The 54482-nt window shown below is 69.3% G+C and carries 58 protein-coding genes and 1 riboswitch (2 of these 59 cut by a window edge); of the genes, 37 read left to right on the plus strand and 21 right to left on the minus strand.

The genetic code is table 11. The features are described 5' to 3' along the window. The 4 genes from pabB to ACFPJ1_RS27860 form a co-directional block, all read left to right on the plus strand. A protein-coding gene (gene pabB / locus ACFPJ1_RS27845) for an aminodeoxychorismate synthase component I (protein ID WP_380108352.1) crosses the window boundary here: on the plus strand, positions 1-534 show its final stretch. 837 nt of this gene lie to the left of the window's left edge; 534 of the gene's 1371 nt are visible here — the last part of the coding sequence; its start codon lies off the left edge, out of view; the stop codon is at positions 532-534. Beyond that, positions 531-1226: an aminotransferase class IV gene (locus ACFPJ1_RS27850; protein ID WP_380108353.1), complete on the plus strand. Its 696-nt coding sequence runs from the start codon at positions 531-533 to the stop codon at positions 1224-1226. The genes pabB and ACFPJ1_RS27850 overlap by 4 nt, the downstream gene beginning before the upstream one ends. Positions 1227-1424: 198 nt before the next feature. After that, a complete protein-coding gene (locus ACFPJ1_RS27855) occupies positions 1425-2339 on the plus strand; it encodes an SPFH domain-containing protein (RefSeq protein ID WP_380108355.1) in 915 nt (304 codons plus the stop codon). A gap of 9 nt (positions 2340-2348) precedes the next feature. Next, a complete protein-coding gene (locus ACFPJ1_RS27860) occupies positions 2349-2561 on the plus strand; it encodes a type II toxin-antitoxin system antitoxin (RefSeq protein ID WP_380108356.1) in 213 nt (70 codons plus the stop codon). On the opposite strand, the gene ACFPJ1_RS27865 is transcribed toward ACFPJ1_RS27860, so the two are convergent. After that, entirely contained in the window at positions 2552-2956 is a 405-nt protein-coding gene (locus tag ACFPJ1_RS27865; RefSeq protein WP_380108358.1) for a VOC family protein, read from the minus strand. The genes ACFPJ1_RS27860 and ACFPJ1_RS27865 overlap by 10 nt on opposite strands. Before the next feature lie 221 nt (positions 2957-3177). Here ACFPJ1_RS27865 and ACFPJ1_RS27870 point away from each other — a divergent pair, with 221 nt between their 5' ends. From ACFPJ1_RS27870 to ACFPJ1_RS27890, 5 genes are read left to right on the plus strand one after another with little or no spacing between them, the layout of a single operon-like run. Beyond that, positions 3178-3591 (plus strand): GntR family transcriptional regulator, encoded by a 414-nt coding sequence (locus tag ACFPJ1_RS27870; protein WP_380108360.1) that lies wholly within the window; start codon positions 3178-3180, stop codon positions 3589-3591. Beyond that, positions 3588-4499, plus strand: coding sequence for an ATP-binding cassette domain-containing protein (locus tag ACFPJ1_RS27875; protein WP_380108362.1), 912 nt, complete (start codon positions 3588-3590; stop codon positions 4497-4499). Before ACFPJ1_RS27870 ends, ACFPJ1_RS27875 begins: the two co-directional genes overlap by 4 nt. After that, positions 4496-5251, plus strand: a complete 756-nt coding sequence (locus ACFPJ1_RS27880; RefSeq protein ID WP_380108364.1) for a hypothetical protein — start codon at positions 4496-4498, stop codon at positions 5249-5251. Before ACFPJ1_RS27875 ends, ACFPJ1_RS27880 begins: the two co-directional genes overlap by 4 nt. 51 nt (positions 5252-5302) lie before the next feature. Next, on the plus strand, positions 5303-6241 hold the full coding sequence (locus ACFPJ1_RS27885; RefSeq protein WP_380108366.1) for an ABC transporter ATP-binding protein: 939 nt from the start codon (positions 5303-5305) through the stop codon (positions 6239-6241). Then, positions 6238-6960 (plus strand): ABC transporter permease, encoded by a 723-nt coding sequence (locus ACFPJ1_RS27890; RefSeq protein WP_380108367.1) that lies wholly within the window; start codon positions 6238-6240, stop codon positions 6958-6960. The genes ACFPJ1_RS27885 and ACFPJ1_RS27890 overlap by 4 nt, the downstream gene beginning before the upstream one ends. Before the next feature lie 502 nt (positions 6961-7462). Here ACFPJ1_RS27890 and ACFPJ1_RS27895 read toward each other — a convergent pair. The 4 genes from ACFPJ1_RS27895 to ACFPJ1_RS27910 all read right to left on the minus strand — a co-directional run bounded on the left by ACFPJ1_RS27895 (position 7463) and on the right by ACFPJ1_RS27910 (position 12867). Further along, positions 7463-10117, minus strand: a complete 2655-nt coding sequence (locus tag ACFPJ1_RS27895) for a glucosidase family protein (protein WP_380108369.1) — start codon at positions 10115-10117, stop codon at positions 7463-7465. A gap of 43 nt (positions 10118-10160) precedes the next feature. Beyond that, a complete protein-coding gene (locus ACFPJ1_RS27900) occupies positions 10161-11195 on the minus strand; it encodes a LacI family DNA-binding transcriptional regulator (RefSeq protein ID WP_380108370.1) in 1035 nt (344 codons plus the stop codon). Between the two features lie 108 nt (positions 11196-11303). Next, positions 11304-12113, minus strand: coding sequence for an LLM class flavin-dependent oxidoreductase (locus tag ACFPJ1_RS27905; RefSeq protein ID WP_380108371.1), 810 nt, complete (start codon positions 12111-12113; stop codon positions 11304-11306). Positions 12114-12126: 13 nt separating this feature from the next. Further along, entirely contained in the window at positions 12127-12867 is a 741-nt protein-coding gene (locus ACFPJ1_RS27910) for an SDR family NAD(P)-dependent oxidoreductase (protein ID WP_380108373.1), read from the minus strand. A gap of 188 nt (positions 12868-13055) precedes the next feature. Here ACFPJ1_RS27910 and ACFPJ1_RS27915 point away from each other — a divergent pair, with 188 nt between their 5' ends. The 4 genes from ACFPJ1_RS27915 to ACFPJ1_RS27930 all read left to right on the plus strand — a co-directional run bounded on the left by ACFPJ1_RS27915 (position 13056) and on the right by ACFPJ1_RS27930 (position 16265). Next, positions 13056-14537, plus strand: a complete 1482-nt coding sequence (locus tag ACFPJ1_RS27915) for an AlkA N-terminal domain-containing protein (RefSeq protein WP_380108375.1) — start codon at positions 13056-13058, stop codon at positions 14535-14537. A gap of 1 nt (position 14538) precedes the next feature. After that, positions 14539-15093, plus strand: coding sequence for a GNAT family N-acetyltransferase (locus ACFPJ1_RS27920; RefSeq protein WP_380108376.1), 555 nt, complete (start codon positions 14539-14541; stop codon positions 15091-15093). Then, on the plus strand, positions 15090-15575 hold the full coding sequence (locus ACFPJ1_RS27925) for a methylated-DNA--[protein]-cysteine S-methyltransferase (RefSeq protein WP_380108378.1): 486 nt from the start codon (positions 15090-15092) through the stop codon (positions 15573-15575). Before ACFPJ1_RS27920 ends, ACFPJ1_RS27925 begins: the two co-directional genes overlap by 4 nt. Before the next feature lie 87 nt (positions 15576-15662). After that, positions 15663-16265, plus strand: coding sequence for a YdeI/OmpD-associated family protein (locus tag ACFPJ1_RS27930; protein WP_380108379.1), 603 nt, complete (start codon positions 15663-15665; stop codon positions 16263-16265). Here ACFPJ1_RS27930 and ACFPJ1_RS27935 read toward each other — a convergent pair. Next, a complete protein-coding gene (locus tag ACFPJ1_RS27935; protein ID WP_380108381.1) occupies positions 16249-17439 on the minus strand; it encodes a cation:proton antiporter in 1191 nt (396 codons plus the stop codon). The two genes, ACFPJ1_RS27930 and ACFPJ1_RS27935, sit on opposite strands and share 17 nt — an antisense overlap. 1 nt (position 17440) lies before the next feature. Then, positions 17441-17926, minus strand: a complete 486-nt coding sequence (locus ACFPJ1_RS27940; protein WP_380108382.1) for a cation:proton antiporter regulatory subunit — start codon at positions 17924-17926, stop codon at positions 17441-17443. A 125-nt stretch (positions 17927-18051) separates the two neighbouring features. On the opposite strand from ACFPJ1_RS27940, the gene ACFPJ1_RS27945 reads away from it, so the two are divergent. From ACFPJ1_RS27945 to ACFPJ1_RS27965, 5 genes are all read left to right on the plus strand, one after another. Next, positions 18052-18618, plus strand: coding sequence for a PadR family transcriptional regulator (locus ACFPJ1_RS27945; protein WP_380108383.1), 567 nt, complete (start codon positions 18052-18054; stop codon positions 18616-18618). Beyond that, positions 18615-20636 carry an oxidoreductase gene (locus ACFPJ1_RS27950; protein ID WP_380108385.1) on the plus strand — a complete coding sequence of 674 codons (2022 nt, stop codon included), beginning with the start codon at positions 18615-18617 and terminating at the stop codon, positions 20634-20636. The genes ACFPJ1_RS27945 and ACFPJ1_RS27950 overlap by 4 nt, the downstream gene beginning before the upstream one ends. Before the next feature lie 68 nt (positions 20637-20704). Then, on the plus strand, positions 20705-21526 hold the full coding sequence (locus ACFPJ1_RS27955) for an ABC transporter ATP-binding protein (protein ID WP_380108387.1): 822 nt from the start codon (positions 20705-20707) through the stop codon (positions 21524-21526). A 7-nt stretch (positions 21527-21533) separates the two neighbouring features. Beyond that, positions 21534-22508, plus strand: coding sequence for an ABC transporter substrate-binding protein (locus tag ACFPJ1_RS27960; RefSeq protein WP_380108389.1), 975 nt, complete (start codon positions 21534-21536; stop codon positions 22506-22508). Continuing rightward, positions 22505-24604: an iron ABC transporter permease gene (locus ACFPJ1_RS27965; protein ID WP_380108390.1), complete on the plus strand. Its 2100-nt coding sequence runs from the start codon at positions 22505-22507 to the stop codon at positions 24602-24604. Before ACFPJ1_RS27960 ends, ACFPJ1_RS27965 begins: the two co-directional genes overlap by 4 nt. Before the next feature lie 10 nt (positions 24605-24614). Here the strand turns inward: ACFPJ1_RS27965 and ACFPJ1_RS27970 are convergent, their stop codons facing one another. Then, positions 24615-25202, minus strand: a complete 588-nt coding sequence (locus ACFPJ1_RS27970) for an HhH-GPD-type base excision DNA repair protein (RefSeq protein ID WP_380108392.1) — start codon at positions 25200-25202, stop codon at positions 24615-24617. A 202-nt stretch (positions 25203-25404) separates the two neighbouring features. Here ACFPJ1_RS27970 and ACFPJ1_RS27975 point away from each other — a divergent pair, with 202 nt between their 5' ends. Next, positions 25405-26748, plus strand: a complete 1344-nt coding sequence (locus ACFPJ1_RS27975; RefSeq protein ID WP_380108393.1) for a threonine/serine exporter family protein — start codon at positions 25405-25407, stop codon at positions 26746-26748. On the opposite strand, the gene ACFPJ1_RS27980 is transcribed toward ACFPJ1_RS27975, so the two are convergent. Further along, positions 26728-28263: an MFS transporter gene (locus tag ACFPJ1_RS27980; protein WP_380108395.1), complete on the minus strand. Its 1536-nt coding sequence runs from the start codon at positions 28261-28263 to the stop codon at positions 26728-26730. The two genes, ACFPJ1_RS27975 and ACFPJ1_RS27980, sit on opposite strands and share 21 nt — an antisense overlap. A gap of 158 nt (positions 28264-28421) precedes the next feature. Here ACFPJ1_RS27980 and ACFPJ1_RS27985 point away from each other — a divergent pair, with 158 nt between their 5' ends. The 6 genes from ACFPJ1_RS27985 to ribH all read left to right on the plus strand — a co-directional run bounded on the left by ACFPJ1_RS27985 (position 28422) and on the right by ribH (position 33412). After that, positions 28422-29012 (plus strand): TIGR03086 family metal-binding protein, encoded by a 591-nt coding sequence (locus ACFPJ1_RS27985; protein ID WP_380108397.1) that lies wholly within the window; start codon positions 28422-28424, stop codon positions 29010-29012. Positions 29013-29109: 97 nt separating this feature from the next. Next, positions 29110-29241, plus strand: a riboswitch (FMN riboswitch). A 128-nt stretch (positions 29242-29369) separates the two neighbouring features. After that, a complete protein-coding gene (gene ribD / locus ACFPJ1_RS27990) occupies positions 29370-30398 on the plus strand; it encodes a bifunctional diaminohydroxyphosphoribosylaminopyrimidine deaminase/5-amino-6-(5-phosphoribosylamino)uracil reductase RibD (protein ID WP_380108399.1) in 1029 nt (342 codons plus the stop codon). After that, entirely contained in the window at positions 30399-31031 is a 633-nt protein-coding gene (locus tag ACFPJ1_RS27995) for a riboflavin synthase (RefSeq protein ID WP_380108400.1), read from the plus strand. After that, positions 31028-31708 (plus strand): nicotinamide riboside transporter PnuC, encoded by a 681-nt coding sequence (gene pnuC, locus ACFPJ1_RS28000; protein WP_380108402.1) that lies wholly within the window; start codon positions 31028-31030, stop codon positions 31706-31708. Before ACFPJ1_RS27995 ends, pnuC begins: the two co-directional genes overlap by 4 nt. A 1-nt stretch (position 31709) precedes the next feature. Beyond that, on the plus strand, positions 31710-32942 hold the full coding sequence (locus tag ACFPJ1_RS28005; RefSeq protein WP_380108403.1) for a bifunctional 3,4-dihydroxy-2-butanone-4-phosphate synthase/GTP cyclohydrolase II: 1233 nt from the start codon (positions 31710-31712) through the stop codon (positions 32940-32942). Further along, a complete protein-coding gene (gene ribH, locus ACFPJ1_RS28010; protein WP_380108404.1) occupies positions 32942-33412 on the plus strand; it encodes a 6,7-dimethyl-8-ribityllumazine synthase in 471 nt (156 codons plus the stop codon). The genes ACFPJ1_RS28005 and ribH overlap by 1 nt, the downstream gene beginning before the upstream one ends. A gap of 69 nt (positions 33413-33481) precedes the next feature. Here the strand turns inward: ribH and ACFPJ1_RS28015 are convergent, their stop codons facing one another. Together ACFPJ1_RS28015 and ACFPJ1_RS28020 are read right to left on the minus strand one after the other, a co-directional pair. After that, positions 33482-34450: a hypothetical protein gene (locus ACFPJ1_RS28015; RefSeq protein WP_380108406.1), complete on the minus strand. Its 969-nt coding sequence runs from the start codon at positions 34448-34450 to the stop codon at positions 33482-33484. A gap of 2 nt (positions 34451-34452) precedes the next feature. Next, positions 34453-35394, minus strand: coding sequence for a hypothetical protein (locus ACFPJ1_RS28020; RefSeq protein ID WP_380108408.1), 942 nt, complete (start codon positions 35392-35394; stop codon positions 34453-34455). A gap of 61 nt (positions 35395-35455) precedes the next feature. Here ACFPJ1_RS28020 and ACFPJ1_RS28025 point away from each other — a divergent pair, with 61 nt between their 5' ends. Then, positions 35456-36430 carry a helix-turn-helix transcriptional regulator gene (locus ACFPJ1_RS28025; RefSeq protein ID WP_380108409.1) on the plus strand — a complete coding sequence of 325 codons (975 nt, stop codon included), beginning with the start codon at positions 35456-35458 and terminating at the stop codon, positions 36428-36430. Here ACFPJ1_RS28025 and ACFPJ1_RS28030 read toward each other — a convergent pair. Next, positions 36418-36903: a MarR family winged helix-turn-helix transcriptional regulator gene (locus tag ACFPJ1_RS28030; RefSeq protein WP_380108411.1), complete on the minus strand. Its 486-nt coding sequence runs from the start codon at positions 36901-36903 to the stop codon at positions 36418-36420. The genes ACFPJ1_RS28025 and ACFPJ1_RS28030 overlap by 13 nt on opposite strands. Positions 36904-36993: 90 nt before the next feature. Between ACFPJ1_RS28030 and ACFPJ1_RS28035 the strand changes: the two genes are divergently transcribed. Continuing rightward, a complete protein-coding gene (locus ACFPJ1_RS28035) occupies positions 36994-37632 on the plus strand; it encodes an NAD(P)-dependent oxidoreductase (protein ID WP_380108413.1) in 639 nt (212 codons plus the stop codon). A 16-nt stretch (positions 37633-37648) separates the two neighbouring features. Then, positions 37649-38473 (plus strand): NAD(P)H-binding protein, encoded by an 825-nt coding sequence (locus ACFPJ1_RS28040; RefSeq protein ID WP_380108414.1) that lies wholly within the window; start codon positions 37649-37651, stop codon positions 38471-38473. Between the two features lie 39 nt (positions 38474-38512). Here ACFPJ1_RS28040 and ACFPJ1_RS28045 read toward each other — a convergent pair whose 3' ends face one another. Further along, positions 38513-39484: a P1 family peptidase gene (locus tag ACFPJ1_RS28045; RefSeq protein ID WP_380108416.1), complete on the minus strand. Its 972-nt coding sequence runs from the start codon at positions 39482-39484 to the stop codon at positions 38513-38515. Between the two features lie 19 nt (positions 39485-39503). On the opposite strand from ACFPJ1_RS28045, the gene ACFPJ1_RS28050 reads away from it, so the two are divergent. From ACFPJ1_RS28050 to ACFPJ1_RS28065, 4 genes are read left to right on the plus strand one after another with little or no spacing between them, the layout of a single operon-like run. Continuing rightward, complete coding sequence (locus tag ACFPJ1_RS28050; RefSeq protein ID WP_380108418.1) at positions 39504-40199, plus strand: MBL fold metallo-hydrolase; 696 nt, start codon at positions 39504-39506, stop codon at positions 40197-40199. 40 nt (positions 40200-40239) lie between these two features. Further along, complete coding sequence (locus ACFPJ1_RS28055) at positions 40240-40503, plus strand: phosphoribosyl-ATP diphosphatase (RefSeq protein ID WP_380108420.1); 264 nt, start codon at positions 40240-40242, stop codon at positions 40501-40503. A gap of 46 nt (positions 40504-40549) precedes the next feature. Beyond that, positions 40550-41401 carry an ATP phosphoribosyltransferase gene (gene hisG / locus ACFPJ1_RS28060; protein ID WP_380108422.1) on the plus strand — a complete coding sequence of 284 codons (852 nt, stop codon included), beginning with the start codon at positions 40550-40552 and terminating at the stop codon, positions 41399-41401. After that, complete coding sequence (locus ACFPJ1_RS28065; protein ID WP_380108423.1) at positions 41389-41880, plus strand: PH domain-containing protein; 492 nt, start codon at positions 41389-41391, stop codon at positions 41878-41880. Before hisG ends, ACFPJ1_RS28065 begins: the two co-directional genes overlap by 13 nt. Here ACFPJ1_RS28065 and ACFPJ1_RS28070 read toward each other — a convergent pair. The 4 genes from ACFPJ1_RS28070 to ACFPJ1_RS28085 form a co-directional block, all read right to left on the minus strand. Then, positions 41877-42773: an aldose 1-epimerase family protein gene (locus ACFPJ1_RS28070; RefSeq protein WP_380108425.1), complete on the minus strand. Its 897-nt coding sequence runs from the start codon at positions 42771-42773 to the stop codon at positions 41877-41879. The two genes, ACFPJ1_RS28065 and ACFPJ1_RS28070, sit on opposite strands and share 4 nt — an antisense overlap. A gap of 4 nt (positions 42774-42777) precedes the next feature. Next, positions 42778-44448, minus strand: coding sequence for a hypothetical protein (locus ACFPJ1_RS28075; protein WP_380108426.1), 1671 nt, complete (start codon positions 44446-44448; stop codon positions 42778-42780). A 65-nt stretch (positions 44449-44513) separates the two neighbouring features. Beyond that, positions 44514-45221, minus strand: a complete 708-nt coding sequence (locus ACFPJ1_RS28080; protein ID WP_380108428.1) for a uridine kinase family protein — start codon at positions 45219-45221, stop codon at positions 44514-44516. Next, positions 45208-45714 carry a hypothetical protein gene (locus ACFPJ1_RS28085; RefSeq protein ID WP_380108430.1) on the minus strand — a complete coding sequence of 169 codons (507 nt, stop codon included), beginning with the start codon at positions 45712-45714 and terminating at the stop codon, positions 45208-45210. Before ACFPJ1_RS28085 ends, ACFPJ1_RS28080 begins: the two co-directional genes overlap by 14 nt. Before the next feature lie 98 nt (positions 45715-45812). Between ACFPJ1_RS28085 and ACFPJ1_RS28090 the strand changes: the two genes are divergently transcribed. After that, the gene (locus ACFPJ1_RS28090; protein WP_380108432.1) at positions 45813-46304 is read left to right on the plus strand and encodes an SseB family protein; all 492 of its coding nucleotides are present in this window, start codon (positions 45813-45815) and stop codon (positions 46302-46304) included. Here ACFPJ1_RS28090 and ACFPJ1_RS28095 read toward each other — a convergent pair whose 3' ends face one another. Together ACFPJ1_RS28095 and ACFPJ1_RS28100 are read right to left on the minus strand one after the other, a co-directional pair. After that, positions 46305-48482, minus strand: a complete 2178-nt coding sequence (locus ACFPJ1_RS28095; RefSeq protein ID WP_380108434.1) for an ABC transporter permease — start codon at positions 48480-48482, stop codon at positions 46305-46307. Positions 48483-48625: 143 nt separating this feature from the next. Further along, positions 48626-49060 carry a DUF1707 domain-containing protein gene (locus ACFPJ1_RS28100; protein WP_380108436.1) on the minus strand — a complete coding sequence of 145 codons (435 nt, stop codon included), beginning with the start codon at positions 49058-49060 and terminating at the stop codon, positions 48626-48628. A 184-nt stretch (positions 49061-49244) separates the two neighbouring features. Here ACFPJ1_RS28100 and ACFPJ1_RS28105 point away from each other — a divergent pair, with 184 nt between their 5' ends. Continuing rightward, the gene (locus ACFPJ1_RS28105) at positions 49245-49961 is read left to right on the plus strand and encodes a TetR/AcrR family transcriptional regulator (RefSeq protein WP_380108437.1); all 717 of its coding nucleotides are present in this window, start codon (positions 49245-49247) and stop codon (positions 49959-49961) included. On the opposite strand, the gene ACFPJ1_RS28110 is transcribed toward ACFPJ1_RS28105, so the two are convergent. Further along, positions 49958-51124, minus strand: a complete 1167-nt coding sequence (locus ACFPJ1_RS28110) for a glycoside hydrolase 5 family protein (protein WP_380108438.1) — start codon at positions 51122-51124, stop codon at positions 49958-49960. The two genes, ACFPJ1_RS28105 and ACFPJ1_RS28110, sit on opposite strands and share 4 nt — an antisense overlap. Positions 51125-51166: 42 nt before the next feature. After that, complete coding sequence (locus tag ACFPJ1_RS28115; protein WP_380108439.1) at positions 51167-52189, minus strand: LacI family DNA-binding transcriptional regulator; 1023 nt, start codon at positions 52187-52189, stop codon at positions 51167-51169. A gap of 95 nt (positions 52190-52284) precedes the next feature. On the opposite strand from ACFPJ1_RS28115, the gene ACFPJ1_RS28120 reads away from it, so the two are divergent. The 3 genes in view from ACFPJ1_RS28120 to ACFPJ1_RS28130 are tightly spaced (at most 4 nt apart) and all read left to right on the plus strand, a layout consistent with a single transcriptional unit that may run on beyond the window. After that, positions 52285-53577, plus strand: coding sequence for an ABC transporter substrate-binding protein (locus ACFPJ1_RS28120; RefSeq protein WP_380108441.1), 1293 nt, complete (start codon positions 52285-52287; stop codon positions 53575-53577). Positions 53578-53581: 4 nt separating this feature from the next. Further along, positions 53582-54460 (plus strand): carbohydrate ABC transporter permease, encoded by an 879-nt coding sequence (locus ACFPJ1_RS28125; RefSeq protein ID WP_380108442.1) that lies wholly within the window; start codon positions 53582-53584, stop codon positions 54458-54460. Continuing rightward, positions 54457-54482: the 5' portion of a carbohydrate ABC transporter permease gene (locus tag ACFPJ1_RS28130; RefSeq protein WP_380108444.1), read on the plus strand. It continues 898 nt past the right edge of the window; only the first 26 of its 924 coding nucleotides appear in the window; it begins with the start codon at positions 54457-54459; its stop codon lies off the right edge, out of view. The genes ACFPJ1_RS28125 and ACFPJ1_RS28130 overlap by 4 nt, the downstream gene beginning before the upstream one ends.

The following is a 54482-nucleotide window of genomic DNA, read 5'->3' on the forward strand; positions in this document are numbered from 1 at the left end:
GCGCCGCGCTCGCCGGATCCGGCGCAGGATCAACTGGTCGCCAAGGCGCTGGCCGAGGACGAGAAGACGCGCGCCGAGAACCTGATGATCGTGGACCTGATCCGCAACGACCTCGGCCGGGTCAGCGAACCCGGCACGGTCCAGGTGCCGCAGTTGATGGCCGTCGAGAGCTACCAGACCATGCATCAGCTGGTCACGACGGTCCGCGGCAAGCTTCGGGCGGAAGCCGACGCGGTGGACGCGGTGCGGGCGTGCTTCCCGCCGGGGTCGATGACGGGGGCGCCGAAGATCCGCACGATGGAGCTGCTCGACGAGCTCGAGTGGAGCGCCCGCGGCGTCTACTCGGGCGCGCTCGGCTACCTGACCGTGGATGGCCGGGCGGACCTGAGCGTGGTGATCCGGACCGCGGTGATGACCCCGGACGAGACCGTGGTCGGGGCAGGGGGAGCGATCGTGCTCGACTCGGACCGGGTCGCGGAGTACGACGAAATGGTGCTCAAGGCAACGGCTACGATCAAGGGTGGGACGGCGTGAACTCGTTACAGGTGGCGGATTCCTTTCTGGTTGCCGATGGCAAGGTTCGGGGGATCGAACTGCACCGGCAACGCTTCACCGACTCCTGTACTGCGCTGGGGGTCGAGGCGGGCGCGTTCTTCGACGAGCAGGTCGGGCGGTTGCCGGCGTTCGGGCGGTGGTTCCCGCGGTTCGAGCTGAAGGCGACCGGTGAGCTCGGCGTCCAGCTGCGGCCGGCGCCTCCGCAGGGCGATCGCATCCGGGTGGCGGTCCGGCGTGATCCGCGCACCAATCCCCGGGTGAAGGGCCCCGACCTGGAGGTGCTGGCGGAGCTCAAGGCGGAGGCGGCCGCCCAGGACCGTGCGGACGAGATCGTCCTGGTCGATCGGGACGGCATCGCTCTGGAGGGTGGCTCCTCGGCCCTGGTCTGGTGGGAGGACGGCGTCTTCTGCATCCCGCCGTCCACCTTGCCGATCCTCCCGTCCGTCACCGCGCAACTCCTCCGGCGGCTCGCGACCGAACGCGGTGTCGAGGTCGCCGAACGCGCCCGCATGGCCGCCGAACTGGCTGACGCCGACGAGGTCTGGCTGGTGAACGCCCTGCACGGCATCCGCCCCGTCCACGCCTGGCACACCGACCCCATCGACCCCCTCCCCCTCTCCACCGCCCCCACCTGGCAAACCGCCCTCGTCTCCCTAGCTCGCCAGGTCTAACGGCCCCCACCACACGCCGGCCCGGACCGCCAGGCCATCAATGGGGCCACCTGTACGGCGTACGCGGGGTGGCGGAGCGGCGGCGCGTGGGGCGGCGGCGTCTATTGATGGGATGGCGGTCCGGGGGCTGGTGGAAAACTGATATCACTATGCTACCTTCGAGATAGACAGTGAGAACCAGTGGAAGAGGGGCTCGGGATGAGCGCGGACAGTGAAGTGATGGTGGAGATGCCGAAGCCGAAGGTGGTCGAACGGCCGGCGGGGGAGTTGAACGGCTGGCCGATGATGGGCCTGTCGTTCGTGCTGGTGGTCGGCGGGATCGCCTTGTTCGTCTGGGGGCTCGACGGTGAGCGGGTGGGGATCATCCTGCTCGGCGTGCTGGCCTTCGTGCTCGGCTCGATCGTGGCCGCGGGGCTGACGCCGGTGTCACCCGGGCAGGCCCGGGTGCTGCAGATCCTGGGCCGCTACGCCGGCACGATCCGGACCGACGGGCTGCGCTGGGTGAACCCGCTCGCCGCCCGCCGGGAGATCTCCACCCGGATCCGCAACCACGAGACGACGGTTGCCAAGGTCAACGATTCCGACGGCAACCCGATCGAGATCGCCGCGGTGGTGGTCTGGCAGGTCGAGGACACCGCGCAGGCGAGGTTCGAGGTGGACGACTTCGTCGCGTTCGTCGCGATCCAGACCGAGACCGCGGTCCGGCACATCGCGAACAGCTACCCGTACGACGTGCACGACGAGTCGGGCGGGATGTCCTTGCGGGACAGCACGGACGAGATCACCGAGAAGCTGTCGACCGAGATCGGCGCCCGGGTGCAGGCCGCCGGAGTGCGGGTGATCGAGTCGCGCATCACGCATCTGGCCTACGCGCCGGAGATCGCCCAGGCGATGCTGCGCCGGCAGCAGGCGGGTGCGGTCGTCGCGGCCCGGCAGCGGATCGTCGAGGGCGCGGTCGGCATGGTCGAGCTCGCCCTGGCCCGGCTGTCCGAGCGCGACGTGGTGGAACTGGACGAGGAGCGCAAAGCGACCATGGTCAGCAACCTGCTGGTGGTGCTGTGCGGTGACCGCGATGCCCAGCCGGTGGTCAACGCCGGGACGCTCTACCAGTAGGCCGCGGCCGTGGCGACCGAACGCAAGAAGATCCTGCTCCGGCTGGATCCCGTGGTGCACGACGCGCTCGCGCGCTGGGCGAACGACGACCTGCGCAGCACCAACGCCCAGATCGAGTTCCTGCTCAGGCGGGCCCTGGCCGACGCCGGTCGGCTACCGAGCGACGTCGGCAGGATGCGTCGCCAGGGCCGCCCGTCCAAGGAGGAATCGGCTCAGGACTGATCGCCCAGTTCGGTGAAGAGTGTCAACTGGAGGCCCGCGGGGGCCTCCAGTCTGGCGTTGAGGGAGTTCCACGGCGTCACGGTGGGCTCGGCGATCACCGTCGCGCCGGCGGCCGCGAGACGTGCCGTGGTCGCCGCCGAGTCGTCCACCTCGAACGCGACCCGGTACTTGCCGGCCACCCGGTTGCCTACCTCGACCCGGTCGATGAAGGCGGCCTGGTTCGGATCGGCGATCTCCAGCGTCGCCCGGCCGGCGTCGAGGATCGTCACCCGGCCGCCCTCCGTCTCGTACGCCTCGCGCTCGTGCAGTCCGAGCACGTCGCGATAGAAGGCGACCGCCTCCTCGTAGTCCGGCGCCGTCACCACCAGCCGTAACTCACGCACTCCCTCAGTCACGGTTCGCTCCCTTGCTCGGTATGGGGTTGTCACACCCACAGCACGCTAGCGGCCTTGCGGCCCCCGAACGAGGCCGCTGGAAATCGGGCTTGACGCCGGGGGAGCCCTCGGTGCTACGGTTCATTAGTCAAGTAATGAACCTACGAACCAACTAACCTCAGCACCGAACCGCACCACCAGGGCACCATCGCCCAGCAGGAATCGAGCCAGGAGGGACCACGGTGTTCGACGATCGCAGCCCGATCTACCTCCAGATCGCGGACCAGATCAAGAACGACATCGTCACGGGTGCCCTCGCCGAGGACGAACAGGTCATGTCGACGAACCAGTACGCGACTTTCTACCGGATCAACCCCGCCACCGCGGCCAAGGGCTTCGCCCAGTTGGTCGACGAGGGCGTGCTCTACAAGAAGCGCGGCATCGGCATGTTCGTCAGCCCGAATGCCCGGGAGCTGCTCCGGACCGGCCGGCGCGACTCGTTCTTCGCCGAGGTGGTGGAGCCGATGATCCGCGAGGCCCGGGCGATCGGCGTCCCGCTGCGGGAGGTCGTGCACCACATCGAGAAGTCGGCCGCCGAAGAACCGGCCGGAACCAAGGAAGCGATCGCCGGACAGGCAGAGGGAGGTGCGTCATGACCGGGCTGGGAGTGCGAACCGAGAACCTGACGGTCCGGTTCAGCGGCGTACCGGCGCTGGACGGGCTGGACCTACGGCTCGCGCCGGACAAGATCCACGGCCTGCTCGGGCGCAACGGCTCCGGCAAGAGCACGTTCGCAGCGACGCTGGCCGGCTTCCGCAAGGCTGACGGTGGTCGGGTGCTGCTCGACGGCGGCGACCTGGGTGAGGCGAGGGAACCGTACGAGGACGCGATCGTCACGAGCCGGGTCTGCCTGATCCGGGAGTCCGGTGACCTGGTCGGCAGCGCCCAGGTCAAGCAGGTGCTCGGGCTCGCCGCGGCGCTCCGGCCGTACTGGAGCGAGGACCTGGCCGGCGAGCTGCTGGACAAGTTCGAAGTACCGACCGGCAAGCGGGTGCAGAAGCTGTCCCGCGGCAAGAAGTCCGCGCTCGGGGCCGTGGTGGGGCTGGCCAGCCGGGCACCGTTGACGATCTTCGACGAGACCTATCTGGGCATGGACGTGCCGACCCGGAATCTCTTCTACGACGCGTTGCTCGCCGACTATGCGGAGGTGCCGCGCACGATCGTGCTCTCCACCCACCTGGTCAGCGAGGTCAGCGCGCTGCTGGAGGAGGTCATCATCCTCGACGAGGGCAGGCTGGTGACCCAGGCGCCGGTCGACGCGTTGCGCGGCCGCGGTGCCTCGATCGTCGGAGCCGCCGCACTGGTGGACGAGCTGACCGCGGACCTCGCCGTACTCGCCGAGCAGCGGCTCGGCGGGACGAAGTCGACCACCGTGCTCGGCGACCTCGACGACACGCTGCTCGCCAAGGCCCGTTCGGCCGGCCTCGAGATCGGTCCGGTCGGCCTGCAGGAACTGTTCGTCCATCTGACCGGCTCGAAGTCTGTGAAGGAGAGCAACCGATGAGCGCCGCCGCGACCCTTCCGGGCACCGTGACAGCAGGACTGCGGCTGCGCCGGGTGCTGCAGACCTTCATCGTCGGAGTGCGGCCGATCATCGTCGGCTACTGGCTCGTGATGCTGGCGACGTTCCTGCTCGGCGGCCTGGTCGTGCAGTTCTTCGGCAACGGGATCGACCACAGTATGTGGGACTACGGCACCCAGTCACCGAAGTACTTCTCGGCGGCGATCGGCATCACCGTCACGCCGGCGCTGTTCGCGCTGATGGTCTCGCACGGGATCACCCGGCGGATGTTCGCCATTGCCGCCGGCATCTTCCTGGTCGGCGCGGCGGTCTCGACCGCGCTGATCTGGGTGCTCGCCTACCAGGTGGAGCGCGTGATCTACGACTGGGCCGGACTGACCCAGACGCTCGCCAACCCACATCTGTTCACCAGCACGTCGCAGGTCGGGCTCATCTTCACCGAGTTCTTCCTGCTCGTGCTCGCGCACGAGGCCGCCGGCTGGATGATCGGCATCGGCTTCTACCGGTTCGGTTTCTGGAAGGGGCTCGCGCTGCTGCCGCTCGGCGTGCTGCCGGCCGCCGCCGCGGAGTTCCTGCTGGTCGCCCAGTGGATCGCCGAGGCGCTCCGGAACACCGGCTACCACCGTCCACCACTGGCCGTCGGGGTCCCGGGAGTGCTCGCCGTGAGCGCCCTCGGCCTGTACTTCGGCTACCTGATGCTCCGTTCGATGGGACTCAAGCCCGCCAGGGGCTGAGCCTCGCCGCCAAACCACACCACACCCCGCAATACATAGGGAGGCTCTGCCATGCCCGAAAACATGCCCGAGAACGACGTTGTCGTCGTCAACAACCTGCGCAAGACGTACGGCGCGACGGTCGCCGTCGAGGATGTCTCGCTGACCGTCCGCCCGGGCGAGATCTTCGGCATCCTCGGCCCGAACGGCGCCGGCAAGACCACCACCGTCGAGTCGATCGCCGGTCTCCGTACTCCGGACGGCGGCACGGTCCGGGTGGACGGCATGGACCCGCGCAAGCACCGCACCGAGATCACCTCGCTGATCGGCGTACAGCTGCAGGCGGCTGAACTGCCGGACCGGATCAAGGCCAGGGAGGCGCTCGAACTGTACGCGTCGTTCTACCCGTCACCGGCCGATCCCGCCGAGCTGCTCGAGCGGCTCGGACTCACCAAGGTCCGCAACACCGCGTTCGCCAAGCTGTCCGGCGGTCAGAAGCAGCGGCTGTCGATCGCGCTGGCGCTGATCGGCAACCCGAAGATCGCCATCCTGGACGAGCTGACCACCGGGCTCGACCCGCAGGCCCGCCGCGACACCTGGGAACTGGTCAAGCAGATCCGGGACTCCGGCGTCACGATCATCCTGGTCACGCACTTCATGGAGGAGGCCGAGTACCTCTGCGACCGGATCGCCATCATCGACGCCGGCCGGGTGGTCGCGCTCGACACCCCGGCCGGCCTGGTCGAGGCGGCGCGGTCGGAGCAGCGGATCACCTTCCGGGTCCCCGGTGAGCTGGACGACGCGATCCTGAAGGCGTTGCCGGCGGTCAACTCCGTCCAGCGCGACGGCGGGCGAATCATTGTCACCGGCAACGACGACGTGCTGGTCGCCGTCGTCACCGAACTGGCCGGCCGCGGTCTCGCGCCGGTCGACCTGCACACCGAACAGACCACCCTCGACGACGCGTTCCTGGCGTTGGCGGGCCGTGACTTCGAAGGAGCGCAACGATGAGCCAGACCCTGACCCTGACCCGGATCGAGAGCAAGCTGTTCCTGCGCGAGTGGGCCGGGCTGTTCTTCGTGTTCGCACTGCCGCTCGGCCTGCTGACGATCTTCTCGTTGCTCGGCAACGACGGGTCCGACGGCGTCCCGGTCAGCTTCCTGCCGACGATGGCGATCGGTATCGGCATCGGCATCCTCGGGATGGCGACCCTGCCGATGCTGCTCGCGGGCTACCGCGAGAAGGGAGTGCTGCGGCGGATGTCCACCACGCCGGTCCGTCCGGTCAAGCTTTTGATTGCGCAACTGCTGCTGCACCTGGCCGCCGCCCTGGTGGTGATCGCGCTGATCCTGGGCGTCGGCACGCTGGTCTTCGACGCGCACCTGCCGAGCTCGCCGCTGCCGTTCGCCCTCGCGGCCCTGCTCTACTGCGTCGCGCAGTTGTCGATCGGAGTACTGATCGCCGGGCTGGTGTCGACCGCCAAGGCCGCGAGCATCGTCGGCAACATCCTCTTCTTCCCGAGCATGTTCTTCGCCGGTGTCTGGACTCCTGGTGATCTGATGCCCGAGTCGATCCGCTGGCTGCGCGACATCACCCCGATGGGCGCCGGCATGACCAGCATGCAGGACGCGTGGGCGGGTAGCTGGCCGGGTCTGACCCACGTCGTCGCGATGCTCGTCGTGACGGTCGGCTGCATCGGGCTGGCGGCAAGATTCTTCCGCTGGGAGTGAGACCGGACAGTGCACAGATGAGCGGTGTTATACACAGGGGGTGTGCATAACCTCGGCTCTTTCTGTGGATGGTCGCGCACTCACTGTGGATGACACGCAAAAGCTCGCGAATTGCCGGAACCTGTTGGTGAGAAGGGCTTGTGCGTGCACCGGCAGCAGAGGTAGAAATGTCGACACGCCGCTCTCTCAGGGGGCGGCGGGTCGGACGGAAAACCGAGGACCCTAGCGGTGGGGATCCCCACCGAGGTAGACCGGTGACGGGGTCTGCCGGCCCTTCGGATCCGGTTCGGGAAGCTGGAGACGTCACCTTCCTTCAGCTGTGTGGGCCCCTCCGACTCATACTCGGAGGGGCCCACTGTGCACTCCGGGATTTTCGGATTTTCCGAGGTTTTCCAAGACTTCCCAGGGTTTCGGCGAAGTCCGCCCAGACGGCAACGACCGGTGCACAGGAGCCCTGTGCACCGGTCGATCGTTTGATCACTGATTCAGCGGGACGACCGCCTCACCGCAGCGTGATCCGCAGCGACGACGTCTTGCCGTGCGCCGCCACCTGTACCTCCGTCCCGCGCGCGGTCGTCACCAGCTTGTACTGCGTGGCGCGCCCGTCGAGTGATACCGCGCGGACCTTCGCGCCGGCCGGGAGTACCGCACCGATCGTGACGGTTGCCCCGAGCCCCTTGATCCGCACATCGGTCCGAATCTCCTTGTTTGCAAGGCGAGCGGTGACATCGACGGAGCCGCCGCCCAGCCGGATGTTGCTGCCGGCCACCTTCTGCTGACCACCCGGGATCTGCGGCACGATCGATACACGGCCGTGCCCGAGATCCGGGCTCACGCCCAGTTGCTGGTGCACGACCGGCCACAGCACGCCGTACGTGCCCCAGGCCTGGAGTGCCATCGAGCGGTCGGTGAACGCCCGGCCGATGTTCGCCGGCGAGTCGGGCGAGGGGGCGATCTCCGGCATCGCGCCGGGGGTCTCCCAGACGTCCGGGTCGAGCTGGATCCGGGCGTTGCCGGTGGTGTACACCTGCTGCTGGTTCTCGCCCAGCCGACCGTAGTTGCCCTCAGCAACGGCCATGATCGAGGTGTTCAGCGAGAAGATCGCGCGCTCACTCTTCACCCCGGAGACCACCGTGTCGCAGGACGCGCCGGGGTTGCCACCCGGGTCGGCGGTCGGGCCGGTGCCGGTGTGGAAGAGCCCGAACTCTCCTGTGTAGCAAGGCTTCTCGCGCTGGTCCAGGGCGATCGCCGCGTGCTCCGGCGAGGCCAGCGGAGAGGTCGGCTTGCCGGGTCGGACCAGTTCGGCCTCCATCGGCGTGACGCCGGTCCAGTGCCGCTGGAAGATCGGCGTGTTGTCGTTGGCGGGGTTCGCCGGGTCGTCGACCGAGTCGGCGTACCCGAAGGCCTGGTCCACCCACCACTGCGTCTCGAACCGCTTCTCCAGGTCGTCGGCCTTGGCAGTCGCCCACTGCTGGATCGTCTGGTCATGACGCGATGCGGCCAGGTCGGCCAGGTCCCGCAGACCGCGGGCGAGGTACACGGTGCTGTCGAGCTTCTCGACGCCCATGCCGTTGCGCTCGACGTTCGCGAGTCCCTCGAGCCAGCCGTCGTTGTCCTTGTCGAGCACGCGGTAGACGTACTGCAGGTTGCGCACGCTGAAGTCGTACATCTCGTCGCGGAACCGGTTGTCGCCGGTCCACCGCCACAGCAGCGCCACGATGCTCGGGAACTTCACCGTCTCGTCGGTGTTGCCCGCGCTGGTGTTCGACCCGAAGTACACGTCGCCGGTCGGGGTCACCTCGTGGGCCACCTTGCCGCTGCGGTTGTTGAGCAGGTCGCTGACGTCGCGGAGCGCCCGCAGGTGCTGCTTCGCCGTGTCGAACTGGCCGGCCGCGACCGCGGCGTACGAGGTGTACTCGCCGTCGGTGGCGAACAGCCACGGGTAGTCGGGGAAGCCGGCGCCGAACCAGCGGGCCACGTCGACCGTGCCGACGGAGGCCGGGTACGACTTGCCCTCGTCGACGTCGCGGATCTGCAGGTTGTGCGCCTCCTGGACGGAGTCCGCGAGGTTCTGCTTGCTCCACTCGACGCTCTGCTGCAGCAGCCGGTCACCAGGCAGGTCCACTGACGTCATCGCGTCGATCGCCGCACGGTCGCGGCTCTTTGCCTTCAGCAACTTGTCCGGGTTGCCGATCGCCTTCTTGTACTCGCGCTGCGCCGCCGCCGGGTTGTCGTCCGACCCGGCGACCGCGAACCACACGGTGGTCGGCTTGCCCGCCTTGACGTCGACCGAGTAGGTCAGCCGCCCGCCGGTGCCCTTGCCGAACACGGAGTCGTCGCAGTGCGCCGGCGGAGTACCGTCGGCCGGGCAGACCACGGCCGGGTCCTGCGGGCCGCGGTGGTTCGCGCCGAGCGCGTGACCCGTCGGACGCAGGGACGACCCGACGAGTGCGGTGTAGTCGTGCGGCGCGGCGTTCGTGATCGGCGGCGTGCCCTGCTCACGGAACTGCAGCGTCCCGTCGGCGTACGAGCCGGTGTCGGGCAGGTTCGCCTCACCCGCGTTCGGCGTCGTCCAGCCCCACGGGTAGGACGCCATCAGTTCGGAGTGCGCGTCGACGTCGAGCTTGACCGTCTTGGCCGTGCTGGACTTCAGCGTCAGGCCGACGAGGGTCGCCCGCACGCCGTCGGGGACGAAGTCGGTGCGCGCGACGCTGACGTCGCCGCCGTAGTCGATCCGCTGGTAGCCGTGGCCGCTGGTGTACTTGGCCGCGGCGACATCCTTGCCGAGCCAGGCGCCGTCCAGGCCGAACCAGATTCCGTCGAGCAGCTTCAGCGGCTGAGTCCAGAACCCACCCATCTCGCCTCGGATGTGCCAACCGGTAGCGGGGTAGAGACCAGTCTCGTCGCCCATCGCGTAGGCGCGGTCGCCGACCAGCAAGGACCTGCGATCGGCCAGCCGCGTCGTTTCCGACAACTCACTACCGCCGGACTGCGATCCGGCTTGTACTGCTTGTACTGCGCCAGGTGGTGCGGCGGCGGGCGGGCCGGCGGTGGCCGGCAGTCCGGCGCCGGTGAGGGCGAGCACCGTTGCCGCGGCGAGGAAACCGCCGGGTCCGGCGGTGCGCCGGATGGTTCGTCCGACAGGGCGGGGTGTCATGACGGGATACCTCCTTCTGGCGGTGCGGGGGGCGCACCGCCGGTCAGCCTGGGCCTGAGCTGCCCCTGATCACTAGTGCGGGTTCCAGGAGTCGTTCGGTGGAAGGCCGGGCGTCGCCGTTGCCGGTGTCGGCGGTGGCAGGCCCGGTCAGGATGTCGATCAGTTCGGTGGCGATCTGGTCCATCGGCTGGCGGATGCTGGTCAGCGCGGGGGAGACCACCGAGGCCAGCGGGGAGTCGTCGAAACCGGTGATGCCGAGGTCGACGCCGGCCCGCAGGCCGCGCCGGTTCAGCTCACGCAGCGCGCCCAGCGCGAGAATGTCGCTGATGGCAGCAATCGCGTCGACCGGCTGGTCCGCGTCGAGCAGTTCGGCGGTCGCCCGCGCGCCGGCGTCGATGGTGTCCTCAGCACAACGGACCGCCAGCTTGGCGTCGTGCGGCAGTCCGAGCTCACGGCACGCGGTGCGCCAGCCGCTCAGCCGGTCCTCGGCCAGGCCAGAGCTCTTCGGCCAGCTGAGGAAGCCGATCCGCCGCCGGCCGGTCTCGTGCAGGTGCCGGACCGCCGCGGCGCAGCCGGCCGCGCCGTCCACGTCGACCCACGGACCCGGCTGGGTGCTCTCCTTCCACACCCGCCCGAACGAGACGAACGGGATCTGCTGCTCCTTCAGCCAGCCGTGCCGCGGATCGTGGGTCTCGGTCTGCGAGAGCACAAAGCCATCGACGAGCCGGCGCGCGTGCAGGTCGTCGTACACGGGCATGCCGTCGACGCCGGTGGGTGCGGTGAACAGCAGGATGTGCCGCCCGGTGGTCTCGGCCGCGGTGCAGAGCGCGTGCAGGAACTGGTCCATCACCAGGTGCGCCTGACCGTCCGGCCAGCTGGGCACGCAGTACCCGATCAGCTCGACCGCGCTGGTGCGCAGGCTGCGGGCATTACGATTGGGGCGGTAGTTGAGCAGTTCGATCGACCGGGTGACCCGTTGCAGGGTGTCCGGGCGCAGCCGGTGCGGGGCGTTCAGGGCGTTCGAGACGGTCTGGACGGAGACCTCCGCATGCGCGGCGACCTGCTTCAGCGTTGCCATCCCGACCTCCTCAACCCGGGTCACCCCAGCCGGTTTGAACGTTAAAACGCTCTCGCAGTCTCACCTCACCACCCCTTCCCTGTCAACGGTCTGGGCGCCCTGGAAAAGTCAGGGCAGGCGAGGTGGTCCGGCGCGGAGGATCGCCTCGGCGTCGGTGAGCGGACCAGGCGGGATCCAGCGGCCCCACCACGTCGCGCCGGCTTCGGCGAAGGCGATCGGATCGCCTCCGCTGACCTTGATGTCGAAGTGCGTCCGCTCGCTGCTCCAGCGTTCGGTCAGCAGGTCGTGGACATCCACCGGCAAGATCTGTTGTGGGGCTTCGGTGCTGCCTTTGTAGGCGCAGGACCCGTCCCAGCGCAGGATGCGGCGACGCACCGCGGGCACCAGGAAGTTGCCGCCGACCCAGATCGGGATCCGCGGCTGCTGCACCGGCCGCGCCGTCAACTGAACCCCGTCGAGGGCGTAGTGCTTGCCGGTGAAGGTGACGGGGGCACCCGTCCATAGGGAGGTGATGATCTCCAGCGACTCGTCCAGCATCTCGGCGAGCACGCGGGGCTCTGTCGGCCCGCCAACGCCGGCCAGGAAGGGATCACCCGGATCGCCGATCCCGACGCCGAGGATGAAGCGACCGGCCGACAGGTGATCCAGTGCGACCGCCTCGGCCGCCAGCTTCCAGGGTCTCCGCCTCGGCACCGGCGTCACCGTCGTACCGAGTCTGATCCTGTTCGTCGAGCAGGCCATCGCGGCGAGACAGATCCACGGGTCGTAGGTGGGCAACGCGGTCTCGCCCTGGTAGACGAGATAGTCCTCCAGGAAGACGGCGTCCCAGCCGGAGTCCTCGGCCAGCCGGGCGAGCTCGGCCAGACCGCGTGGATCGCGGCCTGGCCCCACTGCTCCGAACGTCACCGAGTAACGCACGCACCCAAGCTACTCAGGCCGCATGGCCGCCGTCGACCGTGAGCTCGGTGCCGGTGACGTAACCGCCGCCCGGACCCGCCAGGTAGACGACCGCCGCGGCCACGTCGTCGACTGTGCCGAAGCGGTCGAGTGCGAGGAAGGCCCGCTGTGCGGCCGCCAGCGGACCGTCCGCCGGATTCATGGAAGTGTCCGTCGGACCCGGCTGTACGACATTCGAGGTGATCCGGCGACTGCCCAGATCGCGCGCGAGCCCCTTGTTCAGGCCGACCAGGGCGGACTTGCTCATCGCGTACAACGTCATGCCCGGGCCGGCGTTGCGCTCCGAGATGCAACTGCCGAGGTGGATCATCCGGCCGCCGTCCGACAACCGTGCCGCGGCGGCCTGCGCGGCGACGTACACACCGCGGACGTTGACCGCGAGCACTCGGTCCAGATCCGGGAGGGCGACGTCGGTGATCAGCCCCATCGCCCCGACGCCCGCGTTGTTGACGAAGATGTCGAGCCCACCGAGTACGTCGACCGCGCGGGTGACCGCCGCGGTCACGGCGGCCGCGTCGGCGGCGTCTGCCTCGACCGCGAAGCCGCGGCGGCCGAGCGCCTCGATCTGCTTGACTACAGCCGCCGCGTCGTCAGGCGAGCTGTTGTAGGTGAGGGCCACGTCGGCGCCACGGTCGGCCAGGGCGATCGCGGTCGCGGCGCCGATCCCGCGGCTCCCGCCGGTGACGAGGGCCAGCTTGCCAGTCAGTTCGGTCATTGTTCCGGGTGTCCGTTTCTCGTTGTGCTGCAGGGATTCCTGTCCCTCCAGTCCAGCGGCCGGGCGGACCGGAAGCTGGCGGAAATGCGACCCGGGATCCTCAGGTCGCATTTCCGCTGACCGGGCCGTCCACCTCGATGGCGTAAAACCGCTAGAAAGTGTCGGCGCGGCCGGGGATGCTGGGCGACGTGTATGAATGCGTCGAGCGTTGCGTCCGAGCGGTCCAGTCGAAGGACGCCCGGTTCGACGGCTGGTTCTTCACCGCGGTCCTGACCACCCGGATCTACTGCCGCCCGAGCTGCCCGGTGGTGCCGCCCAAGGTCGAGAACATGCGCTTCTACCCGAGCGCGGCCGCCGCTCAGCAGGCCGGGTTCCGCGCCTGCAAGCGCTGCCGGCCGGACGCGAGCCCGGGGTCACCGGAGTGGAACGACCGCGCCGACCTGGTCGCCCGCGCGATGCGGTTGATCGGCGACGGGGTGGTCGACCGCGACGGCGTACCGGGGTTGGCGACCCAGCTGGGGTACAGCGTTCGCCAGGTGCAGCGGCAGCTCCAGGCGGAGCTTGGCGCGGGGCCGCTCGCCCTGGCACGGGCTCAGCGGGCCCAGACGGCTCGGCTGCTGATCGAGACGAGTTCGCTGCAGATGGCCGACGTCGCCTTCGCGGCCGGGTTCTCGAGCGTGCGGACCTTCAACGAGACCGTGCAGGAGGTGTTCGCGCTGTCGCCGACCGAACTGCGCAGCAGGGTCAAGCGCGGTACCCGGTCGACCGCTGCCGGCACAATCTCCCTGCGGCTGCCGTTCCGTGCGCCAATGACTCCGGACAACTTGTTCGGGCACCTCATCGCGACCGGTGTACCCGGGGTCGAGGAGTGGCGCGGCGGGGCGTACCGCCGCACCCTGCGACTGCCGCACGGGCACGGCGTGGTCGCGCTCAGCCCGATGCCCGACCACATCGCCTGTCAGTTGTCGTTGACGGACCAGCGCGACCTCTCGATCGCGATCAGCCGGTGCCGCCGGATGCTCGACCTCGACGCGGACCCGACCGCCGTCGACGACCTGCTCCGGACCGATCCGGTGCTCGCGCCGCTGGTGGAGAAGGCACCGGGCCGCCGGGTGCCGAGGACCGTGGACGGCGCCGAGTTCGCAGTACGGGCTGTGCTCGGGCAGCAGGTGTCGACGGCTGCGGCGCGGACGCATGCGAGCCGGCTGGTGCAGGCGTACGGGGAACCCATCGAGGATGCGGGTGGCGGGTTGACCCACCTGTTCCCCCGGATGGATGCGCTGGCCGGGCTCGATCCGGAGACGCTGGCCTTCCCGAAGTCCCGGCGGACGACGCTGACCACGTTGATCGCGACGCTCGCGGCCGGCGAGATCGACCTCGGCGCGGGCAGCGACTGGGACGAGGCGCGCGAGCAGCTCGCGGCCCTGCCGGGGATCGGCCCCTGGACCGTCGAGTCGATCGCGATGCGGGCGCTCGGTGACCCGGACGCCTTCGTGGCCAGCGATCTGGGCGTCCGGTACGCCGCCCGCGACCTCGGGTTGCCCGAGGCGCCGAAAGCGCTGATCGCGCATGCCCGGGCCTGGCGTCCCTGGCGTGCTTATGCGGTGCAGTACCTCTGGGCGACCGGAGACCACGCCATCAACAAGATTCCCGAGACCTCCGCGGAGTGAGATGACCGAGCTGAAGACCGACCGCCTGCTGCTGCGACAGTGGCAGGACAGCGACTACGAGCCGTTCGCGGCGATGAACGCGGACCCGGCCGTGATGGAACACTTCCCGGCGCCGATGACCCGAGAGGCCAGCGACGGGCTGATCGACCGGACCAAGACGTCGATGGACGAGCGCGGGTTCGGGCTGTGGGCGTTGGAGGTGCTCGACACCGGCCGATTCATCGGCTTCACCGGGCTGTCGGTGCCGAGCTTCGAGGCGCACTTCATGCCCGCGGTCGAGATCGGCTGGCGTCTGTCGAAGGATGCCTGGGGCAACGGATATGCGAGCGAAGCGGCCCGTGCGTCACTGGCGTACGGCTTCGGTCCGGCCGGGCTGGAGGAGATCGTCTCGTTCACCGCGACCACCAACAAGCCGTCCCAGCGGGTGATGGAGCGCATCGGCATGACGCACGACGAGGCCGGCGACTTCGACCACCCGAAACTGGAGCCCGGCCACCGGCTCGAGCGGCATGTGTTCTACCGCATCACCCGGGCGCAGTGGGAAGCTCGACGATGACGTACGCCGTGATCGACAGCCCGCTCGGCCGACTCACCCTGGTGGCGACGGACCAGGGCGAGCTCGCCGGGCTCTACATGGAGCAGCACCGCCACCGGCCGCCGCTCGAGACCTTCGGGGTGCGGGACGACTCGGTGCTGCCCGGGGTCGTGCAGCAGTTGAAGGAGTACTTCGCCGGCGAGCGCACCACCTTCGACGTCCCCCTCGCCCTGACCGGGACGCCGTTCCAGCGGCGGGTGTGGACCGCCCTGCAGGACATCCTGTACGGCGAGACCACGACGTACGGGGAGCTCGCGGCCTCGCTCGGTCTGGTGCCCGGCGCCTCCCGCGCGGTCGGGCTCGCGAACGGGAAGAACCCGGTCAGCATCATCGTCCCGTGTCACCGCGTGGTCGGCTCGACCGGCAGCCTCACGGGGTACGGCGGCGGCCTGGACCGCAAGCAGCGGCTGCTCGACCACGAATGCGCCGACGTACTCTTCTGAAGTCCCCGATGAAAGTGCTCATTGGGTGAGCAGTTATCGGGCGCATGCTGGCTTCCAGACGAGCAGATCGACGGAAGGCAGCGCGAGATGAGCACCCTGGTCAAGACCCCGCAGGTCGTCACCGACGCCGAGGCGTTCCACCCGGCGAGTGTCGAGGAGTGGCGCGAGTGGCTGGCGCTGAACGGGCGGACCGAGCGGTCGGTCTGGCTGGTCGTCCACCGCAAGGGCAGCGCCGAGGGCATCCAGCTCGCCGAGGCGGTCGAGCACGCACTGTGCTTCGGGTGGATCGACAGCAAGACAGTCCGGCGCGACGGGCAGAGCACGTACCAGACCTTCACCCCGCGCAACCCGCGCAGTACCTGGAGCCAGGTCAACCGGGACCGGGTCGAGCGGTTGCTCGCCGAGGGCCTGATGGAGGAGCCGGGTCAGGAACTGATCGACCTGGCGCGGCGGACCGGCACCTGGGACTGCCTCGCCGAGGCGCAGAACGGCGTGATCCCCGCCGATCTGCAGGCCGAGTTCGACCGGTGCGACGCGGCGGCCAAGCACTTCCAGGCGTTCTCGCCCTCGTCGAAGCGGCTAATCCTCGAATGGATCGCTCTCGCCAAGCGCCCAGAGACCCGGCAGCGCCGGATCGACCAGACCGTCACCCTCGCCGCCGTGAACCAGCGCGTCAACCACCCACGCTGATCGACGCGGAGGTCGACTTGCTGCGCCGGGTGGTGAGCTTCTTGGCGATCGGTTCGGTGAAGCGGGCGGCGAGCGGTCCGAGGATGACCAGGATCAGCACGTACGCCGTCGCGAGCGGGCCGAGGCGTGGTTCCACCCCGACCGCGAGGCCGGCGATCACGATCGAGAACTCGCCGCGCGCCACCAGCGTTCCACCCGCGCGCCAGCGGCCCGCCGTACCGACGCCGGCGCGGCGGGCGGCGTACCAGCCGGTGCCGACCTTCGTCAGCGCGGTCAGGACGGCGAGGGCGAGCGCGATGCCGAGCACGGGCGGGATCTGGGCGGGATCGGTGCTCAGCCCGAAGAACACGAAGAACACCGCGGCGAACAGGTCGCGCAGCGGGCTGAGCAGGTTCCGGGCGCCGTGCGCGACCTCGCCGGACAAGGCGATGCCGACCAGGAACGCGCCGACCGCGGCGGAGACTTGCAGTTCCTGCGCGATCCCCGCGACCAGCAGGGTCATACCCAGCACGACGAGGAGCAACATCTCCGGGCTGTCCGAGGAGACGGCCCGGCTGATCCACCGCCCATAGCGCAGGGCGACGAACAGCACGATGCTCACCGTACCCAGTGCGACCAGCACGGTGATGCTGCCGCCGGCCAGTCCGACCCCGGCCAGCAACGTGGTCAGGATCGGCAGGTAGGCCGCCATCGACAGGTCTTCGAGCACCAGGATGCCGAGGATCACCGGTGTCTCCCGGTTGCCCAGCCGGCCGAGGTCGCCGAGTACCTTCGCGATCACGCCGGACGACGAGATCCAGGTGACGCCGGCCAGCGCCACGGCCGCGACCGGTCCCCAGCCGAGCAGCAACGCAGCGATGGCACCGGGCAACGCGTTCAGCAGAAAGTCGACCACCCCGGACACGTACTGCGTCTTCAGCGTGCCGACCAGATCGGCTGCGGTGTACTCGAGGCCGAGCAGCAACAGCAGCAGGATGACGCCGATCTCGGCGCCGGTGGCAACGAACTCCTCCGAGGCGGCCAACGGCAGCAGGCCGCCGTGCCCGAAGGCCAGACCTGCCAGCAGGTAGAGCGGGATCGGGGAGAAGCCGAACCGCCAGGCGATCCGGCCGAGGATGCCGAGGGCAAGCAGAACCGCGCCGAGCTCGACGAGCAGGGCTGTGGTGTCGTGCATCTCAGCCTCCCGTGATGAGGTCTGCCGCGGCGTCCACGCCTTCGCGCGTGCCGACCACCACGAGGGTGTCGCCGATCGCGAACCGGAAGTCCGGCGCCGGCGACGGCACCGCGCCGGAGCGGCGCAGTACCGCCACGATCGACGCGCCCGTCCGGCTGCGGACCTGGGTGTCGCCAAGGGTTCGGCCGGAGTACGGCGATCTGCCGGTGACCGGGATCTGCTCGGTGACCAGGTCGATCTCGATGTCGCTGTGCAGCGGGTCGATCGGTGCCGGGGTCAGCAGTTGTCCCAGGGCGGACGCCTCCGCCGGAGTCAGTGGGACGGAGGCGCGGCAGTTGTCGTCGTCATCGGGGTCGTGGAAGCCGAGGAATCGCCGCCCGTCCGTGTGCGCCACCACCGAGACGTGCTTGCCGCCGTCGGTGGTCAGGTCGTACCGGACACCGATGCCCGGCAGCGTGGTCCTGGTCGGGTGAGCCTGCTGGTCCATGGTTCGTCCGCTCCCGCGATAGATGGCGTCTGCAACATTCTCCAGCACGCGGCCAACCCTTGTTCAGTGTGACGCTGCTTGCAATCAGGTGCAGTGCAACGAGTTGCATAGGTAGCCTCGGCGTCATGGCCCTCGAGCACGCGATCCTCGTCTCGCTCACCGAACGGGCCGGCTCCGGTTACGAGCTGGCCCGGCGGTTCGACCGGTCGATCGGGTACTTCTGGCCCGCGACCCACCAGCAGATCTACCGGGTACTGCGCCGGATGGACGACGCCGGTTGGGTCACCCACACCGAGGTGGCGCAGGACGGCCGGCCGGACAAGAAGGTCTACGAGGTCTCCGACGCCGGCCGCGACGAACTGACCCGCTGGCTCGCCGAGCCGATCGAGCCGGCCGTGCTCCGCGACGGCCTGGGCGTGAAGCTCCGCGGCGCCTCCCTCGGCGACACCGACGCCGTACTCCGTGAGGTGGAGCGGCATCGCGGCGAACACTCGGTCCGGCTCGAGGTCTACCGCGGCATCGAGCGCCGCGACTTCCCCAAGCCCGGCAAGCTCGCCGGCCGGGAGCTCCACCAGTACCTCGTCCTGCGCGGCGGCATCCGCGCGGAGGAGTCCTTCGTGGCCTGGTGCGACGAAGTCCTCCAAGCGCTGTCCCCATCGACTAGGGCACCACGATCGGAGCGCACCCGATGACCGAGTACCCGCACCTGCTGGCACCGCTGGACCTCGGCCACGTCACCCTGCGGAACCGGGTGATCATGGGCTCGATGCACACCGGGCTCGAGGACCGGGCGAAGGACCTGCCCAAGCTCGCGGCGTACTTCGCCGAGCGGGCCCGCGGTGGTGTCGGCCTGATCGTCACCGGCGGCTACGCTCCGAACCGGACCGGCTGGCTGACTCCCTTCGGCTCCCGGCTGACCAGCCGCAGGCAGGCGCGCAAGCACCGGGTCGTCACCGACGCCGTACACGCGGAGGGCGGTCTGATCGCGCTGCAGATCCTGCACGCGGGGCGGTACGCGTACCACCCGTTCAGCGTCTCGGCGTCCGCGCTGAAGGCGCCGATCAACCCGTTCAAGCCGCGCGCACTCTCAGATCGCGGCGTCCGCCGCCAGATCGACGCGTACGTCGAGTGCGCCGCGCTGGCTCGCGAGGGCGGCTACGACGGCGTCGAAGTGATGGGCTCCGAGGGATACTTCATCAACCAGTTCCTGGCCGAACGGACGAACAAGCGCAAGGATCGCTGGGGTGGCAGCGCGGAGAACCGGCGCCGCCTCGCGGTCGAGATCGTCCGGGGTATCCGGCAACGCGTCGGCCCGGACTTCCTGATCATCTACCGGCTCTCGATGGCGGACCTGGTCGAAGGTGGCCAGGACTGGGCCGAGGTCGTTGCGCTGGGCAAGGAGATCGAGCAGGCCGGCGCGTCGATCATCAACACCGGGATCGGCTGGCACGAGGCCCGGGTGCCGACCATCGTCACGTCGGTGCCGCGGGCGGCGTTCACCTCGATCACGGCCGCGTTCCGTCCGCACGTGCGGATCCCGGTAGTCACCTCGAACCGGATCAACCTGCCGCAGGTCGGCGAGGAGGTGCTGGCCCGGGGCGACGCCGACCTGATCAGCATGGCCCGGCCGTTCCTGGCGGACCCCGAGTGGGTGCTCAAGGCAACCACCGACCGGGCCGACGAGATCAACGTCTGCATCGCCTGCAACCAGGCCTGTCTGGACCACGTTTTCGCCAAGCGCAAGGCCAGCTGCATGGTGAATCCCCGGGCCGCCAGGGAGACGGAGCTCGTGCTGCTGCCGACCCGTCGTACGCGCAGGATCGCGGTCGTGGGCGCCGGGCCGGCCGGACTCTCGGCGGCGGTCACCGCGGCCGAGCGGGGGCACGAGGTCGAGTTGTTCGAGGCGGACGACGAGATCGGCGGCCAGTTCGGCATCGCCCGGCGGATCCCCGGCAAGGAGGAGTTCGCCGAGACCATCCGGTACTACGGTCGCCGGCTAGAGCTCACCGGCGTCAAGGTGCACCTCGGCCGCCGCGCGAGCGCCGAGGACCTGCGCGGTTTCGACGAGGTCGTGCTCGCCACCGGGGTGGTCCCGCGGATCCCGGCAATCCCCGGCATCGACCACGAGAAGGTCCTCTCGTACGTCGAGGTCGTGCGCCTCGGGCGACCCGTCGGGGATCGGGTGGCGGTGGTCGGCGCCGGTGGGATCGGCGTCGACGTCAGCGAGTTCCTCACTACGGCAGACTCGCCGACCCTCGACTTGGCGGCGTGGAAGGCGGAGTGGGGTGTCACCGATCCGCAACTGGCGGCGGGCGCACTCACGAAACCGCGGCCCGAGCCGTCGCCACGCCAGGTCTTCCTGCTGCAGCGCAAGCCCGGCAAGATCGGTGCGGGTCTGGGTAAGACCACCGGCTGGGTGCATCGCGCGGCCCTGAAGAACAAGCAGGTCGAGCAGTTGCGCGGGGTGAACTACGAACGCATCGACGATGAGGGCCTGCACATCAGCTTCGGCCCGAAGCGCGAGAAGCCCCGCACCCTCGCCGTCGACACCGTCGTCATCTGCGCCGGACAGGAGCCCGTCCGCGACCTCGCCGACGACCTCCGCGCCGCGGGTGTCTCCGTCCACCTGATCGGAGGCGCCGACGTAGCCGCGGAAGTCGACGCCAAACGCGCCATCGACCAGGGCACCCGTCTCGCCGCGACGCTCTGAATCTGTCACCGTCCAAGTACTGATCGTGAAGCTGACAAGCTTAGTTAGGTGAGGCTAACCTTCAGCCCATGCGAGAGTCAGTGGGGCTGGCCGGCGTCGATCTACACCTCGGCTATCACGGTCATCAGGTGGTCGACGGCGCGTCTCTGCGCATCGAGGCCGCCAGTGTCACCGCACTCGTCGGGCCGAACGGCAGCGGCAAGTCGACGCTGCTGCGTGCCCTGGCCCGGCTGCACAAGCCGGAGTCCGGCGAGATCGCCTTCCCGGACGGGCAGTCCGCTCTCGCGCTGTCCTCGAAGGACTTCGCTCGGCGCGTCACCCTGCTCTCGCAGTCCCGCCCGACCCCGAACGGTGTCAGCGTCCGCGACGTCGTCGGCTACGGACGCCACCCGTACCGCGGTCGCTGGCGGAACGACGACCCGGACGGCAACCAGGCGATCAACCACGCGATGGACGTCACCGGCGTCACGATGATGGCCGAACGGGCCGTCGACGAGCTGTCCGGCGGCGAACTGCAGCGCGTCTGGCTAGCGACCTGCCTGGCCCAGGACACCGGCGTCCTGCTGCTCGACGAGCCGACCACGTTCCTCGACCTGCGCTACCAGATCGAGATCCTCGACCTGATGCGCGACCTCGCCGACGACCACGGGGTCGCCGTCGGCGTGGTGCTGCACGACCTGAACCAGGCCGCCGCGGTGGCCGACCGGATCGCACTGCTGGATCGCGGCCGGATCCGCGCCACCGGTACGCCCGCCGAGGTCTTCGAGGCCGACGCGCTGTCCGAGACCTACGGGATCCGGATCGAGGTCGGCACCGATCCCGCCACCGGCCTGCTGAGCACCCGGCCGATCGGCAAGCACACCCAACGACCCACCCTTCAAAACACCTGAGGTTCTGATGAGACGAGTCACCGCCCTGGCCGCCGCTGCTCTGGCGCTAGTGCTCACCGCGTGTGGAAGCAGCGAGAACGTCACGCCCGAGGCGGACAGTTCGGCCGCCGCCCAGCCGGTGTCGGTCACCGACGCCAGGAGCAAGAAGATCGACCTGAAAGCCCCCGCCACCAAGGTGGTCGGGCTGGAGTGGGGTGTGGTCGAGAACCTGGTCACCCTCGGCGTGATGCCGGTCGGCGTCGCGGACACCAAGGGCTACACCACCTGGGTGACCGCGGCCAAGCTCGACCCATCGGTCAAGGACGTCGGCACCCGCGGTGAGGCCAGCGTCGACGCGATCGTTGCCCTGAACCCCGATCTGGTGATCGTCACCACCGACGAGTCGGCGAGCACGATCGCCCAGCTCGAGAAGGCCGCGCCGGTGCTGGTGGTGCGCGGCGCGGACGCGGCGAACGCGATCCCGCAGATGAGGACGAACCTCGAGCTGATCGGCCAGGCGGTCGGCAAGTCCGACCAGGCCAAGGCCGCGCTCGCCGACTTCGACAAGGCCCTTGCCGACGGCAAGCAGAAGATCGCCGACGCAGGCAAGGCGGGTGGCGCGTTCACGATGGCCGACGGCTACAAGCAGGGCAGCACGATCTCGATCCGGATGTTCACCACCGGCTCGTTGCTCGGCGCCGTCGCGGGTGAGCTGGGGCTGAAGAACTCCTGGACCGGTGCCGGGGACAAGGACTACGGCCTGGCGCAGACCGACATCGAGGGCCTGACCAAGCTGCCGGACGGCGACTTCCTCTACATCGCCTCCACCACCGACGGCGGTGACGTGTTCGGCGGTGACCTGTCCAAGAACGCGATCTGGAAGAACCTGCCGTTCGTGAAGGCCGGCAACGTGCACCGGCTGGCGGACGGCATCTGGATGTTCGGCGGGCCGAAGTCGACCGAGCAGTTCATCGACGCCACCGTGCAGGCAGTCACCTCTTGACCCAGCTGACCGCGCCGCGACCCGACGTCGCCTCGGTCCCGCTGGAGCCGGTACGCCGGATCCGCGTGGCCGGGGTGTTCGCCATCGCGCTGATCGCGGTGGCTGTGCTCGCCGCGGTGCACCTGACCCAGGGCACGTCCTCGGTGAACGCCGGAGACCTGCTCCGGCTGGTTGTCGGCCAAGGGACGGACAACTCGGCGAACGTGCTCGTGGCGTCGCGGTTGCCCCGGCTGTTGGCCGGCATGCTCGTCGGGCTCGCGCTCGGAGTCGCCGGTGCGGGACTCCAGTCACTCGCCCGGAACCCGCTGGCCTCGCCGGACACGCTAGGTGTGAACGCCGGGGCCTACCTGGCCGTGGTCGCCGTCGCCGCCTTCGGGATCCCGCTGCCGGTGCTGCCCGCCGGTGGAGTCGCCTTCCTCGGCGGACTGGCGGCCGCAGTACTGGTGCTGAGTCTTTCCGCGGGTGGGACGTCCGGGCCGACGCGGTTGATCCTGGCCGGCTCGGCGGTCGCGATGGCGCTCGCCGGGGTGACCACGTTGCTGTTGCTGCTGTACCGCGAGGAGACGATCGGCACCTTCGCGTGGGGGAGCGGCACGCTGGTCCAGACCGACCTGGACGCGGTCGCGCAGATGGCTCCGGTCGTTGCCCTCGGCCTGATCGGATCGTTGCTGCTGGCCAACAAACTGGACATCCTTGCCCTGGGCGACGACACCGCGGCGGTGCTCGGTGTCCGGGTCCGCCGGACGCGGGTCTGGATCACGCTCGTCACCGTCCTGTTGTCGGCCGCGGCTGTCACCGTCGCCGGGCCGGTGGGATTCGTCGGGCTGGTCGCGCCGGTGCTCGTCCGGCTGATCGCGCCGCTGGTCCCCGGGCTGATGAGGCATCGGATGCTGCTGCCGCTGTCGGGACTGGCCGGCGTACTGGTGGTGCTCGGCGCCGACGTGATCCTGCGGGCGCTGCTGGGTGGTCAGGCCGGGGTGGAGATCCCGACCGGCATCATGACGATGCTCGTCGGCGCGATCGTGCTCGTCTGGCTGGCCCGCCGGTACCGCGACTCCGGCCCCAGCCGGCAGGCGGGCGCGGGAGCCAGTTCCGGGCTGCGCAGTCTGCGGACCTTCTGGATCGTCCTCGGCGTGCTCATCGTGACGCTCGTCGGCGCGCTGGTGTTCGCGATGCTGGCCGGTGACGCCTTCCTGCGGACCGGCGACATCGTGAACTGGATCAACGGCCGCTCCGGCCGGGCGATCACCTACGTCCTCGACCAGCGCTTCCCGCGGGTGCTGTCGGCCGTGCTGTGCGGCGCGGCGCTCGCGATCGCCGGCGCCACCGTGCAGGCCGTGTGCCGCAATCCGCTGGCGGAGCCGGGCATTCTCGGCATCACCGGCGGTGCCGGCGTCGGTGCGGTCATCACGCTCATGGTGGCGCCGGCCGCGAGTATCTGGCTGCTGTCCGGCGTCGCCGCGGCCGCCGCACTGGCCACCTTCGCGCTGGTCTATCTGGTCTCCTGGAGGGGTGGGCTCAGTTCGGACCGGCTGGTGCTGATCGGGGTCGGCGTCTCGTCGGCGACGACCGCGATCATCACCTTCGTCATCGTCTACACGGATCCGTGGAACATCAGCCTGGCGATGACGTGGCTGTCCGGCAGCACCTACGGCCGGACTCTGCCGCAGGTCATCCCCGTCGCCGCGGCACTGCTGGTGCTGACGCCGATCATCGTGCTGGCCCGGCGCGAGCTGGACCTGCTGTCTCTCGACGACGACGTGCCGCGCATCCTCGGAGTACGGCTCGAGCGGACGCGGTTGGTCGCCTTGGTCGGTGCCGCGTTGATGACGGCCGCGGCCGTGTCAGCCATCGGCGTGGTCGGCTTCGTCGGCCTGGTCGCACCGCATGCGGCGCGAGCGCTGGTCGGCGGACGGCACGCACGCCTGCTCCCGGTCGCCGCGCTGCTCGGCGCGGTCCTCGTCAGCGTCGCCGACAGCATGGGCCGCACCGTCCTGGCCCCCGCGCAGATCCCCGCCGGCCTACTCACCGCCCTGATCGGCGCCCCGTACTTCGTCTACCTCCTCTGGCGCACCCGGACCCCCGCGCGCGCCTGATCGCCGGAGGTCAGCCGACGGCGTTGTCCTGCTTGTCGCGTTTGGCGGCCTTCTGGGCCTTCTTCCACTCGCGGACCTTGGCGAGGGACTCGGGGCCGTCGATGTCCGCGACCGAGCGGGGGATGTCGTCGCCGAACTTGCCGGCGGCCTCCCGCCAGCCCTCCGGGCGGACGCCCTGGGTCTTGGCCAGGATGGCGACGAAGATCTTCGACTTCTCCTCGCCGTACCCGGGCAGCGCGTGCAGCCGGCGGTACAGCTCGGCACCCGTGTCGACGCCCGTCCATATGTTCGCCGCCTGGCCCTCGTACTCGTCGGCGAGCACCGTGCAGACCTGGTGGATCCGCTTACCCATCGCGCCGGGGAACCGGTGGATCGACGGCTTCTCCGCGCAGACCGCGACGAACTCCTCGACGCCCATCGCGGCGATCCTGTTCGCGTCGAGGTGGCCGAGCCGTTCCTTGAGCTTGGCCGGACCAGCGAAGGCCCACTCCATCGGCACCTGCTGATCCAGCAGCATGCCGATCAGCAAGGCGGTTCCATCCTCGTTCAGCAGACCGTCCGCGGCCTTGTCACCTGTGATGTAGAGCGTCCCGGGCATGCGCTCAGGCTACTGGGTGGCCGGGGCGGGGTGTGGTCGATCCTCCGGAAAGCGCGGCGGCGTCGGGCTCGGGGCCCAACCAATCACCCGTGCCGGACGATGACGCAGGGGGTCCGAGGCACCGACGATGGCTACCTGATCAGTGTCGTCCGTCCTGCGCCCGGCGCGCGGCGTGACTCTGGGTGTTGTGATCGGACGGGACATGACGGAGCGACGCGAGGTTTACGAAACGCTCGATCTGGCGCTGCGGATCGGCGAGGTCCTCCTGTCGTCCGGGGCCGGGGCGGCTGATGTCACGGTCACCATGCTGGCGGTGACCCGGGCCTGCGGAGTGCGCAACGTGACCGCGGACGTGACGTTCGTAGACCTGACCCTCCACCACCAACCCACCAGCGACGAGCCCGCCGCCATTCAGGTTCGCCGGGTGACGCGGCGCCCGGTCGACTACGCGAACCTGATCGAGGTCGACGAGATGGTGAACCGCCTCGTCGCCGGTGATATCACCCGACGCGAGGCTGGTGACCAGCTCGCCCGGATCGTGTCCACCGGCCACCACCGGCCCCGCTGGGCGGTGACCGTCGGCTGGGGCGTGATGGGAACTGGTATCGCGCTCACCCTGGGCGGCAGCCCCATCGTGTGCCTGCTCGCCTTCCTGACGGCCTGTGCGATCGACGGGACCCAGTTGCTCCTGCCCCTGCACCGCATCCCGGCGTTCTACCAGCATGCGGCGGGGGGCTTCGTGGCCACGCTCATAGCGGTCATCGCCTCGGCCACGGAGCTCGCGGTGAACCCGTCCCGCGTCGTCACGACGGGGATCGTCATCCTCCTCGCGGGAGTCGGCATGATGGGTGCCACCCAGGACGCACTGAACGGCTTCCCGGTCACGGCCAGTGCCCGGCTGATCGACGCCGTGCTGAACACGGCGGGCATCATCGCCGGCGTGGGTGCAGGACTTACTGTCGGCGACATGCTCGGAGTGGGCCTGATCAGCTTCGAGCCCGGTGCGGCCGGCCTGGCAGAGGCCGGGGTCACCGTTTTCGGCGCCGCACTGGCCGCCGCGGCCTTCGCATTCGCGTCGTACGCACCGCGGCGCTCCCTGATAGCGGTGGCCTTGGTCGCGGCGCTCGGACAGGGAGTCCTGCTGACCGTCGACACCTCTGAGGTCGGCCGGACCTGGGGTTCGGCGGTCGCCGCCATCACCATCGGCGCGGTCTGCTACCTCGTCGCAGGTCGATTCCGGGTCCCGGCGCTCGTCGTGGTGGTCCCCGCGGTCGTGCCGCTCCTGCCAGGACTCGACATCTACCGGGGACTCGCCCTCTTCGCGGAGGGCAAGGACGGCGTCCTCGAGCTGGCCTCCGCGCTCGCCACCGCGCTCGCGCTCGCGGCCGGCGTGATCCTCGGTCAGTACCTCGCGCAGCCGGTCAAGCGTGAGGCGCGCCGACTGGAGACCCGGCTCGCGGGCCCACGGATGGTCGGTCCGTTCCGACGCCACGGCAGCAGGGGCACCCGGTGGCCCCGGTCGACCTCACCCCGGCGTCCGCTCTGATGCGCCGGCCTTACCTTGCTCGGGGTCGGCTCGTCCGGCCGTTGCTGAGGTCGGCAGGGTGTGGACGTGGGCCGCGGCCGCGGCGGCCGCGTCGTTCAACGTACCGGTCGCCTGGCGGTGGCGGGCGATCACGAAGGCCATCAGGACGCCGAGGAAGCTGAAGACCGCCATCACCCAGGAGGCCGCGGCCAGGCCGGATGCCAGGGCGTCACCCTGCGACGCGCCGTCGTCGGTCTGGTTGGCGATCACGGTGCCGTAGATCGTGGCGGCCAGAGCGGTGGCCACCGCGGCGCCGACGTACCGGGCCATGTTGGAGACGCCGGAGGCCCCACCGACCTCGTTCTCCGGTACCGACGCCGTCGCCGCCGACGACGCGGGACCGTTGGACATTCCCATGCCCACCGCGATGGCAACCAGCGGCAGCACGAACGCGGCGTACGTCCACGAAGCGCCCACGAAGCCCACGACGACGAATCCGGCAGCGGTGAGGGCGAACCCGGCGCCGATCGTCTGCCGGCCGCCGAACTTCGCCGCCAGCCGCGGCACGAGCGGGGCCACGACGACGAGCCCGACGGTCGCCGGCAACGTCGCCAGGCCTGCCTCGAGCGGGCTGAAGTCCAGGGCGGCGGGATCCTGGAAGTACAGGCTGAGCAGGTACATCAGCCCGTTGATCGTGCCCGCGCCGATGAGAATCGCGATGGTCGAGCCCACCAGGACGCGGTTGCGCAGCAGCGCGAGGTCCAGCAGCGGCACGGCGACCCGCCGCTCGACGGCGATGAACGCGTACCCGGCAGCGATCGAGATCGCGAAGCAGCCCAGGGTGGCCAGCGAGAGCCATCCCCAGTCGCCGCTCTTGGAGACCCCGAGGATGAGCGGCGTCAGCGTCAGCGCGATGAGCACGGTGCCCGCGTAGTCGATCGTCCTCGGCCGATCCGGGTCGCTCGACTCGCTCACCGTCGCCGCGGTCAGCACCATGCAGAGCAACGCCACTCCGGCGTCGATCCAGAACAGCCCCTGCCACCCGGTGGCATCGACGAGCACGCCGCCCAGCAACGGACCGGCGGCCGCGCCGACGGCCGCCGCCGCGCCCCACAGGGAGACCGCCCGCAACTGGGCAGCTCCGTCGTTGGCGACCGACAGGAGGCTCAGACCACACGCCAGGATGGTCGCCCCGGCCGCGCCCTGGATCACGCGTCCGGCGATCACCATCCCGCCGGATCCGGCGAGCGCGATCATCACGCACGACGCCACGAACAGCAGGAGGCCCAGCTGGAAGACCCGCCTGCGGCCGAAGACGTCACCCAGCGAGCCCGAGGTGACGATGACCGCGGCACCGACCAGCGAGTAGCCGGTCACCGCCCACTGCAGCGTCTCCACCGAGGTGCCGGTGTCTTCCGAGATGGCGGGTAGGAGGATGCTGACCGCCGAGGTGTTCGCGTTCACCACGAGCGTCGAGATGCACGTGGCAGCGAGCACCCCACCCGCCCGGCTCCTGACCTTTGCAGCGTCGCTCATACTCTTCCTTCCCGCGAACGGCCGATCGAGCCCGAACCAACGGTAGGGCGGACGCTCTCGGCTGCCCTCACCCTCTACGGACGAGTGCATCTGGTTTTCCTTCGCCCCGGGCCGCGGGCCTATGCTCGGCCAGGGCAGGACGACGAGGAGGAGAGCGGATGGACATCCGGGATCTGGATCGGCGGGCCGGCGCGGTACTCGGCGAGGTGATCATGCAGGTGCGGCCTGAGCACCTGTGGTTCCCCACCCCCTGTCCCGACTGGACGGTCCGCGGCCTGCTGCGGCACATCGTCAGCGAGAACGAGGGATTCGCCGCCGCGGCGATCGACGGCTCGGCCCCGGTGCAGACCTGGACCGGCGGACGGCTCGGCGACAACCCCGCGGGCGCCTACCGGCGGTCGAACGTGCGGGTCGCCGACGCGTTCGCCGACGGCGGAGCGCTGGACCAGCCGATGGAGGTGCGCGAGTTCGGCACCTTCCCGCGCCGGGTCGCGCTGACCTTCCGCCAGCTCGACTGCATCGTGCACGCCTGGGACGTGGCCCGCGCGATCGACGCTCCGTACGAGCCACCGGCCGACATGGTGGAGATGGCCCTCGGCCTGGCCCGCCGGATCCCCGACACCGACGAGACCCGCGGCCCCGGCGCCGCCTTCGAACGCAGCGTCAAGATCCCCGGCGGCGCCTCCGACCTCTCCACCCTCCTGGCCCTGGTAGGCCGCAACCCCGACTGGATGTCCCCCCTCGACTGACCCGCTCGAGTCAGGTCGGTTCGGCATACCAGGATGTGACCCAGGTCGTGGTGGGGTTTGGCGGGAGGGGCATACTTGGAGCACGAGTGAACCCACTCGCGTGCTCCGGGGTCGGTGTAATTCCGAGCCGGCGGTGATAGTCCGCGACCCGGCCGTTACAGTTCGGCGGCCGGTTGACCTGGTGGAATTCCAGGACCGACGGTGAAAGTCCGGATGGGAGGCGCACGCGATCGGCGGGTGCGCTCCGGCGTCCGGACGACGCGGCCTCAGGGCTGCGCCGAGCGGTTCAAACACGTTGGAGCGGTGCGCGCCGGTTGTCACGACCCCGGACGCGTCCGTGACAACGAGGGACCGTCAGTGAACAACGCGTCGCCGATCGACATCGCCTGGATGCGTCGTGCCGTCGAGCTCGCCGCCCTGGGCATCGGCACCACCCACCCGAACCCTGTCGTCGGCTGTGTCATCACCGGGCGCGACGGACATCCGGCCGGCGAGGGATTCCACGCCTACCCCGGCGGCCCGCACGCCGAAGTAGAGGCCTTGCGGATGGCCGGCGACCGCGCCCGCGGCGGTACGGCGTACGTCACGCTGGAGCCGTGCAACCACACCGGCCGGACCGGCCCGTGTGCCGACGCCCTGATCGAGGCGGGCATCTCCCGGGTCGTGTATGCCGTACCGGATCCGAGCCGCCAGGCGTCGGGCGGAGCCGCGAAGCTCGCCAGCAAGAACATCCGGGTCGAGGAGGGCGTGCTCCAGGACGAGGCCGAAGAGGTCAACCACGTCTGGCTGCACTCGATCCGGGCCGGACGGCCGTTCGTGACCTGGAAGTTCGCCACCACCCTGGACGGCCGGAGCGCGGCCCCGGACCGGTCGAGCCGGTGGATCACGGGTCCGCTCGCGCGCGCCGACGTGCACCGCAAGCGGGCCGAGTGCGACGCGATCGCGGTCGGCACCCAGACCGTGCTCGACGACGATCCCGAGCTGACCGTCCGCGACGCGGAGAACCGGCCAGTCGGCCGTCAGCCGCTCCGGGTGGTTGTCGGCGACCGCGACATCCCGGAAACCGCGCGGGTCCGCAACGACCGGGCGGAGACGCTGCTGCTCCCCACCCACGACCCTGCCGAGGTGCTCCGGCAGCTGGACGACCACCAGATCCGGCACCTCTGGCTCGAGGGTGGCCCGACCCTGGCCGCCGCCTTCCTCCGCGCCGGACTGGTCGACCAGATCGTCGCGTACGTCGCTCCGGCGGTCCTCGGTTCGGGGTTCTCCGCCATCGGCGACCTGGGCGCGGAATCTATCGGCGACCTGCGGCGCTTCACCCTTGCGGACGTCACCCGCCTCGGCGACGACGTCCGGCTGACCCTGACTCCCCTTGGAGGGCAATAGATGTTCACCGGAATCGTCGAAGAGCTTGGCACCGTCGAGTCGCTCGACCTGCTGGCGGGTGAGGCCGCCCGGCTGACCATCCGCGGGCCGAAGGTGACCGAGGACGCCGGACACGGGGACTCGATCTCGGTCAACGGCTGTTGCCTGACGGTGGTCGAGAAGGGGGACGGCACGTTCACGGCCGACGTGATGCGCGAGACGCTGCAGCGCACCAGCCTCGGCGGCGTCGACAAGGGTTCCAGGGTGAACCTGGAGCGTGCGGTCACCGCGCACGCGCGGCTGGGCGGCCACATCGTCCAGGGCCACGTCGACGGCGTCGGCACGATCGCGAGTCGCGAGCCGGCCGAACACTGGGAGGTCGTCCGGATCGCGGCGCCGGCGGACATCCTCAAGTACGTCGCGGAGAAGGGCTCGATCGCCGTCGACGGGGTGTCCCTGACCGTCACCGACGTGGACGACAGCACCGGCACCTTCGGGATCAGCCTGATCCCGACCACGCTCGAGCTGACCGTGCTCGGCCGGAACAAGATCGGCGACACCGTCAACCTCGAGGTGGACGTGATCGCCAAGTACGTCGAGCGCCTGCTGACCGCCGGCGCGCAGACAGACACTGTTGCTGGAGGCAAGGAATGAGCTTCTTCGACTGGTTGCTGCACGAGCAGGTGACGATCGCCGGCTCGCCGGTGCTGGTCCGGGAGATCGTCGGCAACGTCTTCGGTCTCGGCAGCGCCCTGTTCGGCATGCGCCGGCTGGTCGCGGCCTGGCCGGTCGGCATCATCGGCAACGTCTTGCTGTTCACGGTGTTCGTCGGCGGGGTGTTCGACACCCCGCAGGACAAGGACCTCTGGGGTCAGGCCGGACGGCAGGTCTTCTTCGCCCTGGTCAGCCTCTACGGCTGGTACCGCTGGTACCAGACCCGCCACGCGGGCGCCGCCACCGGCGTGAACCCGCGCTGGGCGTCCAGCAGGGAACGCGTGGAACTGCTCGGCGTCGGCGTGGTCCTCTACGCGATCGCGTACGCCGTGCTGAAGGCGCTGGGCTCCTGGGGGCCACAGTGGGACGCGTGGATCCTGACCGGCTCGATCCTCGCCACCTATGGGATGGCGCGCGGTTTCGTCGAGTTCTGGCTGATCTGGATCGCGGTGGACGTCGTCGGCGTACCGCTGCTGGTGCAGGCGAAGTTCTACCCGAGCGCGGCGATGTACGTCGTCTACGGGTTGTTCTGTGTGATCGGGTTCGCCGCCTGGTGGCGGATCCAGAACCGCGAGGCGGCGGCAGCGTCGACTCCCGAACCAGTGGTGGTGGGTTGACATGGGTGAGCTGCTGAAGCTCGACACGATCGAGCATGCGATCGACGAGATCCGGGCCGGCCGCCCGGTCATCGTGGTCGACGACGAGGACCGCGAGAACGAGGGCGACCTGATCTTCGCCGCGTCGAAGGCGACGCCCGAGCTGCTCGCGTTCCTGATCCGCTACAGCTCCGGCGTGGTCTGCGTCCCGATGGAGGCGGCCGAGCTCGACCGGCTCGGCATCCCGTTGATGACTCCTCACAACCGGGAGCGGATGCGGACGGCATACACGATCTCGGTCGATGCCCGCGACAGCATCTCGACCGGAATCTCGGCGGCGGACCGGTCCCGGACGATCCGGGTGCTGGCCGACTCCGCCTCCGAGCCGTACGACCTGGTCCAGCCCGGGCACATCTTCCCGCTGCGCGGGCGGGAGGGCGGCGTAATGGTCCGACCGGGGCACACCGAGGCGTCGATCGACCTGGCGCGACTCGCCGGGCTGACGCCGGCCGCGGTGATCTCCGAGCTGGTGAACGACGACGGCACGATGAAGCGCGGGCAAGACCTGCGTACTTTTGCGGACGAGCACGGCCTGGTCCTGGTCTCGATCGCGGACCTGATCCGTTATCGGCAACGGACCGAGACCCAGATCAAGCGGGTGGCGACCACCACGCTGCCGACCCGGTACGGCGACTTCGTTGCCCACGGCTACCGGAACACCGTGGACGGGTCCGAGCAACTCGCGCTCGTCCGGGGCGACATCGGGGACGGCCCGACGCTGGTCCGGCTCCACTCCGAGTGCCTGACGGGTGACGCCTTCGGCTCGCTGCGGTGCGACTGTGGTCCGCAGCTGGACGAGGCGATGCGCCAGGTCGCGGCCGAGGGCGGCGTCGTGGTGTACATGCGCGGCCACGAGGGCCGGGGGATCGGCCTGCTGCACAAGCTGCAGGCGTATGAGCTCCAGGACGCCGGCCGCGACACGGTCGACGCGAACCTCGACCTCGGACTGCCCGCCGACGCCCGTGACTACGGCACCGGCGCGCAGATCCTGGCCGACCTGGGGATCACCTCGGTGAAGCTGCTGACCAACAACCCGGACAAGCTGTCGGGTGTCCAGGGCTACGGCATCGACGTGGTCGAGCGCCGGGGCATCTCGATCGACCCGACCGAACACAACCTGCGGTACCTGCGGACCAAGCGCGACCGGATGGGCCACCACCTGCCCACCGGCACGGACGAGAACGGAGCCGGCTGATGTCGGGCAGTGGAGCACCAACCATCGAGATCCCGCGGGCCGAGGGAGTCCGGGTCGCGGTCGTCGCGGCCCAGTGGCACCCGAAGGTGACCGACTCCTTGGTCGCCGGGGCCGAGCGGGCACTGGCCGACTCAGGTGTCACGGACTACAAGGTGATCCGGGTGCCCGGGTCGTTCGAGCTGCCGGTCGCCGCGCTGCATGCGGCGAAGGGCGGGTACGACGTGGTGGTCGCGCTGGGCGTGGTGATCCGCGGTGACACGCCACACTTCGAGTACGTCTGCCAGGCGGCGACCGACGGCCTGATGCGGGTCGCGGTAGAGACCGGAGTACCGGTCGGCTTCGGCCTGCTGACCTGCGACAACGACCCGCAGGCCCTGGACCGAGCGGGCCTCCCCGACAGCCGCGAAGACAAGGGCTACGAGTCCGCGCAGGCCGCACTCTCCACCCTCCTGGCCACCCGCGCCCTCTGAAAAGCGTTGCGTCCGAAGAACCGAGGGTCAGGGGCCTCAGTTCTTCGGACGCAAGCGTCAGGCGGTGCGTCAGGCGGTGCGGGGGGCGGTGCGGGTGTGCGTCATGCGCCAGTTGGGGAGCCAGGTTTGGCCGCCGTCGGTGGAGAAGGATTGTTGCCAGGCGGCCTGGTCCGTGCCGGGGGTCCAGAGGAAGCGCACGTCGATCGGTTGGCCGTCCCACTCGTCGGGGCCTTCGAATACGCCCAGGCCGTCGGTGCCGAACGAACCGATGACCGGTGTCTCGAGCCGGCCGCGCAGGCTGTTGATCCAGTGGATCGACCAGGTCTTCGTCTCCGGGTGGAACAGCCGCAGCGTCGCGCCGCGGAATCCCTCGGTCGGGAACCAGCCTTCGTCGAAGCTGATCGCGCCGTCGAAGTACGAGTAGACCTTCATCTTCGAGGGCACCTCGTACCACTCCGCCGGCTCGCCCAGGGCCGGCTTGCGGCGCTCGTTCGCCATGTCCCATTCGCCGACCAGGAAGTCGAAGTCGCTGGTCGGTTTCGCGATGTCCACCCGCGGCGGCTCGGTGTCGCGCCGGGTGAAGTCCATCGTCCAGTTGACCTCCCAGGTCTCTCCACCGTCGTCGGAGAAGGACTGCTCCCAGTGCGCGGTCGTCTCGGCGATGTCCGACCAGGAGTAGCTGACCAGGATCGGCTTGCCGTCGAGTACCTCCTCGCCGACCAGCCAGCACGAGCCGTCCTTCCACCCGCCCTTCACCGGAGGCTGGACCTCCATCGAGGTGCTGCTGATCCAGTAGATCGTCCACTGCTTCTCGACCGGGTCGAACAGCCGCACGGACATCCCGTACGACCCCTTGGTCGGGAACTGCATCTCGTCGATGCTGATCGCGCCGTCGAAGTGGGTCCGCGCACTGCACGTCCCGTCGTACTCCTGCCAGTCGTCGCTGCCGACGAACACCTTGCTCAGCGTCCGGTGCCGGACGTCGAAGTGGCCGTCGAGGAAGTCGAAGTCGCCGGTTTCCTTGGTCCAGGTCGTCATGGTCAGACTCCTCGCCGGGAGAAGGTCATCGTCCAGTTGCTCTCCCAGGTCGCCCCGTCGTCGACCGAGAAGAACTGCTCCCAGACCGGTACGTCGCCCGTGGTCCACCGGAAGCGGACGTCGACCGGCCGGCCCTCGTGCTCGTCGGGACCCTCCAGTACTCCGATGCCGTCGGCACCGAATCCGCCGTGCACGGGCGGTTCGAGCACACCCCGGCGGCTGCTGATCCAGTAGATCGACCAGGTCCCGGCAGCCACGTCGTACAGGCGGACAGTCATGCCGCGTGCGCCGTCGGCCGGGAGGGTGACCTCGTCGACGCAGACCGCGCCGTTGAAAAGCGTGTACGCCTCCGAGGTGCTGCCCGACTGTTCGCGCCATTCGTCGCTACCGGTCAGCGGCGACACGAGGCGGCGGTGGAGCACGTCCCAGGAGCCGACGAAGAAGTCGAAATCGCCGGTCACCTTGGGGAGGTCCAGCGGCAGCGGTTGCGTGGTCCGCCGGGTCAGGTCCATCGTCCAGTTGGTCTCCCAGGTCTCCCCGCCATCGGACGAGTAGGCCTGCTCCCAGTGCGCGGTCTCCTCGGTGATGTCGGACCAGCGCAGCCGCACGGGGACCATCCGGTCGCCGAGGTCGTCCTCGCCGTACAGCGTGGCGACGCCGTCCGTCCACTTGCCGCGGACCGGGGGCTGGAGCTTCCCGGTCTTGCTGTTGACCCAGTAGATAGTCCAGGTCTCGTCGGCCGGGTCGTAGAGGCGGAGCGACAGGCCGTAGCCGCCGGCGAATCGCGCCTCGTCGATGCTGACGCCGCCGTCGAAGTGAGTGCGGCCCGTGCAGGTCCCGGTGAACTCCTTCCACTCACCGGTTGCCTGCAGCACGCGATGAGCCACGTCGAAGTGTCCGGTCAGGAAGTCGAAGTCGTTCGTCAGCTTGGTCAATGTCGTCATGACCAGACCTTCTCGTGGAAACCTGACAGGTCATGTCAGTGTTTCGGAGTAGCCTCGAACCATGCGTTCGAGTCGCCTGCTGTCGATCCTGCTCCTGCTGCAGACGCGCCGTCAGCTGACCGCTCGGGAACTGGCCGAGGAGCTGGAGGTCTCGCTCCGCACGATCTACCGCGACGTCGAGGCGCTGGCCGCCGCCGGAGTCCCCGTGTACGCCGACCAGGGCCGGGCCGGGGGATACCGCCTGGTCGACGGGTACCGCACCAAGCTGACCGGGCTCACCGAGGGAGAGGCGGCCGCGCTCTTCATGGTCGGCATGCCTGGTCCTGCGGCTGCACTCGGGCTGACCGAACAGACGAGTGCGGCCGAGCTCAAGCTCCTGGCCGCGCTGGGCCCCGATCAACGGGATCGCGCCGGGCGGCTGAAGAACCGCTTCCACCTGGACATGCCGGCCTGGTACCGCGAGGCCGAGGACTCACCGCACCTCGCCGCGATCGCGGAGGCGGTCCTGCACGACCGCCGGATCAAGGTGCTCTACCGGCGCTGGGAGGCACCCCGGGAGGTCGAGCGCACCCTCGAGCCGTACGGCCTCGTCCTCAAGAACGGCAGCTGGTACGTCGTCGCCGCCACCCCCGGGGGACTCCGCACCTACCGCGTCTCCAACATCCTCGAGCTGACCCCGACCGACGACGAGTTCACCAGGCCGGCCGAGTTCGACCTCGGCCGGCACTGGCAGGACCACTTGGACCAGTTCGAGCAGCGGCGGTTCACGAGCGAGGCGGTGGTCCGGATCTCGGCGCCGCTGGTGACCCGGCTCAGCGACTTGTCGTCCACCCTGCTGCTGAGGGCGATCGCTGACACCGGAGCAGAGCCCGACGAGGACGGCAGCATCACGGTCGCAGTACCGATCGAATCGATCGGCAACGCGGCCACACAGCTCGTCCGGTACGGCGATCGCCTCGAGGTGCTCGACCCGCCGGAGCTCCGTGCCGAGCTCAGCCGGCTGGCCCGGTCGTTGATCGCGCTCTACGAGTCCTGACCCAGCTCGCTGGTCGACGTGCGACCGGCCTCCGCGCTGCGCTGGAGGAAGTCGGCGATGAGTTCCAGCTCAGCCTCGGTGTATTCGGCGCAGACGTCGTCCATCGCATCGTTCATGCCGCGGTAGAGGTAGAAGACCTCCCGGTTGCGGTCCGGGAGGAGCCGAATGCTGACGCTGCGCCGGTCGGCCGAGTCGCGGTCGCGGGCGATCCAGCCGCCGCGCTCCAGCCGGTCGAGGATCCCGGTCAGCGTGGCCGGGTGCAGGCCGACGCGGCGGGCGAGCGCGCTCGGCGTCAGCGGGCCGTCCTTGCCCAGTACGTCCAGACAGTCGAGATCGATGTCCTTCAGGGCCAGCCGGCCGCCGATCTGGTGGTTCAGCAGCGCGAGCTGGACGCGCAGCTCGCGCAATGAGGTCTTGATCACGGTGGCCGCGCGGCGATGACGGCGCGGATCGCTAGATTGTTTCGATTCCATATATTATGATTCCCATATTATACGACTTACGGAACAGCTGTTGCGGCGCAGGCTACCGCAGATCGGCCGTCATCAGCAGGAGGAGTTCGGATGAAGATCACGGTTTTCGGGGCGACCGGCAGGATCGGTGGCCACGTGGTGGAGCAGGCACTCGCCGCCGGGCACAAGGTCGCGGCGGTGGTGCGCGAGTCCTCGCGGTTCGAGGTGGACCATCCGTCGCTGGAGGTGTTCCGGGTGCCCGGACTCACCGACGAGGAGGTACTGCGGCCCGCGGTGGACGGCAGCGCGGCGGTGATCTCCGGGGTCGGCGCGCGCGGCCGCAAGGACGGCCCGGTCGCGTCCGGGAGCACTCGGGCGATCCTCGCGGCGATGTCCGCGGTCGGCGTTCGGCGGCTCGTGGCGGTGAGCGCGATCCCGCTTGGTCCACTGCCGCCGGACGAGAGTTTCCTCAACCGGCGCGTCCTCCTGCCGCTGATCAACGCCTTCGCGGCCGACGTGTACGCCGACCTGCGGCTGATGGAGGCCGACATCATGAGCAGCAGCACCGACTGGACGATCGTCCGGCCGCCCAAACTCACGGACAAGCCGCTCACCGGCCAGTACCGCGTCGGCATCGGTAGCACCATCCCTCGCACCTACAGCATCTCCCGGGCTGACACCGCCCATCTGATGCTGGCGGCACTCAGTGATCCGGCGATGGTCGACCACCCAGTCAGCGTGGGTTACTGAGAAGGGCGGGCGGATCATGATCCTGATCACCGGAGCCAGCGGGAACGTCGGCCGCGAACTGACCGAACTCCTGGTCGCCAGGGACGTCAAAGTCACCGCGGTCACCCGGGATCCCGTCCGCGCGGCGCTCCCTTCGCCGGCCCGGACAATCCCGGCGCCCGACTTCGACGGGGTCGAGGCGGTCTTTCTCAACCTCGCCGCTTTCGGTCCTTCGCTGCCTGACCTGTTGACGCAAGCAGTAGCTCAAGGGGTACGGCGTGCTGTGCTGCTGTCGGCGATCACGGTCGAGTACGGCGGCGGGTATCGCAGGTTCGCGGAGGGCTTCCGGGCCGCGGAGGAGGTGGTCCGATCGTCCGGACTCGAGTGGACCTTCCTGCGCCCGAGCCAGTTCTCGTCCAACGCGATGGTGTGGGCGCCGCAGATCCGCGCGACTGGCAAGGTGCGAACGGCGTACGGGGAGGCGGCCTACTCGCCGATCCATCCGCTCGACATCGCCGCGGTTGCCGCTCGCGCACTCGTCGACGACGAGTTCGCGGGGAAGGCGTATGCGCTGACCGGGCCGGAGTCGCTGACCCAACGGGCCCAGGTCCGGGTGATCAGCGAGGCGCTGGGACAGCCGGTGGAGTTCGAGGAGATCCCGGTCGAGCAGGCGCGGCAGGCCATGCTCGACCAGGGGGTGCCGGCTGATATCCCGGATCGGATGTACGGCTACCTAGCCGAATGTCTGGCGAGTCCGGCGCCGTCGACCACCACCGTCGCCGAGATCCTCGGCCGCCCGGCGCTCGCCTTCTCCGACTGGGCGATCGAGCACACACCCGCCTTCCGCCGGAGGGAGAACTGAGGCAGAACCTTCCTGTGCCGGTTGGCGTACAGCACGCCATCATCCGCGCCTACTCGCTTCGCTGACCCGCTCGAGAGGAACGGCGTACTGCGTGTTCCCGCCGAACCCGGTGACGGTGCGGGCCATCGTCACCGAGTTCAGCAGGGCTTCCTCGGTTGACTCGGTGACTGCGTGGAAGGCGTTCCGCAGCAGGCGATCCTGTATGCCCTCGCCGGTGCGGGCCGTGCTGAAGGCGATGGCGTAGTCGCCGCTGCCAGGGGAGTAGTCGGAGCCGACCCGGGCCATGGCGAAGATCGCTCGTCTGGCCAGGCGGCCGAGTTGGCGGGCATCCAGGGGGAGGTCGGTGGCCACGACGATCATGCAGGAGTTGCCCTCGGGTTCAACGACGGGATCTCGGTGGATGGGAGTGCCGAGGACTGTGAGGGTGCCGGAGAAGTTGGATTGGACGAGTGCGCCGACGGTGCCGCCGGAGACCTGGCGTGAGGACGTGCCGATCCCAGCTTTGAAGCCGAGGGCGCCGGTGCCGGTGCCCGCTCCGACGCAGCCTTCGGCGGGGAGATCGGTGGAAGCCGAGTCGAGGGCGTCGAAGACGTGCTGGGGCGTGATCGGACGCCGGCGGATGTCGGAGAGGAAGCCGTCGTTGGTTTCGCCGACGACCGGGTTGAGGCTCGTCGCTGTCGGATCGCGGTCTAGCAGCCAGGTCAGCAGCGCGTCGGCGACCCGGAAGACCGAGAGCGTCCCGGTCAGCAGAACCGGCGTCTCCAGCACACCGAGCTCGTCGACCTGGGTGGAGCCGACCAGCTTCCCGTAACCGTTCCCCACCGCGATCGCCGCGGGCAGGCCGGCGGCGTACCCGTCCGGCACGATCGCCGTTACCCCGGTGTGCAGGTCACCTCCGTCGTCGATCGTCGTCTGCCCGACCCGGATCCCCGGTACGTCGGTGATGGCATTCAGCGGACCGGTCGGCAGCGAACCCGGTACGACTCCCAGTTCTCGGACTCTCGATGGCATGCCAGCTATCGTCGGGCAAATGGTCGAGTTGGTGCACCTCAGCGGCCGGGTCTGGCTCTATCCGCACGACCCGGACCCCGAAGCGGTCCGCCCGTCGGTCGCGATGATCGCCGACGACCGCGGCAGCGTCCTCGTCGACGCCGGCAACAGCCCGGCCCACGCCACCGAGATCCAGCAGGCGATCGCAGCAGCGGATCTCCCGGCGCCCACGACCCTCGTCTACACCCACCACCACTGGGACCACACCTGGGGAGCGTCCGCCTGGGAGAAGGTCGAGGTCATCGCCCACACCACGGCCGTCGACCTCCTCGAGGCGGAAGCCAAGCGTCCGTGGAGCCACCAGTACCTGAGAGACCAGGTCTCCGAGAACCCGAGGCTCGGTCCGAGCTTCCGTGCTCGCGCGCTGGCGATGCCGGACTGGGACGGGTTCGAGGTGGTCGTGCCGCACCGGACCTTCGAGGACACCCTGACCCTGCCGACCGGCGTCCAGCTGCGGCATGTCGGCGGGAACCACGCGCCGGACTCGCTCGTGGTCCTCGACCCCGAGTCGGGCGTGATGCTGCTCGGCGACTGCTTCTACCCGCCGCCGTTCCACCTGCGGACCGAGTCCGACGGGATGGACTTCGGGATGGTGAAACGGCTGCTCGCGGAGCGGCACGCCTGGTACGTCGACGCCCACTCACCGCCTCGGGAAAGTCCGGACAGCGAGACCTGATCGCAACCTGCGACCGGCCGACCTCTAGGCTGAGCCTGCGATGAAGACCTTTGACGAACTCTTCGCCGAGCTGGGCGAGAAGGCGCTGACCCGACCGGAGGGCTCCGGCACCGTGGCCGCGCTGGACGCCGGTGTGCACTCGATCGGCAAGAAGCTGGTCGAGGAGGCCGCCGAGTCCTGGATGGCCGCCGAGTACGAAGGCAAGGAACGGGCCGCGGAGGAGCTGAGCCAGCTGCTCTACCACGCGCAGGTGATGATGCACGCGCTCGGCCTGAGCCTCGACGACGTGTACCGACATCTGTAGGAGCTCCTGCAGATCCCCCGGTTCACATCTACAGATTGGCCGTTTCATGCTGCGCGTCGCAGTACCGAACAAGGGCTCGCTGAGCGAGGCCGCCACCGAGATCCTGGCCGAGGCCGGCTACCGGCAGCGCCGGACCACCAAGGACCTTTCCCTGACCGACCCCGACAACGGTGTCGAGTTCTACTACCTGCGCCCTCGCGACATCGCCGTGTACGTCGGTGAGGGCACCCTGGACGTCGGCATCTCCGGCCGCGACCTGGTGCTCGACTCACACGCGGACGCCGAGACCATCCTCGAGCTCGGCTTCGGCGGCTCGACCTTCCGGTTCGCCGGCCGGCCCGGGGTCGCCCGGTCGGTGAAGGACCTCGAGGGCAAGCGGATCGCCACCTCGTTCGCGGGCATCCTCAGCGACCACCTGGCCGAGAACGGCGTCAAGGCGTCCGTGGTGAAGCTGGACGGCGCGGTCGAGTCCGCAGTCCAGCTCGGCGTCGCGGATGTGATCGCCGACGTCGTCGAGACCGGTACGACGCTGCGCCAGGCGGGCCTGGAGGTGTTCGGCGACCCGATCCTCAAGTCCGAGGCGGTGCTGATCAAGCGGCACTCGGCGGCGGCGGAGCAGCCGAACGGGCTCGAGCAGCTGGTCCGCCGGCTGGAGGGCGTCCTGGTCGCCCGCAACTACGTGATGATGGACTACGACATCCGCGCCGAGGCGGTCGAGGCCGCGAACGCGGTGGCGCCGGGCCTGGAGTCGCCGACGGTCTCGCCGCTTCATCGGGAAGGCTGGGTCGCCGTCCGCGTGATGGTGCCCCGGGCCGAAGCACAGCGGATCATGGACCAGCTCTGGGAGATCGGCGGCCGAGCCATCCTCACCACGGACATCCACGCGTGCCGGATCTGACCCCGATGACCCCGAAGGCCAGGGCGGTCCCGCAGGCGGAGTGGACCTTCCACCCGTGGATGGTCGCGATGATGTCGACCGCGATGGGGTTGTCCCTGATCGCCGTCTTCGGGGTGATCTGGTTCCGGTTGTCGGCGGAGTCGCGGGACAGCTTCACGCCGTTCCAGCGGATCACGCTGCTGGCGTTCTTCGGTGTCATCCTCTGGCTGCTCTACCGGATGGCCACCGTCCGCGTCACGGCGTACGCCGACGGCCTGCGGATCCGGAACGTGTTCAAGAGCTACCGCTTCGGCTGGGACAACGTGAAAGCGCTGCGCTTCCGCGCGGGTGACCCCTGGCTGCAGCTGTTCGATGCTGAGGGCAACAGACTCGGCATCCTCGCGGTGCAGGCGTCGGAAGGCGCCCGGGCGGGCCGCGCAGCAAAGGAACTGGCCGCGGTGGCCCGCTCCCACGGTGCCGGCGGCCAGACTCCTGTCTAGACGCTGACGGTGAAGCTGGTGGTGTGTTCGTCGCCGGGTTTCAGGACGACCAGGTTGTCGCCAGTGTTGAAGGCGTCCGGCGGACACGTCATCGGCTCGACGGCCAGCCCGACCCGGCCGATCGCGTTACCTGTGTAGAGCTGCATCCACCTGGTGTCACTGCGCAGTCGTGCGCTGTTGCCGGTGTCCGGATCGGTCAGTCGCACCTCCCAGGACTCCGGCAGCCCGGTGAAGGCGTTGTCGATGTCGAGATCCTGCAGCTTCCTCGCCCGGCTGAAGTCGTACTGCGAACCGCCGACCGGCGCGAGTCCCACCGGGCTCAGGCGATCCGGCGTGACCTCCAGCCAGTCCGCTGCGGTGAACTCCAGCTCGCACTCGTCGATCTTCCGGCCGACGGACAGGTAGGGGTGGCAGCCATACCCGTACGGCGCGTCGCCGGCGCCGACGTTCACCGCCCGGGCGGTGACGGTCAACCCGCCCTCGGCATCGAGGTGATAGTCGAGGCTCAGGTCCAGCTGGTGCGGGTACCCCGACTGGCCGTGGACGCGGTACGCCAGGTGCACGACGGCTTCGTCGGTCCCGTCGTCCACGCGCTCCCAGTTCGCCCAGCGCGTCAGCCCGTGGATCGCGTTCAGCCGGGCCGGCTCGGTCAGGTAGAGCTGCTGGTCCACCCCGCGGAAGGTGTACTTCCCGTCGGTGATCCGGTTCGGCCACGGGAACAGGTGCTGCCCGATCCCCGCATGCGCCGCCTCGTCCTCGCCGTACCCCACGAGCACCTCGCGCCCGCCGTACGAGAGTCCGCGCAGCCCACCTCCCACGCTCACCACGGTGCCGAGGTACTCCCCGGCGCGAATCGTCCACTGCTCCCCGGACGGCAAGACCTGTCGGCTCATCCGCCTATCCTCCCGCACCGCTCGTGGAGCCGGCCATCAGCGTGTCGATGCGGCGAGTGCCGGTGTGATCGACCCGGAACCTGAACCCGTGTGGGCTGGTCCACTCCAGTGCGCCGTCGTCGAGACGCCGGACCGACCAGCGACCATGAGTCTTGACCCGGTGGCTGAATCGCCGCAGGGGTGCCAGGTTGCTGGTACTCGTCTGTCCGGGTGGTCCGGTCGGGTCGTAAGGCTCGATGTGGTCGAGGTCGATCCGCCGGGTCGTCTCAGCTGTCCCGAACGGGAACTGCTCGACCGGGTGAATCAGCGCAACACGCTCACGAATGCGGTCAGGAATCTCATAGGCGTCGACGCTGACCTTGTCGTTGAGGTCGATCACCGGCCTCACCAGGTACGGGCCGTATCCGATCAATTCGCCCAGTTGGCCGGCCACCATCGGCCCGATGCCTTCGACCCGCAAGACTCCGCTGCCGGTGGCGAGGGTGTGGTCAGTGAGGTGGACGAGAACCTCTGTCCGGCCCGGTGAACGTCCGCCGGACTGGATGGTGTTGCCATGGGCTTGCTGCTTGATCTGGGCAAGCCTCGCCGCCAGGGCACGCTGCGCTGCTCGATCCGGCTCTGAATCGTCATCGTCGTCGCCATGCCCGTGGTCGCCGTCGTCCCACGCTTCGTGCCGGGTCCGGACCGGAGTGTCCAGCGGATCAGGAAGCCCGCTTTGACTCGGATGTGGTGCGTCACGGTCCGCCTCGTCATCAACCCCCGGCTCAGCCGGCTCTACGGCGGGCGACTCTGCTTCCGCGGGTTCTCTGAGATGTCTGGAAGCCGAGGCGGCGGGGCGCGACGGGGTTCTCACGGAAAGACTGGAGGCCTGGGCCAGCAGGGCGGCGGCGTAGGTCGGGTCGGCGAGGATACCGACGGCCTTGGCGCGGCGCCTTTGGAGAGAACTGGTGTCGCCGAGGGCTTCCAGGGCTTCAGCGATCGCGTCGACAGTGGCGTCGAAACGGATGACATCGCCGGAGGCGGCCAGGATCCAGACGGACTTGGTGCCGTGGTCGTTCGAGCGACCGATGTAGACACCTCGTTCGCGGGCCTTCTGCTGGGCAGCCGCCTCGGCTGCTGCGGCGTCTGCCTGCCAGATCGCCGCCTTGACGATCTTCTTCAACCGAAGCGGGGTGACGGAATCGATGATCCCCGCAACCCGCCGATCGACGATGGCGGCGGCCTCCTGGCTCAGGTCGAGGCAGGCAGTGGCTATCTGCCGGGCCTTCCAAGGAGTCGCCTCCTCGTTCAGAACCATCGCGAGGATCCGGGGCAACCTGTGCCGAAGGGCGAGTGCCTGGCCGATGAAGGCCGCCGCGGCACCCGCGGACATGTCCATCATGGCCCCGAACTCGGCAGCGGCGAACTCGCTGATCGATGGGCAGCCCGCTCCGCCGAGCACGATCGCCCGTTCACTGCCAGGCTTTTGGTCGCGATCGTGGGTCGTGGAATGGTGGAGGTCGGCGTACCGCAGGGCGTGGACGATGAGCCTGACCTCGAGCCGCCGGTGTTCGGCGTGATGCTCCGCGGTCGAGCGCAGCAGCTCGGCCGTATCCAGTTCTCCCACGTCGCCATCGAACATGTCTTCGATTCTATGCGCATCTGAGCGCGCACACCAAGTCACCAACCCCGCCATTTCCCGTTGTCCACAAGGGCAAAACGTCACACTTGCGCCCGGCGAAAGCCTGATAGACGACTGGACTACGAGGCGGCGGAGTCCTGGGTGAGGTTGACGGACTTCGTCACCAGTTCCGTCTCTGTTGAGTACGGGACGGTGGGGTCGCCGTCGACGATGACTTGGGCGCGCTGGCGGCTGTTCTCGGTGGCGAAGTGGTCGCGTTCCCAGCGCATCCACTCCAGCCAGTGGTCGCGGAGGGCCTCGCCGTCGCGCTCGATACCGCGGTCCAGGCGGACCTCGTTGCTGGTCTCGATCCAGATCCGCAGCGACTGGTAGGGATCGGCGTCGCGGTCGGTCGAGGTGACACCCTCGACGATCAGCAGATCGAGGGTGACCGGGACCACGTGGAGCTCGGCGTAGTTGCCGAGGTGCCAGTCGTACCGGCGGTACCGGCCTTCGCGGCCGTCCGCCAGCCGCTTCAGGACGTGGTCCCGGAGCAGCCCGAACCCGCGAACCGCGCCGTCCCACCCCTCGTACAGGTCGTCCATGTGCAGTACCAGCGTGTGCAGGCCGCGCGCCTCCGCACGCGCGGCGATGCGGTCGGCCAGGGTGGTCTTGCCGGAACCGGCGGGACCGTCGACGCCGATCAGCCGCGTCCGGCCCAGCCGTGCGGGCGTCTCCTGGACGTGGTCGAGCAGCTTGTCGATGGCCAGCGGCCCGTGCGTCAGGGGATCTTGCGTCAGGGGGTCGGTGCTAGGGGTGCCCTTGGTCAGGGGGTCAGTTGATTCCATGGCGTTTCAGGATGTCCTCGATCTCGTCGAACTCCGACGATTCCTGGCTCTTACCCGCCTTGGGGGCCTTGGCGGGCTTCGCCTGCTTCGTGGGCTTCGCGCTGGCCGCCGGGGGACCGGAGGCCGTCAGCTCTCCGATGGCGTCGGAGGCAGGCTTGGGCTTGGCCACCTTCTCCGGGGCGTCACCACGGCGTGCCATGGCGACGCCGGAGACCACGTAGAGCACGACCGAGACGCCGAACAGCGCCACGCCGGCCCACACGGTGGGGGAGAAGATCAGGTGCGTGACCCAGCTCGTGACGCTCTTCACCACGTCCCAGAGCAGCTCGAGCAGCCCGGTCATGTACAGCGAGACCGGGAGCAGCGACCAGGCCACGCCGCGGACGCCCGAAGCGAGTCCGCGGCGCCGCCAGGCGGCCCAGGACGCGATCAGGCCGAGCAGCGTCAGGCCGGCACAGAACGGCAGCAGCGTCAGATCATTGAAGTCAGGCACATACCCAGGCTCGCACAGGAACCCCACGATCCAAGAGGGAAGAGCCCTGACACCACCCTGAAACCCCGCTCCGGGGAGGCGACCCGGACAATGGGTGGGTGCAACCAGAACGCCGCCTCGCCTTCACCGGATTCGACAACGACGACGGGACGGCCGATCCTGCGCTCAGCGAAGCCCTCCAAGCGGGCGACCAGGGCGCGATCCTGGCCGCGCTGACCAGGGCGCGGCTGCTGGTGCCGGTGGTCGCGATGCTCGGCGAGGTCGAGTACGACGAGCGCGGGCTGGCGCACGACAAGACCTCCGACATGGCGGTGGCGCTGCTGCAGGGCCAGGACGGACGGAACGCGCTGCTGGCCTTCACGAGCACGGAGAGTCTGGCCCGCTGGAGCCCCGAGGCGCGGCCGATGCCCGCCCAGTCACAGTTGGTAGCCACCGCCGCGATCCAGGAGGGCGCCGCCGCTATCGTCCTCGACGTCGCCGGGCCGGCGCCCGCAGTACTGGAGACGGATGACGTACGGCGCCTCGCCGCCGGCTTCCAGGTGGTTCGCCTGGAAGACGGCGGCTACGGGTGGGTCACGACCGGCGAGTGATCAGCCGGCCGGGGAGTTGACCGCGTCCATCGGCTCGGCGCGCATCGCCAGGCGGCCGGTGATGCCGGTGACCGGCAGGACCAGCAGCAGGACGAGTGTGACCCAGCCGAGCAGGATCCAGACCGGCCCGGACGGGATCGGCCAGCCGCGCGTCGCGATGGCGATCGGGAAGATGCTGAAGCAGGCTGCGACCAGGCCGAGCACGAGCCCGAAGGCCGCGATCACCAGGTTCTCCAGGTAGAGCATCTTCGCCACCTGCCGCCGGGTGAATCCGGTCAGCTGCTGCAGGCCGAACTCGCGCCGCCGGTCGAGCACCGCCACCGCGATCGTGTTGATCGAGGCGATCGCGGTGTAGGCGATCGCGATCGCGGCCAGCAGGTAGCTGATCCAGGCGTCGATCCCGAGCCCGGCGTCGTACGCCGCGGACAGCAGGTCGCGACCGCCGATCGTCGTCCCTGGCCACTTCTCCAGGTCGGTCGCCTTCGGCTGGGACGTCTTCAGCAGGATCTGCGTCGGCAGCCCGGCCGTCGTGTGCGCGGCCAGCAGAGTCGAGGGCAGCAGGATCGACTCGTACCCCGAGGTGCCGTCGGCCAGCGCGACGATCTTCACCTTGACCAGTGCGTCGTCACCCAGCCGTACTCCGATCTCGTCCCCGATGCCGACCTTCAACTTCTTGGCCGCTCCGGGCGGCAGGGCGACTGTGTCACCGGTGAGCTGCTCCATAGATCCGGCGTGGACCTTTCCTCTGTAGACGGGCCCGTTCAGACCCAGCAGCGGCCAGGGATCGCTGGTGTGAGTTGTGTCGTACGGCTCCTCGATCCAGCCCTTGCTCCGGACCAGTTCGGACGCCACGGTGACTCCCGGCGCACTTCGGACCTGGTCGAACAGACCGTCCGGTATGCCGCCCGCGTCGCTCGTGATGACGGCGTTCGCGGACAGGTTGTCGGTGTAGGCGTCGACCGCTGCCTTCTGCTGGGTCGTCTGCGAGTAGATGTTGCCCAGCGCGATCGCCGTGGCCAGCGTGATCGGTACCAGGATCGCGGCGAACTGCACCGCCCGGACCCGGAGGTTGATCGCCGCCAGGACCCCGCTGTTACCACCCCGGCGTTCGAGCCAGCCGGTCACCCGGTCGGTGAGCAGCGCGCGGATCAGCACCGGACCGAGCACGGCGACGGCGATCGAGCCCGTGAGCACGGCCGGTCCGCCGATCGCCGCGGCGTTCGCGGGACTCATGAAGATCGTCGAGACGCCGACTCCGACGGTGGCGGCGGCGAATGCGGCGCCGATGATCAGCCGCGCCCTGCCCATCACCACCGGCGGTACTGCGGCCTCGGCGAGCGCTTGGATCGGCTTGATCCGGGCGGCCCGTCCGGCGGCGAGACCGACCGTCAAGCGAAGGATCACCAGCGTCAGCACGGCGGCTCCGGCGAACGGCAAGGGCCCCTGGTCGAACCGCAGTCCCGGCGGCACGATCCCGTTGCCGGTCAGCATCCCGAAGATCCAGGTGCCGGTCGTCCGACCGAGGAGGAGCCCGCCGGCCAGCGCGAGCATGGAGACGAGCATCATCTCGGTGACCACCATCTCGTGGACCTGCCCCGGGGTGGCCCCACCGGCCCGCAGCAGGGCGAGCTCCCGGCGGCGCTGCCGTACGGACAGGCCGATCGTCGCGGAGACGACCAGGGCCATCACGACCGCGACCATGCCGCCGAAGACACCCGACAGGATGATCAGCGGCAGACTCGTCGCGATCCCGGCGAACTCGGCCGCGCCGCGGTCGTCGCCGGTCAGCGCCGAGACGCCTTCCGGCAGGTCCAGCCGCCGCACGAGCTGGCTCACCGACGTACCGGGAGCCGGGAAGACGCCGATCGCGTCGACGCGGTCCGGGGTGTCGGCGGCGGCGAAGAACGCTGACGGCGCGTCCACTTCGCGCCTTGGCGAGGCCACACCGGCGAGGACGAACTCGCGCGGCTCGCCGCTGACGATGACGTTCACCCTGTCGCCCGGCTTCGACGTACCGGCCAGGCGCTGGTCGAGAACCACCTCGCCGGCGGCGGGCGCAGTACCGGCTGTCAGCTGGTACGGCGTGAGCTCGGCGGAAGGCCAGCCATGGCCGGTCAGGGTGTACTTGCCTGGAGCAACTACTGCGGGGAACGAGACGTCCGGAACTGCCTTGGCCACGCCCGGAGTACGGGCCAGCTTCTCGACCAGGGCCGGTCGACGCCGTGGCGTTCGGGGTAGGCGACCGAGCCCGATCCGTTCGGCGGGTGCAGGGCGAGCCGGAACATGTCGTCACCTTCGATCGAAGCAGTTGCGAGAGGAGGTCAGCGGCCCGTGGGCAGGTGGGACTTGCGGTGGTAGGACTCGTTGGTCCACCAGAGGATGGCGACGCCCAGTCCCAGGCCGAGGTCCGACCAGAGCCACCACGGCCCGTCGAAGTGGCCGAAGACCGCGAGCACCACCCAGACCACGAACTGGATCGCGCAGACGGCCAGCCAGCCGACGGTGGCGATGCGCAGCGCCAGGGTCAGTCCCGACGGCGGGACCGCGTCGTCCAGGCCGTCGAAGACCTGCCGCAGTTCGCCGCGGGTCCGCGCGGTGTCGAGCAGTTCGTGCCGGTCGGCCGCCTGCTTCGCGCTCAGCGTGCCCTGCCGGGCGGCGCTCTCGATCTTGGCGTGGGCTGCCTGCCGGTCGGTGCCGGTCAGCCGGATCTCGTCCGGCGAGACCAGCGGGCCGAGGGTGGCGGTGAAGGTGTTCATCTCTGGTTCCTCTTCTCAGCGGTGCGTTCCGGCCCGGTGCCGGTCCAACGAGAAAAAGCGTAAGGATTGAACAGTTTCTCCCGGCAGGAGTCTGGGACCCGTTTCGGAGGTGGGGTTAAGTCCCCTGTGACCGGTGGTGCTCGGGGTCCTGCCGGAACGGCGCCGGGTGCGGAAGGATGGGGACATGAGCGACGAGCCGGTCCGGTTGCCGGCTGGGCTCGCCCTGTCGTGGGGCGTCCAGCCGGTGCAGCGGCGCGGCCCGAAACCCGCGCTCAGCGTCCAGCAGATCGTCGCCACCGGGATCGAGTTCGGCGACAGCCAGGGCTTCGAGGCCATCTCGCTGCAGAAGATCGCCGCGCACCTGGGCGTCAGCACGAACGCGATGTATCGCTACGTCAGCTCGAAGGATGAGCTGATCGTTCTGGTCACCGAGACAGCCTGGGGACGAGCGCCTCGACTGACCGCCGAAGGCTGGCGCGAGGGCGCGCAGGCCTGGGTGCACGCCCAGTTGGAGCGGTACTCCGAGCGTCCGTGGCTGCTGGATGTCCCGATCCGGGGTGCGCCGATGACCCCGAACCTGCTCAGCTGGGTCGAAGTACTGCTACAGGTGCTCGACGACACCGGACTGAGCCAGCACGACAACCTCGGCTGCGTGCTGCTGCTCGACGGATTCGTCCGCAGTTACGCCAACCTGGCCCGGCAACTGGAGGCGAGCGACGCGACGCCGGTGCAGGCGGAGGAGGTGGGGGCGTTCCTGGTACCACGACTGGCCGCCGGCGACTACCCGATGCTGACCGCGCTCTACACCAACCAGGAGTACGAGGACGGGCTCGACGACGATCTCGACTTCGGCCTGAACCGCATCCTCGACGGTATCCAGGTCCTGATCGACCGCCGTTAAGGCAGTGCGATCCGGACAGGTCCTTCCGCGCGGGCTGCTACCCAGCTGAGGTGGAACTCGCTGCCCGGGGCGATCTCGGCTCGGCGCTGCGGCTCCGTGCGCAGGTTCACCGGGCTCGTCAGCGTGGTCGCCTGCGGCGGGCTGACTCCGGCGGACCGGACCTCGGCGATCACGTCCGCGAGCGCCTGGGCGGCCGGCTTGCGCTGATGGTCCACGGTGAAGAGGCCGAGGTCGTACTCCCGGTCCGGGAAGTCCAGCAGCCGCCGGTCGATGTCGTGCGACGACCACCAGGTGACACCCCACAGCGCCGGGTTGTGCACCACCAGCTCGACCGTACGCCGGGTGAACTCGGCCTGGAGGTCCACCGGGATGTCAGGACCCGGTACGCCGATCTCCTGCAGCCACACGGGTCGCGCCGGGTCGAGCGAGGTGGCCGCCGCGAGCTCGACCAGGTAGTCCGCGTGGGTCAGGGTCGCCGGGCCGAGCGGCCCGTCCACTCGGGAGACCCCGTTGAAAACCCACGAGTGGACGGTGCTCAGCTCACCCAGGTCGACCACGTCGACCGGGCGGAACGGGTGGTCCGGCTTGTACCAGGCGTCGTCGAAGACCGAGTGCAGCGCGAGCACCCCGGGCGCCGCCTTCTTCACCGCGACGAGTAGTTCCCGCGCCCAGCTGGTTGAGCTCTCCGGAGTGGTGGAGCTGTCCGGCCAGAGGTTGTTCACCTCGTTCCCGAGGGTGATCGCGAAGACGTTGGGACGGCTGGCGACCGCGCGCGCCACAGTCTCGACGTACGCCGTCAGGCCGGCGCGGACGGTGTCGCTCTCGAACAGGCTGCTGCGGTGCCAGGTGAGCACCCAGGACGGCAGGAAGTCGAAGCTCGACAGGTGGCCCTGGATCAGGTCGACCGCGACGCCCAGGCCGTGCTCGGCGGCCGCGTCGATCAGGTCCAGCAGGTCCTCGATCGCGCGCTCGCGGATGATCGCCCGGTTCGGCTGGATCCACGGCCAGACCGGGAACACCCGGACGTGGTCCAGCCCGAGTCCGGCGAGGTCGGCGAAGTCGCGCCGGACCGCGGCACCGTCGTAGTCGAGCCAGCTGTAGAACCACCCGGACGACGGGACGTAGTTCGCGCCGAACCGTGGCGTGCCGGTTTCCGAGAGCATGACAGGGATGCTAAATCGGTTTAGTGAATTTCGCCAACCGGGTCATGACGACACCGGCGGGGCGGTGGACTCGCGGACGGTCAGCACCGGGTCGGCGGTGCGCTTGTTGATCACCGTGGCCGGGTCGGCGATCACCTCGAGCAGCACCTCGGCCGCCTGCCGGCCGAACTCGAAGGTGTCCCGGGACAGCGCCGTCAGCGCCGGGTGCATCAACTGGGTCAGGATCGAGTCGTCGAACGCGACGATGGACAGGTCGCCCGGGACCGAGACGCCCATCTCCATCGCGACGCCGAGCCCGGCCACCGCCATCACGTCGCTGTCGTAGACGATCGCGGTCGGCCGCACCGCCTGGGAGAGCAGCTTGCGGGTGGTGGCGGCGCCCTCGGCGTCGCTGAAGTCGGTGGTCAGCGACGGGGCGTCGATCAGGCCGAGCCGGGGCGCGGCGTCGCGGACCGCGCGGATCCGGCGCTGGGTGTGCTGGAAGTTCGGCGTGCCGGCGACGTGCGCGATCCGGCGGTGGCCGATCGCGGCCAGGTACTCCACGATCGACAGCATCGCGTCCCGGTCGTCGGCCCAGACCGAGGCGAGCGAACCCTTGCCGCCGCGGCCGCCGATCACCACCGCCGGCAGTTCCAGTTCCCGCAACGCCTCGATCCTGGGGTCCTTCACGCTCAGGTCGACCAGGATGACGCCGTCCACCCGGTGCTCCGACGACCAGCGCCGGTACACCTCGATCTCGGCGGCGGTGTCCTCGACGATCAGCAGTTGCAGCGAGATCGAGTGCGCGGACAGGCCGGACTGCAGGCCGGACAACAGGTGCGCGAAGAAGGGTTCGACGCCGAGCGTGCGGGCCGGGCGGGCGATCACCAGGCCGACCGAGTCGACCCGGGACGCGCCCAGGGCGCGCGCGGCGCTGTGCGGTCGCCAGCTCATCTGCTCGGCGATCTGCAGGATCCTGGCCCGGGTCGCGTCGCTGACCCCCGGACGCCCGTTCAGCGCGAACGAGACGGCGCCCTTCGACACCCCGGCGCGATCGGCGATGTCCGAGATCGTCGGTCTGGCCACGGCCCCTCCCTTCGTCGAACTTTCCCCTTGACAGCGGATTCTACGATGTGGATAGTGCAGGAGCTATACCGGTTTATCACTTCAGGAGAAAACCTATGCGAAGTCGTCGTCTGACCCCGGTGGCAGCTCTTGCCGTCGCGGCCCTCACTCTCGCCGGTTGTGGCCTCGGCTCCTCCGACGACACGTCGTCCGGCAGCCAGCCCACTGTCGATGCGAACGCCAAGGTGACGGGTGAGGTCAGTTTCCAGACCTGGGCGCTGAAGCCGAAGTTCACCTCGTACGTCGAAGGCGTGATCAAGGCCTTCGAGGCGAAGTACCCGGGCACCAAGGTGACCTGGCTGGACCAGCCGGGTGACGGCTACGACAAGAAGGTGCTGAGCCAGGCGTCCGCGGGTCAGTTGCCCGACGTGACCAACCTGCCGCCAGAGTTCGCGCTGCCGCTGGCCAAGCAGAACCTGCTGCTCGACGTCTCCGCCGCCGACCCGGCCGTGAAGACCGACTACGTCGAGGGCGGCCTCACGGCGTACCAGTACAACGGGCTGAACGGCACGTTCGGCTACCCGTGGTACCTGAACACCGACATCGACTACTGGAACTCGACGAAGTTCGCGGCTGCCGGGCTGGACGCGAAGAACCCGCCGAAGACCTTCGACGAACTGCTCGCCGCCGCCAAGGTGGTGCACGACAAGTCCGGCGGCAAGGAGTACCTGATGAGCCGGCTGCCCGGCATCGGCGACTTCACCAACGCGGGCGTCAAGATCGTCTCCGACGACGGCAAGAAGTTCACCTTCAACACCCCCGAGGCGGTCGCTCTGCTGGACAAGTACCGCGACGCCTACAAGGCCGGGTACCTGCCGCGCGACATCCTCACCCAGGAGTACCTGGGCAACTCCAAGCTCTTCACCCAGGGCAAGGTGGCCTGGACCACCGGTGGCGGCAACGCGATCGTCGACTTCCAGAAGGACAACCCGTCGCTGAAGGGCAAGGTCGTCCCGTCGCCGGCGCTGGACATCCCGCCGCTGTACGTGCAGGGCCTGTCGGTCTCGTCGAAGAGCAAGAACCAGGCGGCCGCGATCGCGCTGGCCCGGTTCGTCACCAACGCCGAGAACCAGGCCGCGTTCGCCAAGATCGTCAACATCTTCCCCAGCACCAAGGCGTCCGCGAACGACCCGTACTTCTCCAAGAGCGACGGGACCGTCGAGAGTGACGCGAAGGTGCTCGCCTTCGAGTCGCTGGCCAAGGCGAAGTCGCTGCAGCCGGCCGTGATCAGCGGCGCGACGAACGACTTCATCAACCAGCAGATCTCGCTGGCGATCGCCGGCAAGGTCACCTCGCAGCAGGCCCTCGACGCCGCGGTGGCCAAGGCCGACCAGCTGCTCGCCCAGTAACGCGATGCGCTACCACCGGTGGTTCTCCCCGTGGGTGCTGGTCGTGCCGGCACTCGCCTGGTTGCTGGTGTTCAACCTGTGGCCGTCGATCAACACCGTGATCCTGTCGTTCACCAACGCCAGGCCGATCGGCGGCGGGACCTTCGTCGGGCTGAAGAACTTCGAGGCTCTGCTGCACGACGAACAGCTGCGCTACGCGTTGCTGAACAGCGTCATCTACATGATCGTCTGCCTGCCGCTGCTGACGATCCTGCCGTTGGCGCTGGCGGTCCTGGTGGAGAAGAAGCTGCCCGGGATCACCTTCTTCCGGACGGCCTTCTACACGCCGGTGGTGGCGTCCGCGGTGGTGGTGGCGCTGATCTGGCAGTGGATCCTGGACGATCGCGGCCTGGTCAACGGCCTGGCCGAGAAGCTGGGCGTGATCTCCGGGCCGCTGCCGTTCCTGTCCGATCAGTGGCTGCTGCTGTTCAGCGCGATCAGCCTGACCGTGTGGAAGGGCCTCGGCTACTACATGATCATCTACCTCGCCGCCCTCGGGAACGTCGGCCGTGAGCTGCACGAGGCCGCGGCCGTCGACGGTGCGAGCGCCTTCCGGCGGTTCACCAACATCACCGTCCCGGGGGTGCGCGGGACGATGATCCTGATCGCCATCCTGATCTCGGTGTCGGCCCTGCGGGTCTTCTCGGAGCTCTTCATCCTCAGCGGCGGCAACGGCGGTCCCGGTGGACGGGACTCCTCCGTGGTGATGTTGATCCAGCAGTACAGCCAGGGCTTCGAGGGCAACCTCGGCTACGCCTCCGCGCTGTCGATCGTGCTGTTCTTCGTCACCGTGGTACCGATGCTGGCGTTGGCCCGGCTCAACCGGAAGGCGGCGGACGCATGACCGTGGTGACGGACCCCGCGCG

The organism is Kribbella qitaiheensis (assembly GCF_042657745.1).
GTDB lineage: Bacteria > Actinomycetota > Actinomycetes > Propionibacteriales > Kribbellaceae > Kribbella > Kribbella qitaiheensis.

What these genes read in the sequence shown, in the direction of transcription:
- ACFPJ1_RS27935 (WP_380108381.1), bottom strand. Translation starts at nt 17,439, where the DNA reads ATGCACGACACCACAGCCCTGCTCGTCGAGCTCGGCGCGGTTCTGCTT.
- ACFPJ1_RS27950 (WP_380108385.1), top strand. Translation starts at nt 18,615, where the DNA reads ATGACCGAGTACCCGCACCTGCTGGCACCGCTGGACCTCGGCCACGTC.
- ACFPJ1_RS27920 (WP_380108376.1), top strand. Translation starts at nt 14,539, where the DNA reads ATGACCGAGCTGAAGACCGACCGCCTGCTGCTGCGACAGTGGCAGGAC.
- pnuC (WP_380108402.1), top strand. Translation starts at nt 31,028, where the DNA reads ATGAGCTTCTTCGACTGGTTGCTGCACGAGCAGGTGACGATCGCCGGC.
- ACFPJ1_RS27975 (WP_380108393.1), top strand. Translation starts at nt 25,405, where the DNA reads ATGACGGAGCGACGCGAGGTTTACGAAACGCTCGATCTGGCGCTGCGG.
- ACFPJ1_RS28015 (WP_380108406.1), bottom strand. Translation starts at nt 34,450, where the DNA reads ATGACGACCTGGACCAAGGAAACCGGCGACTTCGACTTCCTCGACGGC.
- ACFPJ1_RS28120 (WP_380108441.1), top strand. Translation starts at nt 52,285, where the DNA reads ATGCGAAGTCGTCGTCTGACCCCGGTGGCAGCTCTTGCCGTCGCGGCC.
- ACFPJ1_RS28070 (WP_380108425.1), bottom strand. Translation starts at nt 42,773, where the DNA reads ATGAGCCGACAGGTCTTGCCGTCCGGGGAGCAGTGGACGATTCGCGCC.
- ACFPJ1_RS27890 (WP_380108367.1), top strand. Translation starts at nt 6,238, where the DNA reads ATGAGCCAGACCCTGACCCTGACCCGGATCGAGAGCAAGCTGTTCCTG.
- ACFPJ1_RS27985 (WP_380108397.1), top strand. Translation starts at nt 28,422, where the DNA reads ATGGACATCCGGGATCTGGATCGGCGGGCCGGCGCGGTACTCGGCGAG.
- ACFPJ1_RS28110 (WP_380108438.1), bottom strand. Translation starts at nt 51,124, where the DNA reads ATGCTCTCGGAAACCGGCACGCCACGGTTCGGCGCGAACTACGTCCCG.
- ACFPJ1_RS28030 (WP_380108411.1), bottom strand. Translation starts at nt 36,903, where the DNA reads ATGGAATCGAAACAATCTAGCGATCCGCGCCGTCATCGCCGCGCGGCC.
- hisG (WP_380108422.1), top strand. Translation starts at nt 40,550, where the DNA reads ATGCTGCGCGTCGCAGTACCGAACAAGGGCTCGCTGAGCGAGGCCGCC.
- ACFPJ1_RS27885 (WP_380108366.1), top strand. Translation starts at nt 5,303, where the DNA reads ATGCCCGAAAACATGCCCGAGAACGACGTTGTCGTCGTCAACAACCTG.
- ACFPJ1_RS28035 (WP_380108413.1), top strand. Translation starts at nt 36,994, where the DNA reads ATGAAGATCACGGTTTTCGGGGCGACCGGCAGGATCGGTGGCCACGTG.
- ACFPJ1_RS28005 (WP_380108403.1), top strand. Translation starts at nt 31,710, where the DNA reads ATGGGTGAGCTGCTGAAGCTCGACACGATCGAGCATGCGATCGACGAG.
- ACFPJ1_RS27945 (WP_380108383.1), top strand. Translation starts at nt 18,052, where the DNA reads ATGGCCCTCGAGCACGCGATCCTCGTCTCGCTCACCGAACGGGCCGGC.
- ACFPJ1_RS27880 (WP_380108364.1), top strand. Translation starts at nt 4,496, where the DNA reads ATGAGCGCCGCCGCGACCCTTCCGGGCACCGTGACAGCAGGACTGCGG.
- ACFPJ1_RS28125 (WP_380108442.1), top strand. Translation starts at nt 53,582, where the DNA reads ATGCGCTACCACCGGTGGTTCTCCCCGTGGGTGCTGGTCGTGCCGGCA.
- ribH (WP_380108404.1), top strand. Translation starts at nt 32,942, where the DNA reads ATGTCGGGCAGTGGAGCACCAACCATCGAGATCCCGCGGGCCGAGGGA.
- ACFPJ1_RS27895 (WP_380108369.1), bottom strand. Translation starts at nt 10,117, where the DNA reads ATGACACCCCGCCCTGTCGGACGAACCATCCGGCGCACCGCCGGACCC.
- ACFPJ1_RS28025 (WP_380108409.1), top strand. Translation starts at nt 35,456, where the DNA reads ATGCGTTCGAGTCGCCTGCTGTCGATCCTGCTCCTGCTGCAGACGCGC.
- ACFPJ1_RS27855 (WP_380108355.1), top strand. Translation starts at nt 1,425, where the DNA reads ATGAGCGCGGACAGTGAAGTGATGGTGGAGATGCCGAAGCCGAAGGTG.
- ACFPJ1_RS28040 (WP_380108414.1), top strand. Translation starts at nt 37,649, where the DNA reads ATGATCCTGATCACCGGAGCCAGCGGGAACGTCGGCCGCGAACTGACC.
- ACFPJ1_RS27960 (WP_380108389.1), top strand. Translation starts at nt 21,534, where the DNA reads ATGAGACGAGTCACCGCCCTGGCCGCCGCTGCTCTGGCGCTAGTGCTC.
- ACFPJ1_RS27955 (WP_380108387.1), top strand. Translation starts at nt 20,705, where the DNA reads ATGCGAGAGTCAGTGGGGCTGGCCGGCGTCGATCTACACCTCGGCTAT.
- ACFPJ1_RS27910 (WP_380108373.1), bottom strand. Translation starts at nt 12,867, where the DNA reads ATGACCGAACTGACTGGCAAGCTGGCCCTCGTCACCGGCGGGAGCCGC.
- ACFPJ1_RS28080 (WP_380108428.1), bottom strand. Translation starts at nt 45,221, where the DNA reads ATGGAATCAACTGACCCCCTGACCAAGGGCACCCCTAGCACCGACCCC.
- ACFPJ1_RS27970 (WP_380108392.1), bottom strand. Translation starts at nt 25,202, where the DNA reads ATGCCCGGGACGCTCTACATCACAGGTGACAAGGCCGCGGACGGTCTG.
- ACFPJ1_RS27875 (WP_380108362.1), top strand. Translation starts at nt 3,588, where the DNA reads ATGACCGGGCTGGGAGTGCGAACCGAGAACCTGACGGTCCGGTTCAGC.
- ACFPJ1_RS28050 (WP_380108418.1), top strand. Translation starts at nt 39,504, where the DNA reads ATGGTCGAGTTGGTGCACCTCAGCGGCCGGGTCTGGCTCTATCCGCAC.
- ACFPJ1_RS28100 (WP_380108436.1), bottom strand. Translation starts at nt 49,060, where the DNA reads ATGAACACCTTCACCGCCACCCTCGGCCCGCTGGTCTCGCCGGACGAG.
- ACFPJ1_RS27900 (WP_380108370.1), bottom strand. Translation starts at nt 11,195, where the DNA reads ATGGCAACGCTGAAGCAGGTCGCCGCGCATGCGGAGGTCTCCGTCCAG.
- ACFPJ1_RS28055 (WP_380108420.1), top strand. Translation starts at nt 40,240, where the DNA reads ATGAAGACCTTTGACGAACTCTTCGCCGAGCTGGGCGAGAAGGCGCTG.
- ACFPJ1_RS27995 (WP_380108400.1), top strand. Translation starts at nt 30,399, where the DNA reads ATGTTCACCGGAATCGTCGAAGAGCTTGGCACCGTCGAGTCGCTCGAC.
- ACFPJ1_RS27930 (WP_380108379.1), top strand. Translation starts at nt 15,663, where the DNA reads ATGAGCACCCTGGTCAAGACCCCGCAGGTCGTCACCGACGCCGAGGCG.
- ACFPJ1_RS27925 (WP_380108378.1), top strand. Translation starts at nt 15,090, where the DNA reads ATGACGTACGCCGTGATCGACAGCCCGCTCGGCCGACTCACCCTGGTG.
- ACFPJ1_RS27940 (WP_380108382.1), bottom strand. Translation starts at nt 17,926, where the DNA reads ATGGACCAGCAGGCTCACCCGACCAGGACCACGCTGCCGGGCATCGGT.
- ACFPJ1_RS28045 (WP_380108416.1), bottom strand. Translation starts at nt 39,484, where the DNA reads ATGCCATCGAGAGTCCGAGAACTGGGAGTCGTACCGGGTTCGCTGCCG.
- ACFPJ1_RS28020 (WP_380108408.1), bottom strand. Translation starts at nt 35,394, where the DNA reads ATGACGACATTGACCAAGCTGACGAACGACTTCGACTTCCTGACCGGA.
- ACFPJ1_RS27980 (WP_380108395.1), bottom strand. Translation starts at nt 28,263, where the DNA reads ATGAGCGACGCTGCAAAGGTCAGGAGCCGGGCGGGTGGGGTGCTCGCT.
- ACFPJ1_RS28105 (WP_380108437.1), top strand. Translation starts at nt 49,245, where the DNA reads ATGAGCGACGAGCCGGTCCGGTTGCCGGCTGGGCTCGCCCTGTCGTGG.
- ACFPJ1_RS28075 (WP_380108426.1), bottom strand. Translation starts at nt 44,448, where the DNA reads ATGGCGGGGTTGGTGACTTGGTGTGCGCGCTCAGATGCGCATAGAATC.